54 protein-coding genes and 3 pseudogenes (1 of these 57 cut by a window edge) are annotated in these 55585 nt (G+C 68.8%); 5 read left to right on the top strand and 52 right to left on the bottom strand.

Annotated elements, in window-relative coordinates:
* On the bottom strand, nucleotides 1–3643 hold the 5' portion of the coding sequence (gene pulA, locus ASC58_RS03990; RefSeq protein ID WP_056918401.1) for a pullulanase-type alpha-1,6-glucosidase. The gene continues 2165 nt to the left of window position 1, outside the view; only the first 3643 of its 5808 coding nucleotides appear in the window; its start codon is at nucleotides 3641–3643; its stop codon lies off the left edge, out of view.
* A 214-nt stretch (nucleotides 3644–3857) separates the two neighbouring features.
* On the opposite strand from pulA, the gene ASC58_RS03995 reads away from it, so the two are divergent.
* Complete coding sequence (locus ASC58_RS03995; RefSeq protein ID WP_162246814.1) at nucleotides 3858–5420, top strand: alpha-amylase family protein; 1563 nt, start codon at nucleotides 3858–3860, stop codon at nucleotides 5418–5420.
* A 67-nt stretch (nucleotides 5421–5487) separates the two neighbouring features.
* Here the strand turns inward: ASC58_RS03995 and ASC58_RS04000 are convergent, their stop codons facing one another.
* Nucleotides 5488–7170 carry an ABC-F family ATP-binding cassette domain-containing protein gene (locus tag ASC58_RS04000; protein ID WP_056915441.1) on the bottom strand — a complete coding sequence of 561 codons (1683 nt, stop codon included), beginning with the start codon at nucleotides 7168–7170 and terminating at the stop codon, nucleotides 5488–5490.
* 235 nt (nucleotides 7171–7405) lie between these two features.
* Here ASC58_RS04000 and ASC58_RS04005 point away from each other — a divergent pair, with 235 nt between their 5' ends.
* Complete coding sequence (locus ASC58_RS04005; RefSeq protein ID WP_056918403.1) at nucleotides 7406–8413, top strand: hypothetical protein; 1008 nt, start codon at nucleotides 7406–7408, stop codon at nucleotides 8411–8413.
* Nucleotides 8414–8433: 20 nt separating this feature from the next.
* On the opposite strand, the gene ASC58_RS04010 is transcribed toward ASC58_RS04005, so the two are convergent.
* A complete protein-coding gene (locus tag ASC58_RS04010) occupies nucleotides 8434–9096 on the bottom strand; it encodes a TetR/AcrR family transcriptional regulator (protein ID WP_056918404.1) in 663 nt (220 codons plus the stop codon).
* Between the two features lie 62 nt (nucleotides 9097–9158).
* Here ASC58_RS04010 and ASC58_RS04015 point away from each other — a divergent pair, with 62 nt between their 5' ends.
* Nucleotides 9159–9746: a cupin domain-containing protein gene (locus ASC58_RS04015; protein ID WP_056918405.1), complete on the top strand. Its 588-nt coding sequence runs from the start codon at nucleotides 9159–9161 to the stop codon at nucleotides 9744–9746.
* On the opposite strand, the gene truA is transcribed toward ASC58_RS04015, so the two are convergent.
* Nucleotides 9635–10546, bottom strand: a complete 912-nt coding sequence (gene truA / locus ASC58_RS04020; RefSeq protein ID WP_056915445.1) for a tRNA pseudouridine(38-40) synthase TruA — start codon at nucleotides 10544–10546, stop codon at nucleotides 9635–9637. The two genes, ASC58_RS04015 and truA, sit on opposite strands and share 112 nt — an antisense overlap.
* A 146-nt stretch (nucleotides 10547–10692) precedes the next feature.
* Here truA and ASC58_RS04025 point away from each other — a divergent pair, with 146 nt between their 5' ends.
* Nucleotides 10693–11886, top strand: coding sequence for an MFS transporter (locus ASC58_RS04025; protein WP_056918406.1), 1194 nt, complete (start codon nucleotides 10693–10695; stop codon nucleotides 11884–11886).
* Between the two features lie 175 nt (nucleotides 11887–12061).
* Here the strand turns inward: ASC58_RS04025 and rplQ are convergent, their stop codons facing one another.
* The 32 genes and pseudogenes from rplQ to ASC58_RS04185 form a co-directional block, all read right to left on the bottom strand.
* The gene (gene rplQ / locus ASC58_RS04030) at nucleotides 12062–12766 is read right to left on the bottom strand and encodes a 50S ribosomal protein L17 (protein WP_056918407.1); all 705 of its coding nucleotides are present in this window, start codon (nucleotides 12764–12766) and stop codon (nucleotides 12062–12064) included.
* Between the two features lie 62 nt (nucleotides 12767–12828).
* The gene (locus ASC58_RS04035; RefSeq protein WP_056915448.1) at nucleotides 12829–13863 is read right to left on the bottom strand and encodes a DNA-directed RNA polymerase subunit alpha; all 1035 of its coding nucleotides are present in this window, start codon (nucleotides 13861–13863) and stop codon (nucleotides 12829–12831) included.
* Between the two features lie 155 nt (nucleotides 13864–14018).
* Entirely contained in the window at nucleotides 14019–14627 is a 609-nt protein-coding gene (gene rpsD / locus ASC58_RS04040) for a 30S ribosomal protein S4 (RefSeq protein ID WP_056915449.1), read from the bottom strand.
* A 23-nt stretch (nucleotides 14628–14650) separates the two neighbouring features.
* On the bottom strand, nucleotides 14651–15055 hold the full coding sequence (rpsK, locus tag ASC58_RS04045; RefSeq protein WP_056915450.1) for a 30S ribosomal protein S11: 405 nt from the start codon (nucleotides 15053–15055) through the stop codon (nucleotides 14651–14653).
* Entirely contained in the window at nucleotides 15055–15432 is a 378-nt protein-coding gene (gene rpsM, locus ASC58_RS04050; protein WP_056915451.1) for a 30S ribosomal protein S13, read from the bottom strand. The genes rpsK and rpsM overlap by 1 nt, the downstream gene beginning before the upstream one ends.
* 258 nt (nucleotides 15433–15690) lie before the next feature.
* Nucleotides 15691–15804: a 50S ribosomal protein L36 gene (gene rpmJ / locus ASC58_RS04055; protein WP_010148647.1), complete on the bottom strand. Its 114-nt coding sequence runs from the start codon at nucleotides 15802–15804 to the stop codon at nucleotides 15691–15693.
* 67 nt (nucleotides 15805–15871) lie between these two features.
* Nucleotides 15872–16093 (bottom strand): translation initiation factor IF-1, encoded by a 222-nt coding sequence (gene infA / locus ASC58_RS04060; protein ID WP_006946284.1) that lies wholly within the window; start codon nucleotides 16091–16093, stop codon nucleotides 15872–15874.
* A 142-nt stretch (nucleotides 16094–16235) separates the two neighbouring features.
* Nucleotides 16236–17084 (bottom strand): type I methionyl aminopeptidase, encoded by an 849-nt coding sequence (gene map, locus ASC58_RS04065; RefSeq protein ID WP_056918408.1) that lies wholly within the window; start codon nucleotides 17082–17084, stop codon nucleotides 16236–16238.
* Nucleotides 17084–17659 carry an adenylate kinase gene (locus ASC58_RS04070; protein ID WP_056918409.1) on the bottom strand — a complete coding sequence of 192 codons (576 nt, stop codon included), beginning with the start codon at nucleotides 17657–17659 and terminating at the stop codon, nucleotides 17084–17086. The genes map and ASC58_RS04070 overlap by 1 nt, the downstream gene beginning before the upstream one ends.
* On the bottom strand, nucleotides 17659–18972 hold the full coding sequence (gene secY / locus ASC58_RS04075; RefSeq protein ID WP_056915454.1) for a preprotein translocase subunit SecY: 1314 nt from the start codon (nucleotides 18970–18972) through the stop codon (nucleotides 17659–17661). Before secY ends, ASC58_RS04070 begins: the two co-directional genes overlap by 1 nt.
* A gap of 161 nt (nucleotides 18973–19133) precedes the next feature.
* Complete coding sequence (gene rplO / locus ASC58_RS04080) at nucleotides 19134–19634, bottom strand: 50S ribosomal protein L15 (protein WP_082552894.1); 501 nt, start codon at nucleotides 19632–19634, stop codon at nucleotides 19134–19136.
* 2 nt (nucleotides 19635–19636) lie between these two features.
* Nucleotides 19637–19819, bottom strand: a complete 183-nt coding sequence (gene rpmD / locus ASC58_RS04085; RefSeq protein WP_056917240.1) for a 50S ribosomal protein L30 — start codon at nucleotides 19817–19819, stop codon at nucleotides 19637–19639.
* On the bottom strand, nucleotides 19816–20469 hold the full coding sequence (rpsE, locus tag ASC58_RS04090) for a 30S ribosomal protein S5 (RefSeq protein WP_056915455.1): 654 nt from the start codon (nucleotides 20467–20469) through the stop codon (nucleotides 19816–19818). The genes rpmD and rpsE overlap by 4 nt, the downstream gene beginning before the upstream one ends.
* A gap of 40 nt (nucleotides 20470–20509) precedes the next feature.
* A complete protein-coding gene (gene rplR / locus ASC58_RS04095; protein WP_056915456.1) occupies nucleotides 20510–20884 on the bottom strand; it encodes a 50S ribosomal protein L18 in 375 nt (124 codons plus the stop codon).
* A gap of 3 nt (nucleotides 20885–20887) precedes the next feature.
* On the bottom strand, nucleotides 20888–21424 hold the full coding sequence (rplF, locus tag ASC58_RS04100) for a 50S ribosomal protein L6 (protein ID WP_056915457.1): 537 nt from the start codon (nucleotides 21422–21424) through the stop codon (nucleotides 20888–20890).
* 12 nt (nucleotides 21425–21436) lie between these two features.
* Nucleotides 21437–21835, bottom strand: a complete 399-nt coding sequence (gene rpsH, locus ASC58_RS04105; protein WP_056915458.1) for a 30S ribosomal protein S8 — start codon at nucleotides 21833–21835, stop codon at nucleotides 21437–21439.
* Between the two features lie 97 nt (nucleotides 21836–21932).
* Nucleotides 21933–22118 carry a type Z 30S ribosomal protein S14 gene (locus ASC58_RS04110; RefSeq protein WP_035902511.1) on the bottom strand — a complete coding sequence of 62 codons (186 nt, stop codon included), beginning with the start codon at nucleotides 22116–22118 and terminating at the stop codon, nucleotides 21933–21935.
* A gap of 1 nt (nucleotide 22119) precedes the next feature.
* A complete protein-coding gene (gene rplE, locus ASC58_RS04115; protein WP_056918410.1) occupies nucleotides 22120–22686 on the bottom strand; it encodes a 50S ribosomal protein L5 in 567 nt (188 codons plus the stop codon).
* Nucleotides 22687–22691: 5 nt separating this feature from the next.
* Nucleotides 22692–23048 carry a 50S ribosomal protein L24 gene (rplX, locus tag ASC58_RS04120; protein ID WP_056915460.1) on the bottom strand — a complete coding sequence of 119 codons (357 nt, stop codon included), beginning with the start codon at nucleotides 23046–23048 and terminating at the stop codon, nucleotides 22692–22694.
* A 3-nt stretch (nucleotides 23049–23051) separates the two neighbouring features.
* Nucleotides 23052–23420 carry a 50S ribosomal protein L14 gene (gene rplN, locus ASC58_RS04125; RefSeq protein WP_056883304.1) on the bottom strand — a complete coding sequence of 123 codons (369 nt, stop codon included), beginning with the start codon at nucleotides 23418–23420 and terminating at the stop codon, nucleotides 23052–23054.
* Nucleotides 23421–23555: 135 nt separating this feature from the next.
* On the bottom strand, nucleotides 23556–23846 hold the full coding sequence (gene rpsQ / locus ASC58_RS04130; RefSeq protein WP_056915461.1) for a 30S ribosomal protein S17: 291 nt from the start codon (nucleotides 23844–23846) through the stop codon (nucleotides 23556–23558).
* 20 nt (nucleotides 23847–23866) lie between these two features.
* A pseudogene (rpmC, locus tag ASC58_RS04135) lies at nucleotides 23867–24085 on the bottom strand (50S ribosomal protein L29); the annotation flags it as partial.
* A complete protein-coding gene (rplP, locus tag ASC58_RS04140) occupies nucleotides 24085–24504 on the bottom strand; it encodes a 50S ribosomal protein L16 (protein ID WP_056915463.1) in 420 nt (139 codons plus the stop codon). The pseudogene rpmC and the gene rplP, both read right to left, overlap by 1 nt.
* A 1-nt stretch (nucleotide 24505) precedes the next feature.
* The gene (gene rpsC / locus ASC58_RS04145; protein ID WP_056915464.1) at nucleotides 24506–25336 is read right to left on the bottom strand and encodes a 30S ribosomal protein S3; all 831 of its coding nucleotides are present in this window, start codon (nucleotides 25334–25336) and stop codon (nucleotides 24506–24508) included.
* Nucleotides 25336–25704, bottom strand: a complete 369-nt coding sequence (rplV, locus tag ASC58_RS04150) for a 50S ribosomal protein L22 (protein ID WP_056917241.1) — start codon at nucleotides 25702–25704, stop codon at nucleotides 25336–25338. Before rplV ends, rpsC begins: the two co-directional genes overlap by 1 nt.
* A 32-nt stretch (nucleotides 25705–25736) precedes the next feature.
* The gene (rpsS, locus tag ASC58_RS04155; RefSeq protein WP_056915465.1) at nucleotides 25737–26018 is read right to left on the bottom strand and encodes a 30S ribosomal protein S19; all 282 of its coding nucleotides are present in this window, start codon (nucleotides 26016–26018) and stop codon (nucleotides 25737–25739) included.
* Between the two features lie 18 nt (nucleotides 26019–26036).
* Nucleotides 26037–26873, bottom strand: a complete 837-nt coding sequence (rplB, locus tag ASC58_RS04160; RefSeq protein WP_056883298.1) for a 50S ribosomal protein L2 — start codon at nucleotides 26871–26873, stop codon at nucleotides 26037–26039.
* A gap of 35 nt (nucleotides 26874–26908) precedes the next feature.
* On the bottom strand, nucleotides 26909–27214 hold the full coding sequence (gene rplW / locus ASC58_RS04165) for a 50S ribosomal protein L23 (protein ID WP_056915466.1): 306 nt from the start codon (nucleotides 27212–27214) through the stop codon (nucleotides 26909–26911).
* Between the two features lie 221 nt (nucleotides 27215–27435).
* Nucleotides 27436–28026: pseudogene (gene rplD / locus ASC58_RS04170) on the bottom strand (50S ribosomal protein L4); the annotation flags it as partial.
* A gap of 5 nt (nucleotides 28027–28031) precedes the next feature.
* On the bottom strand, nucleotides 28032–28688 hold the full coding sequence (rplC, locus tag ASC58_RS04175; protein WP_056915467.1) for a 50S ribosomal protein L3: 657 nt from the start codon (nucleotides 28686–28688) through the stop codon (nucleotides 28032–28034).
* Nucleotides 28689–28699: 11 nt separating this feature from the next.
* Nucleotides 28700–29008, bottom strand: a complete 309-nt coding sequence (gene rpsJ, locus ASC58_RS04180; protein WP_009775966.1) for a 30S ribosomal protein S10 — start codon at nucleotides 29006–29008, stop codon at nucleotides 28700–28702.
* A gap of 585 nt (nucleotides 29009–29593) precedes the next feature.
* Nucleotides 29594–30187: a hypothetical protein gene (locus ASC58_RS04185; protein ID WP_082552896.1), complete on the bottom strand. Its 594-nt coding sequence runs from the start codon at nucleotides 30185–30187 to the stop codon at nucleotides 29594–29596.
* Nucleotides 30188–30369: 182 nt separating this feature from the next.
* On the opposite strand from ASC58_RS04185, the gene ASC58_RS04190 reads away from it, so the two are divergent.
* The gene (locus ASC58_RS04190; RefSeq protein ID WP_056918412.1) at nucleotides 30370–31692 is read left to right on the top strand and encodes an alpha-hydroxy-acid oxidizing protein; all 1323 of its coding nucleotides are present in this window, start codon (nucleotides 30370–30372) and stop codon (nucleotides 31690–31692) included.
* A gap of 531 nt (nucleotides 31693–32223) precedes the next feature.
* On the opposite strand, the gene ASC58_RS04195 is transcribed toward ASC58_RS04190, so the two are convergent.
* The 16 genes and pseudogenes from ASC58_RS04195 to ASC58_RS21515 all read right to left on the bottom strand — a co-directional run.
* The gene (locus tag ASC58_RS04195; RefSeq protein WP_082552897.1) at nucleotides 32224–34176 is read right to left on the bottom strand and encodes a protease pro-enzyme activation domain-containing protein; all 1953 of its coding nucleotides are present in this window, start codon (nucleotides 34174–34176) and stop codon (nucleotides 32224–32226) included.
* Nucleotides 34177–34481: 305 nt separating this feature from the next.
* Entirely contained in the window at nucleotides 34482–35678 is a 1197-nt protein-coding gene (gene tuf / locus ASC58_RS04200; RefSeq protein ID WP_056915471.1) for an elongation factor Tu, read from the bottom strand.
* A gap of 120 nt (nucleotides 35679–35798) precedes the next feature.
* Nucleotides 35799–37913 (bottom strand): elongation factor G, encoded by a 2115-nt coding sequence (gene fusA, locus ASC58_RS04205; RefSeq protein ID WP_056915472.1) that lies wholly within the window; start codon nucleotides 37911–37913, stop codon nucleotides 35799–35801.
* Nucleotides 37914–38030: 117 nt separating this feature from the next.
* Complete coding sequence (gene rpsG, locus ASC58_RS04210; RefSeq protein ID WP_056915473.1) at nucleotides 38031–38501, bottom strand: 30S ribosomal protein S7; 471 nt, start codon at nucleotides 38499–38501, stop codon at nucleotides 38031–38033.
* Nucleotides 38501–38875, bottom strand: coding sequence for a 30S ribosomal protein S12 (rpsL, locus tag ASC58_RS04215; RefSeq protein WP_056915474.1), 375 nt, complete (start codon nucleotides 38873–38875; stop codon nucleotides 38501–38503). The genes rpsG and rpsL overlap by 1 nt, the downstream gene beginning before the upstream one ends.
* A gap of 489 nt (nucleotides 38876–39364) precedes the next feature.
* Entirely contained in the window at nucleotides 39365–43243 is a 3879-nt protein-coding gene (locus ASC58_RS04220) for a DNA-directed RNA polymerase subunit beta' (RefSeq protein ID WP_056915475.1), read from the bottom strand.
* A gap of 104 nt (nucleotides 43244–43347) precedes the next feature.
* Complete coding sequence (gene rpoB, locus ASC58_RS04225) at nucleotides 43348–46824, bottom strand: DNA-directed RNA polymerase subunit beta (protein WP_056915476.1); 3477 nt, start codon at nucleotides 46822–46824, stop codon at nucleotides 43348–43350.
* Between the two features lie 397 nt (nucleotides 46825–47221).
* Nucleotides 47222–48007 (bottom strand): hypothetical protein, encoded by a 786-nt coding sequence (locus tag ASC58_RS04230; RefSeq protein ID WP_056918413.1) that lies wholly within the window; start codon nucleotides 48005–48007, stop codon nucleotides 47222–47224.
* A complete protein-coding gene (locus ASC58_RS04235) occupies nucleotides 47991–48608 on the bottom strand; it encodes a hypothetical protein (protein ID WP_235529080.1) in 618 nt (205 codons plus the stop codon). Before ASC58_RS04235 ends, ASC58_RS04230 begins: the two co-directional genes overlap by 17 nt.
* Complete coding sequence (locus ASC58_RS04240) at nucleotides 48605–49882, bottom strand: MCE family protein (protein WP_056918414.1); 1278 nt, start codon at nucleotides 49880–49882, stop codon at nucleotides 48605–48607. Before ASC58_RS04240 ends, ASC58_RS04235 begins: the two co-directional genes overlap by 4 nt.
* Nucleotides 49879–51189 (bottom strand): MCE family protein, encoded by a 1311-nt coding sequence (locus tag ASC58_RS04245; RefSeq protein WP_235529095.1) that lies wholly within the window; start codon nucleotides 51187–51189, stop codon nucleotides 49879–49881. The genes ASC58_RS04240 and ASC58_RS04245 overlap by 4 nt, the downstream gene beginning before the upstream one ends.
* A gap of 5 nt (nucleotides 51190–51194) precedes the next feature.
* Nucleotides 51195–52445: an MCE family protein gene (locus tag ASC58_RS04250; protein WP_056918484.1), complete on the bottom strand. Its 1251-nt coding sequence runs from the start codon at nucleotides 52443–52445 to the stop codon at nucleotides 51195–51197.
* Complete coding sequence (locus ASC58_RS04255; protein WP_056918415.1) at nucleotides 52445–53416, bottom strand: MCE family protein; 972 nt, start codon at nucleotides 53414–53416, stop codon at nucleotides 52445–52447. Before ASC58_RS04255 ends, ASC58_RS04250 begins: the two co-directional genes overlap by 1 nt.
* Nucleotides 53416–54444 (bottom strand): MCE family protein, encoded by a 1029-nt coding sequence (locus ASC58_RS04260; RefSeq protein ID WP_056918416.1) that lies wholly within the window; start codon nucleotides 54442–54444, stop codon nucleotides 53416–53418. Before ASC58_RS04260 ends, ASC58_RS04255 begins: the two co-directional genes overlap by 1 nt.
* Nucleotides 54445–54502: 58 nt before the next feature.
* Complete coding sequence (locus ASC58_RS21510) at nucleotides 54503–54925, bottom strand: hypothetical protein (protein ID WP_235529096.1); 423 nt, start codon at nucleotides 54923–54925, stop codon at nucleotides 54503–54505.
* Between the two features lie 92 nt (nucleotides 54926–55017).
* A pseudogene (locus tag ASC58_RS21515) lies at nucleotides 55018–55557 on the bottom strand (MCE family protein); the annotation flags it as partial.
* Nucleotides 55558–55585 lie beyond the last annotated feature (28 nt).

Below are 55585 nucleotides of genomic sequence, written 5' to 3' on the forward strand. Positions count from 1 at the left end.
TCGCGTCGGGCGCCCAGGTGAGGACGTCGACCTTCTGCGCGGTCGGTGCCCACAGCCGGAACACCGGCTTGCGACCCTGGAAGGTGACGCCGTAGGCGCGCTTGCTCGCCCCGGCGGCATACAGGTCGTCCAGGGCGTAGGCGTTCTGGGTCCCGGTGGCGTCGAGCAGCCGGTTCAGCGAGTCGTACATGCCGACGGCGACCTGTCCGCGCAGGATCACGGGGACGGCGTTCGCGGTGCGCTTGTCGAGGTTCAGGGCGAGGTAGCCCTTGAGCTCGGGGTGCGCCGTCGTGACCTTCGCAGGCAGGCCCGCGGGGTCGAACGTCAGCGGGGCGGAGGAGCCACCGGTGATGTCCTCGGCATCGACCGTGAGCCCACCCTTGGCGGACCATGCGAGGCGCCATTTGAGCAGGGCCGGGTTGGCACCGTCGGGGACCATGTCGGCGGGCCAGGCGACGGTGTCGCGGTCGACCCAGATGGCGCGCTGCTTGGTCAGGTCGGGAGCCGAGCCGGCCCGGACCACCTTGGTGGTCGCCACGTGCGTCGCGAGGTCGTAGGAGATCGACGTGATCATCCCGGCCGCGGGGACGGTCACCGAGAGGTTCGCTCCGCCGGGTGCGCCACCCGCGCCGTAGTTCTCGTCCCAGTTCAGGCCGTGGGCGATCTTGAACTCGTAGGTGCCGGGCGGGAGCTGGTCGGTCGACCACGTGTACGTCTTGTCGCCGTCCGGGTCCTGCAGCCACGGCTGCATGCAGTCCGGGCTCCAGTCAGCTGGGCAGCCCAGCTCGCTCTGGAAGGCACCCGGGGCCGTGATGATCGGTCCCTGGGCGTCGGAGGTGGCCCAGTGCGTGGCGTGGTCGTAGTAGAACGTCACCGGTCCGCTCGGCGCGGTGTAGCTGATGTTGTCGCCGTTGGGGCGGCCGCCGGCGCCGTAGTTCTCGTCCCACTTCTTGTCGATCGCCGCCTTGTAGGCGTGCTCGGCCGGAGGGAGCGTGTACGTCCCCTTCCAGACGTGGTCCTTCGGGTCGAGCGTGAGCTGGGCCTGGTCGCAGTCGGGCGCCCAGTCGGCGGCACAGCCCATCTCGCTGTTGTGGTCACCGGGAACGCTGACGTTCGCCGGCTGGGTCACCGGACCGACGCCACCACCGTCGCCGCCACCAGCGGGCTTGGGGTCGCCGACGATGCCGTAGGACGAGGAGGCAGAGACGTGCCCGGCGCTGTCCTTGGCGACGGCGCGGTACTCGAGCAGGGTCCCCTTGGCCATCCCGCTCACGTCGTGGAAGACGCGGTACGGCGCGTTGTCGTCGGTGCCGAGCTTCTGCCAGGCCGTGGTGCCGACCGGGCGGTAGAGGAAGCTCACCTGGGCGAAGGTGTTGTCCGGGATGGCGGCGCCGATCTCGGCGCGACCGCCGACGACGTCGCCGGCGCCGGGCGAGGTGAGGTAGACCGCCGGGGCCGACTTCGGCTTGTCCATCGGGGACGTCGCCTTCCAGACCGACACGGACTGGGCGGGGACGCTCACCGTGACGCGACCGTCCTTGGCCGACCGGACCAGCCGCGAGGTCCCGTACACGGGCTTGAAGGTCTGGTTGTGCCCGTACGTGGCGAACGTCGCCGACTTCGTGGTGGTCGCGTTGTTGGCGGCGACGACGTACTCCACGCGCTTGCCCTCGTCGATCCGGGAGAAGGCGAAGACACCGGCGTTGCTGCTGGCGTAGCGGTGGACCTGGGCTCCGTCGGCGAGGGCCGGGTTCGCGGCGCGGACCGCCGCCAGCGACTTGATGTGCTGGTAGAGCGGGGCGCTCGTCGAGTAGCGGTCCTTGGAGCCGGCGGTCCCGCCGAGGACGGGCTGCGTGGTGTAGCCGGGGTCGGTGCCACCACCCGCCTTGGGCCGGTCGGCGACCTTGGAGGCGAACATGTCCTGCCGGGCGTCCTTGTCACCGCCGTAGCCGACGAAGCCCTGCTCGTCGCCGTAGTAGGTGATGGGTTGGCCACGCGTGAGGTACATCAGGGAGTCGGCGAGCTTGACCTTCGACATCAGCGCCGGTCCGACCGGGTCGGCCCCCTTGAGGAGGTAGCCGACGCGACCCATGTCGTGGTTGCCGAGGAAGGTCGGCAGCTCGTACGCGTTCGAGTCGGTGTCCGTGTAGTAGTCGTCGTCGGCATAGAGGTCGCGCAGGTCCGTCCCCGCCTTGCCCTGGGCCCAGTTGGTGGCCTGCGCCTGGAACCCGAAGTCGAGGGTGGCCTGCAGCTTCCCGGTCGTCGTGAACTGCGACATGTACGAGGGGCGTGCGTCGTAGACCTCGCCGAACATGAAGAAGTCGTCGTTCTTGCGGGCCTTGGCCTGGGCGATCATCGCCGGGCTGAACGACTGCCAGAACTCCATGTTGACGTGCTTGACCGTGTCGATGCGGAAGCCGTCGACCCCGAAGTCGACCCACGCCTTGTAGATGTCCTCCATGCCCTTCTCGACGTCCTGCTGCTCGGTGAACAGGTCGTCGAGGCCGACGAAGTCGCCGTACTCCGAGGACTCACCGGCGAAGGTCGAGTCACCACGGTTGTGGTAGTTCGTCGGGTCGTTGAGCCACGCCGGGACCTTGGCCGTGGAGTCGCCGGCGTTGGTGAAGACCGGGGTGTAGGGGAACGAGGTCCTGGGGTCGAGCTTCGGGAAGCCGGGCTTGCCCGCGTACGCCTTGTCGTCGAAGACGGTGCCGTCGGCGTCCTTGTAGGGGAAGGCCGTCTTGTCGCGGTAGGTGTACTGGTTCTCCTTGTAGTTGATGACGTCCGCGGTGTGGTTGGTGATGATGTCGAAGAAGACCTTCATCCCCTTGGCGTGCGCCGCGGCGATCAGGGCCTTGAGGTCGGCGTTGGTGCCGAGGTGCGGGTCGACCTGGGTGAAGTCGGTGATCCAGTAGCCGTGGTAGCCCGCGCTCTCGTTGCCCGCGGAACCCTGAACCGGCTTGTTCTTGAACGACGGGGTCAGCCAGATCGCCGTCGTGCCCAGGCCCTTGATGTAGTCGAGCTTGCCCTCGATTCCCTTGAGGTCACCACCGTGGTAGAAGCCCTTGTCCGTCGGGTCGTACCCCGTCGCGAGCCGTCCGCCCGTGAGCCCGCCGAGGTCGTTCCCCTTGTCCCCGTTGGCGAACCGGTCCGCCATGACGAAGTAGTAGCGCTCCTTGGTGAGCGGCTGGCGCAGCGAGTCCGCGGCATACGCCTTGTCGGCGGTGGTGGCCGGCCCGGACAGGGTGACGGGGCGGACACCGACCTGGTGCGACACGTCGTCGTAGGTGAACTCGAGCCTGGCCGGCCCCTTGAGGACCAGCGGGAGGTTCGCTCCGCCCTTGGCGCCACCGGCGCCGTAGCTCTCGTCCCACGAGTGGTCGATGGCGACCTTGTACTCGTAGGTGCCCGCGGGGACGGTCACGGTCTTCGCGTAGGTCGTGCCGGCGCCGACCCGCGTCAGGTCGGTCGCGGTGCATGCGGGGGCCCAGTCCGCATCGCAGCCGAGCTCGGACTGGAGCGACCCGACGAGGGTCACCGTCCGGTCGGCCGCTGCGGCCGGGGCCGCGGTGAGCGGGACGAGCGCCCCGGAGAGGACCAGCGCTGCGCCGCTGACGGCGGCGACGACGGACGAACGGACCATTGACAGCTCCTTTGCTGCGGGGGTGCCGGCACACCCTATGACCCTATTCGTCCGACTCGCCAGAGTGCGTTGCAACTTGCTGCAAGAAATTGCGATCTCTTGACCTGCGGCAACGCGATCGACGTCGCCACGGTGGCGTCACGGTGTGACCTGGGTCACCATGAACGATGGGCCGCTGCCATCCCGCAGCCTCCGCCGAGCACAAAGGAGTGCCATGTCCAAGAAAGTCACACCACGGATGCCCCGAGGCACCCGCACACGGACGGCCCTCGTGGCCGGGACCGTCCTGACCGTCGGGCTCGCGATGGGCATCCCGTCATCGGTCACCTCCGCCCAGGGCGACGGCAACCGCACCGAGGTTCCCGGCGTCACGGCAAACCTCTTCGAGTGGAACTGGGACTCGGTCGGCAACGAGTGCACCACGGTGCTCGGGCCCGGGGGCTACCAGGGCGTCCAGGTCTCGGCGCCGGCGGACTCCCTCAAGCGGATCGCCCTGGGCGACGGCAGCAACACCGTCCTCCACCCCTGGTGGGAGGTCTACCAGCCCGTCGACTACGCCCTCACCAGCCGGATGGGCTCCGAGGCGCAGTTCAGGTCCATGGTCGCCGCCTGTCGCAAGGCAGGCGTGAAGGTCTACGTCGACGCGGTCATCAACCACATGACGGGGCAGGGCAGCACGTCCTACGGCGGCCAGACCTACACCCACTTCAACTACCCGGGCGTGTACTCGGAGACCGACTTCCACCACAAGGGCACCGGGCCCGACGACTGCACCTCCGCCTCGGGTGGCATCGAGGACTTCAACAACCGGCACCAGGTGTTCACCTGCGAGCTGGTGGGACTGGCGGACCTCGACACGTCGAGCCCGACGGTCCAGGACCGACTTGCCGCCTACCTCAACACGCTGATCGGCTACGGCGTCTCCGGGTTCCGCGTCGACGCGGCGAAGCACGTCGGCCAGACCGACCTCGATGCCATCTACGCCAAGCTCCACCGCACGCGGGACAAGGTGAAGCCGTACTGGGCCCTCGAGGTGTTCGGCGGCGGACCCGGCGTCCTGTCGCCCCAGGCCTTCACGAGCAGTGGTGACGTGCTCGGCCTCGACGGGGTCAAGCAGATCCGCGATGCCTTCAAGAGCTACCCGGCAGAGCACATCGGCAGCCTCGCGACCCTGCAGGTCTTCGGTTCCGGCTCGGGGCTCACCCCGGCGGCGAAGACACTGTCCTTCGTCACGAACCACGACACGGAGCGCAACGGCGACGCCCTCAACTACAAGGACGGCGCGCGCTACGTGCTGGCCAACGAGTGGCTCCTCGCCGACGGGTACGGCCATCCGCAGGTCTTCTCGGGCTTCACCTGGAACACGACGGACGACTCCCCGCCCTCCGACGCCAACGGGATCATCACCAACACCGACTGCGCCAACGGCCAGTGGACCTGCACGCACCGCAACCCGGGCATCCTCGGGATGGTGGGCTGGCACAACTACGTCGGCACCGCTCGCCGGGGCAACTTCTGGACCGACGGCGACAACGTCATCTCCTTCAGCCGGGGCGACCGGGGATGGGTGGCGTTCAACAACGGTCCAGCGGCGAAGACGATCACCGTGCAGACCGGACTGGCCCGGGGCCGCTACTGCAACGTGCTCGAGGGCAAGGCGACACGGGCCGGCTGCGCCAACGGCAGCGCACCCGTCCAGGTGAACGGCCGCGGGTACGCCACGGTCACCGTGGGAGCCACCGGCGCGGTGGCGCTCGACCGGCAGAACAGGACCTGACCCTCGCCACCACGCGGGCCAGGACGTCGGGGATCCCAGCGTCCTGGCCCGCCCAGCACCGGGCAGCTCAGCGGCTGCGGACGACGCGACCCTCGTCCCAGACCGGCTCGTCGCTCTCGTAGACGCGGCCGTCGGCGCCGAAGACGAGGAACCGGTCGAAGCCGCGGGAGAACCAGCGGTCGTGGGTCACCGCGATCACCGTCCCCTCGAACGCGGCCAGCCCCTCCTCCAGGGCCTCGGCCGAGTGCAGGTCGAGGTTGTCCGTGGGTTCGTCCAGCAGCAGGCACGTGGCACCTGACAGCTCGAGCAGCAGGATCTGGAACCGCGCCTGCTGCCCACCGGAGAGCGACTCGAAGGTCTGCTCACTGGCCCGCGCCAGGCCGTAGCGGTCCAGCGCCCGGGCTGCCTCCTCGCGAGGCTTCCCGGCCCGGTGCTCGTCACCGCGGTGCAGGATCTCCAGCAGCGTCCGTCCGGTCAGCGAGGGCTGCTCGTGCGTCTGGGCGAACCACCCCGGCCGCACCCTCGACCCGAGGCGGAGCCGCCCGGTGTGCTCGACGGGGCGGGGGACGACGTCGCCGACCGGCTGGTGCTCCACGTCGGGGTCGCTGCCGCCGCACGCCACGAGGCGCAGGAAGTGCGACTTGCCCGACCCGTTGCTCCCGAGGACCGCGACCCGCTCCCCGAACCAGACCTCGAGGTCGAAGGGACGCATCAACCCGGTGAGCTCGAGACCCTCGGCGATGACCGCGCGCTTGGCCGTGCGCCCACCCTGCAGGCGCATCCTGACGTTCTGCCGCAACGGGATCGCCTCGGGCGGCCCCGCCTCGACGAACCGCCGCAAGCGCGTCTCGGCCGCCTGCAGCTTGGGCGCCATGTCGGAGTTGTACGAGGCCTTCTGCCGGTACATGACGACCAGCGCCTTGAGCTTGAGGTGCTCCTCGTCCCAGCGGCGGGCGAGCTCCTCGAGGCGGGAGTTCCGGTCCTCACGAGCCTGCTGGTAGGTCGCGAAGCGGCCCGGGTGCACCCAGAGGCTCGACCCGGCGCTCCCGGGCTCGAGCGTCGCGATGCGGGTGGCGACGCGGTCGAGCAGCTCGCGGTCGTGGCTGACGAACAGCACCGTCTTCGGCGAGGCGATGAGCTGGTCCTCGAGCCAGCGCTTGGCGGGGACGTCGAGGTAGTTGTCCGGCTCGTCGAGCAGCAGGACCTCCTCGGGCCCGCGCAGGAGCGCCTCGAGGACCACGCGCTTCTGCTCCCCGCCCGAGAGGGTGGTGACCTTGCGCCACTGGGCCTTGTCGAACGGCATACCGAGGGCTGCCACGGTGCACACGTCCCAGAGCGTCTCGTAGTCGTAGCCTCCGACGTCGCCCCACGTGACCAGCGCCTGCGCGTAGGCCATCTGGTCCGACTCCTCGTCGCGCTCCATCATGGCCAGCTCGGTCCGGTCGATCTCGGCGGCAGCGGCGCGGATCGCGGCCGGTGCCACGGAGACGAGCAGGTCGCGGACGGTGGAGTCGTCCCGGACCGAGCCGATGAACTGGCGCATCACCCCGAGCCCGCCAGAACGCGTCACGGCACCGTCGTTCGCGGTGAGGTCCCCGGCGATGATCCGCCCCAGGGTCGTCTTGCCCGTGCCGTTGGGACCGATGAGCGCGACCTTGGCGCCCTCCCCCACCCGGAGCGAGACGTCGCCGAGCAGCGGCCTGCCGTCGGGCAGGACGAAGCTGACGGAGTTGACGTCGATGTGGCCCACGGGACAAGGGTGCTGCACCGCGTGCCCTGCCGTCACCTCGATATCGCCGGCTGGCGCCGGCCGGGCTCCCCCGTGCCCGGCCCCGGCCATCGGCGCAAGCCCGCGCGGACATCCGCACCACAAGGGGGGTGCGCGGGTGACCGTACGGAGGAGGCAACGGTCAAGGCTTGCCCAAGTCGGCTCAGGGGACCCGCCCACCACGGCAACCATCGAGGTGTCGTCGAAAGGTCTCCCCGTGCCCCGTCCCACCACCGCGTTGCGCGCCGTCGTTATGGTCAGCCTCGTGTCCCTCATCGGCATCATCGGCGTGAGCGCTGCCGCGCAGGCCAGTGCCGCCCAGAACGGCCCGAAGACCGCCCCGGCCGCCGGGACGGCCTTGCCGACCCGCGCGAAGAGCCCCCAGGGAGCCAAGGTCACCAAGGTCCGCAGGACCCGGCCCGTCCCGGGCGCCGCCGCCGCCGCCACCCCCGCGATCCCTGTCGCGCGCGCCATGTACGTGTGGGACACCTCCGACGCGCAGGCCGTCGTCGCCCTGGCCACCTCCCGCGGCATCGGCCAGCTGTATGCCGCCGTCCCCGCCCACGTGGACAGCTCGCCGAAGCTCGCGGAGCTGCGTGCGCTGGTCACCCTGGCCGAGGCGTCAGGCCTGAGGGTCGACGCGCTCGGCGGCGACCCCGGCTGGGTCGACAACCCCTCGGCCGCCGTCACGAGCTGGCTGCGCCCCGCTCTCGCCACCGGGCTGTTCACCGGTGTCCACGTCGACATCGAGCCCTACAACACCCCCGCGTGGACGAAGAAGCGGTCCACCGTCGTGACGAAGTACCTGGCCACCCTCGACGCCTTCCGTGCGACCGCGGGCAGCACCCCCCTCGAGGCGGACATCCCGTTCTGGTTCAACGAGATCCCGGCCAACAGGTCGACCTTCGACCGGGAGGTCATGAAGCGCACGGACGGCGTCACGGTGATGGCCTACCGTCGCCTCGCGAGCGGCGTCGACGGGTCGATCGCGCTGTCCGCCAACGAGGTCCGCGCCGGCGCCGAGCTCGGCGTCCCGGTCCGCATCGGCCAGGAGACCAACCACCTCGGTGACGACCCGGTGTCGGTGAAGCAGTCCTTCTACGGTGGGACGATGGCGCAGATGGAGGTGCAGCTCGACCTCGTCGTGGGGGCCTACTCCGGCTCACCGTCGTTCGCCGGCCTCGCGATCCACGACGCCATCGGCTACGCCGCCATCCGGGACTGAGCCCGACGGGACGCGGCCGTTCACGGGGTGGGTGGGGCCGTCCCGACCAGGAGCAGCCGGCACCACAGGTCCGCGAGGAGGTCGGCATAACGCTGTCGTGACCAACCTCGGGACTGCAGCAGCAACCAGTACTCGTGGGCGTTGGTCGACCAGATGATGTCCGCGACGTCCCGGTCGACGAGCTCCGCACGCAGCTCACCCGTTGCCCGCAGGTCGGCTGCCAGCAGCATCATGTTCGCCGCGCGCCGGTCCACCACCGCAGCCCAGGCTCGGGCGCACTCGTCGTCGTTCTCGCCGGCGCGCCGCAGGGCTTCCATGAGGGGAGCCGTGCCGGGGACCACCTCACCCACGGCAGCGGCATACAGCTCGAGCTTGCGGCGAGCACCCTCAGCGGCACGGACCGCCTTGACGTACGCACGCTCCTCGGCGGCCAGCGTCTCGTCGGACGACCCCAGCACCATGTCCACCACCGCGACGGCGAGCTGGGGCTTGCGGCCCACGCTGGCGTACACGGTGTCGACGGAGACGCCTGCGCGCTCGGCGACCATGGCCACCGTCGTGGCGTCGTACCCGAGCTGCCCCAGCAGCTCCCGAGCGGCCACCAGGACGCGGTGGCGGGTCCGGGCGGCTCGCTCGGCACGCACCGTCGAGCGGTAGGCGCGGGTCTTGACGGTCTCGGACATCGCCCCTACCGTACCAATATTCGCCTGAATCTGGTTCGGACGAAATCTGCGAGGAGGCCGTCATGGCTCGACCCGAACCCGTGGGCACCGCCGGCCGGGTGGTCCACCGCCGCGCCGGCACCGGTCCGGCCACCTGGGCGATTGGGAGCCTGTTCGAGCACCTCCTCACCGCTGAGGAGTCCGGCGGACGGGTGGGTGTCGCCCTCGTGACGCAACCGCCCGGCACCGCCACACCGCTGCACCGGCACACGAACGAGGCCGAGGGCTTCTACCTCCTGGACGGCTCGATGACCTACCGCGCGGGCGACGAGGTGTTCGAGCTCGGTGCCGGCGACCTCATCTGGCTGCCCGCCGGCATCCCGCACGCCTTCCGCGTCACCGGCGAGCAGGCGGTCCGCTTCGTCGGCCTCAGCGATCCCGGGCACCTCTTCGACCTCTACCCGGAGGTGGGCCTGCCGGCCGCCGAGCGACGCCTGCCCGGCCCCGACGGCCGTCCCATGGGCGAGGAGATCGCCCGGTGGAACGAGGTCGGACCGCGCTACGGCCTCGAGGTGGTGGGGCCGCCGCTCCCGGAGTCCCCCGGGCCCGGCAGCGAGCGCACCGAGCGGGACTCGGACGCCCTCGCCGCGAGACCCGCGGCGTCGGGGTAGACGACCTCCTCGAGGGAGAGCCCGTGGGGCGGCATCACGCTGACGGCCGCGTCCCGCCGGGAGGCGCGCAGCACCTCGGCGGGCCAGTCGAGCGGTCGGCGCCCCTCGCCCACGGGCACCACGACCCCCACGAGCGACCGCACCATGGAGTGGCAGAACGCATCGGCCACCACCGTCGCTGCCAGGGTCCCGTCCTCCTGCCGCTCCCACGAGTACTCCAGCAGGGTGCGGACCGTCGTGGCCCCCTCCCGCTTCTTGCAGAACGCCGCGAAGTCGTTGAGCCCCACGAGAGTCCGGGCCGCGGCATCCATGGCAGCCACGTCCAGCCCGCGCTTGGTGTGCACGGTGTCCCGCCGACGCAAGGGGTCGGCGGCGGCGGGGTCGTCACACAACCGGTAGAGGTAGCGGCGGCGCAGGGCCGAGAAGCGGGCGTCGAACCCGTCCGGGGCCTCGGTCACCGCGTGCACGACCACGTCCGGTGGCAGGATCCCGCCGAGGCGGGTCCGGGCTGCGACCCCCGGCTCACGGTCGGACCGACCAGGGACGCGGGCCCAGGCCTCGGCGTCCACGTCGGCGTGCACCACCTGCCCGCGGGCGTGGACCCCCGCGTCGGTGCGCCCGGCGACCGTGAGCCGCACGGGAGCAGGCGCGCGGAGCAACGTCGTCAACGCCGCCGACAGCTCGCCCTCGACCGTGCGCAGGCCGGGCTGGGCGGCCCACCCGGAGAAGTCGGTCCCGTCGTAGGCGAGGTCCAGCCGGACCCGGAGCGTGCCACCGCCCGACCCCGCGTCCTCGACCATGCCGCCAGCCTAGCGACGCGCAGCACGTACCCCGACGGCTCGGTCGGGGTACGTGGTGGGTCGGGCCGAGCCGACGGCTCGGGCCGGACGGCTCGGTCCGGGGCGACTGCACCCCACCGCCCGGCCCCGTCTGCCACAGTGTCCCGGTGAGCGATCCGCGGACCACGACCCCGGCCACCTCGGAGGCCGCCCTGACCCGGCAGCGGCTGGGCATCGCCGCGACGTTCGCCACGCAAGGACTGCTGTTCATCTCGGTGACGACCCGCCTGCCACGCTTCCAGGACCGCTGGGACCTCGACGAGCTGTTCATCACCGGGCTCCTGCTCATGGTCGTCCTGCTCGCGGGGGTGGGCTCGGTCCTCACCGAACCCGGTGCCCGCCGGCTGGGCAGCGCGACCGTGCTGCGGGTCGCCTTCGGCCTGATCACGGTGGGGCTCGCCCTGGTCGCCCTCGCTCCCCAGCGGCCGGTGTTCGTCGCGGGACTGGCCGTCTACGGCCTCGGGCTCGGTGCGGTGGACGCAGCGGGCAACATGCAGGCCGTGGCCCTCGAGCACCGGTGGGGACGCACGATCCTGCCCTCCTTCCACGGTGCGTGGACGGTCGGCGGCATCATCGGCACGCTCGTCGCCATCGCCGTGACGAACGCCGGGCTCACCGCAGGGCTCCTCCCCCTCGCTGCCGTGGCAGCCCTGGCCATCGGTGCACCACTGCTGCCCCACGCCGTCTCCGCGGTCGGCGACGCACCCCCGGCCGTGGCGATCGACATCCCGTGGCGACGGATCGGCCTGCTCGGGGCCGCGATGGTGCTCTTCTACATGGTCGACACGGCCGCGACGACGTGGGGACCGGTCTTCCTCAAGTCCGCCCACGACGCGCCGGCCTGGCTGCTCCCTCTGGCCACGCTCCCCTACCTCGTCGCCAGCGGCCTGACACGGCTCCTCGGCGACCGGGCCGTGGAACGGTTCGGCGCGGTCCCCCTCGTGCGCGGGGGCGCCGTGGCGGCGAGCCTGGGTCTGGCCGTGATCGTCTTCTCACCCACCTGGCCCGTGGCGGTGGTCGGCTTCACCGTCGTGGGCGCCTCCGTCGCGGTGATCGCCCCCCTGAGCTTCTCCGCCGCCGCGGTGGTGGCCGGTGACGGCGTGGACGGGGAGGCGCGTCGTGCCCGCGTGGACGCGGTCATCGCCCGCTTCAACCAGTTCAACTACGTCGGGGGCCTGCTCGGGGCGGTGCTCACCGGTGCCGTCGGCCAGGACTCCCTGCGCGTCGGCTTCGCGGTCCCCATGGTGCTGGTCCTGCTCATCCTCCCCCTCGCCGGCGTCTTCCGGGCCCGCCGCACCTGACCCGGCGTCCCCACCCGGCGAGTTTGAAGCGTCAGCGACGTCCTGACGTCGCTGACGCTTCAATCTCGGCGACCCGACGCCCGGGCGCTCGCCCGTAGGGTGCCCGGGCACGGCGAAGGGCCGCCCACCCCGTGGGGGTGAGCGGCCCTTCGACGGTCAGCCAGTGGCTACCGGATCAGGAACCGGCCTTGGTGAAGCCAGCCTTCTCGGCGTCCTCGGCGGACTTGAACCAGAACTCGGCGTGCGTCTGCTCGAACCACTGGCCGTCGGCCTCGTGGTACTTGCCGGAGTCGGCGTTGCCCTTGACGACGTAGGCCTCGTCGGGGGTGGAACCGTCCTCGTTGGCAGCGATCGCACCCTCGGGCAGCGCAGCCGCCTCGGTGGTCTCGGTCGCCTCGGTGGTCTCGGCCTTCGCCTCGTCCTCGGCGGCCTTGGTCTCGACCGCGGCCTCCTTGGCCTCGGCCTGCTTGGCGGAGCGCTTGGTGGCGGCCTCCGCCTCCTTGACCGTGGCCTTCTTCGCGATGGGCTCGCGGACGAGCTCGATCACGGCCATGGGCGCGTTGTCACCCTTGCGGGCGCCGATCTTGGTGATGCGGGTGTAGCCACCGGGACGCTCGGCCATGTCGGGCGCGATCTCGGTGAAGAGGCGGTGGACGACACCCTTGTCCTCGATGACCGACATGACGCGGCGACGCGCGTGCAGGTCACCGCGCTTGGCGAACGTCACCAGACGCTCGGCCAGCGGGCGAAGGCGCTTGGCCTTGGCCTCGGTGGTGGTGATGGAGTCGTGCTCGAACAGGGAAGCGGCCAGGTTCGCCAGGATGTGGCGCTCGTGAGCCGGACCGCCGCCGAGACGGGGACCCTTGGTGGGCGTAGGCATGTTTGGGTTCTCCTTGGTGTGTGAGGTGGCGGTGTTCAGACCGCCACCTCAGCGGCGGTTGGTCAGAGCTGCTCGTCTTCGGCCAGCGCGCGGCCGTCGTCAGCGAAGTCGTCGTCGTAGTCGCCGTAGTTGTCAGCGATCGCGCTCGGGTCGAACCCGGGCGGGCTGTCCTTGAGCGCCAGGCCCATGCCGACGAGCTTGGCCTTGACCTCGTCGATCGACTTCGCACCGAAGTTGCGGATGTCGAGCAGGTCCGCCTCGCTGCGACCCACGAGCTCACCCACGGTGTGGATGCCCTCGCGCTTGAGGCAGTTGTACGAACGCACGGTGAGGTCGAGGTCCTCGATCGGCAGCGCCAGGTCGGCGGCCAGGGCGGCGTCGGTCGGCGACGGGCCCATGTCGATGCCCTCGGCCTCGACGTTGAGCTCGCGGGCCAGGCCGAACAGCTCGACCAGGGTCTTGCCGGCGGAGGCCATGGCGTCACGGGGAGCCATCGAGTTCTTGGTCTCGACGTCCACGATCAGCTTGTCGAAGTCGGTGCGCTGCTCGACACGGGTCGCCTCGACCTTGTAGGTCACGGCGAGCACGGGCGAGTAGATGGAGTCGACCGGGATGCGGCCGATCTCCTGGTCGCCGGACTTGTTCTGGTTGGCCGAGACGTAACCGCGACCGCGCTCGACGGTCAGCTCCATCTCGACCTTGCCCTTGCCGTTGAGCGTGGCGATGTGCAGGTGGGGGTTGTGGACCTCGACACCGGCCGGGGGCGCGATGTCGGCGGCGGTGACCGGGCCGGAGCCGGTCTTGCGCAGGTACATGACCACGGGCTCGTCGTGCTCCGAGGAGACGACCAGGCCCTTGATGTTGAGGATGATCTCGGTGACGTCTTCCTTGACCCCGGGGATCGTGGAGAACTCGTGCAGCACACCGTCGATGCGGATGCTGGTCACGGCGGCACCGGGGATGCTCGACAGGAGCGTGCGGCGCATGGAGTTGCCGAGCGTGTAGCCGAAGCCGGGCTCGAGGGGCTCGATGACGAAGCGGCTGCGGTTGTCCGCAACGACCTCTTCGCTGAGTGAGGGGCGCTGTGCGATGAGCACGGGGTGATTCCTTTCTCGTCGGCGACCGCTATATGACGCCGATGAAGTCGCCGGTTCTCAACCGGCCGGCCGGCCCACCTCTGTCTGTGGTCCGGACCAGATCCGCTCCGTATGGCGCGGGCGCACGCGGCGCCCGCGCCATACGGAGGCGTGGATCAGTTCTTCGAGTAGAGCTCGACGATCAGCTGCTCGGTGAGGATCGTGTCGATCTGCTCACGGACGGGCAGCGAGTGGATCATGATCTGCAGCGTGCCCGGGACGACCTGGAGCCAGGCCGGGGTGGGGCGCTCGCCGAAGGTCTGGCGAGCCAGCTCGATCGGGAAGGTGTTCACGGACTTGGCGCGAACGGTGATGATGTCGTACTGCTCGACGCGGTAGGACGGGACGTCCACGCGCACGCCGTTGACCTCGAAGTGGCCGTGCGTGACGAGCTGGCGAGCCGCACGACGGGTGCGGGCCAGGCCGGCGCGGTACACCACGTTGTCCAGGCGGGACTCGAGGATCTGCAGCAGGGTCTCACCGGTCTTGCCCGAGCGGCGCGAGGCCTCCTCGTAGTAACCGCGGAACTGCTTCTCCATGACGCCGTAGGTGAAGCGGGCCTTCTGCTTCTCCTGCAGCTGGGTGAGGTACTCCTTCTCCTGCATCCGGCGACGGCCGTGCTGGCCGGGCGGGAAGGGACGGAGCTCGAAGTTCTTGTCGCCGCCGACGAGGTCGACCTTGAGGCGACGCGACTTCTTGGTGATGGGGCCGGTGTAACGAGCCATGAGTTTTCTCTATCTCCCAGTTCTCAGACGCGACGGCGCTTGGGCGGGCGGACGCCGTTGTGCGGCGAGGGGGTGACGTCGCTGATCGCGCCGACCTCGAGGCCGGTGGCGGTCAGGGAGCGGATGGCGGTCTCACGACCGGAGCCCGGGCCCTTGACGAAGACGTCGACCTTGCGCATGCCGTGCTCCATCGCGCGACGGGCGGCAGCCTCGGCAGCCATCTGCGCCGCGAACGGGGTGGACTTGCGCGAGCCCTTGAAGCCGACCTGGCCGGCAGAGGCCCACGAGATCACGGCGCCCGAGGGGTCCGTGATCGAGATGATGGTGTTGTTGAACGTGCTCTTGATGTGAGCGTGCCCGTGGGCGACGTTCTTCTTCTCCTTGCGGCGCACCTTCTTGGCGCCAGCGGTACGAGCCTTGGGAGGCATTACTTACCAACCTTCTTCTTGCCGGCGACGGTGCGCTTCGGGCCCTTGCGGGTGCGCGCGTTGGTCTTGGTGCGCTGACCACGCACGGGAAGGCCGCGACGGTGGCGCAGACCCTCGTAGGAACCGATCTCGACCTTGCGGCGGATGTCGGCGGCGACCTCACGGCGGAGGTCACCTTCGATCTTGACGTTGGCCTCGAGGTAGTCACGGAGCTGGACCAGCTCGGTGTCGGAGAGGTCGCGGACGCGGGTGTTCGGGTTGACACCCGTGGCTGCCAGCGCCTGCTGGGAGCGGGTGCGACCCACTCCGAAGATGTAGGTGAGAGCGATCTCGACGCGCTTCTCGCGCGGAAGATCCACACCAACAAGACGTGCCATGTTGTGTGTTCCTTTTGTTTCACCGGAGGTCTGGGGCAGTACCGTTCCGGGCTTGGTCCCGAAGCTTTCCTCGGGGCACCGGTCCTCGGCCTCCGGGCCGGGGGTGACGTCCTGGTCGGCATGGAAGTCGTCTGTCGACGACGCCGCGCACAGGGGCCGGGTACTGCGTCATTCATTTGTCTGCGCTTCTCGAAGAGATGCGACTCGTGCTCCGGGCGAACCCGGGGCGGAGGTCCCTGGTGGGGACCCAGGTCATGCTCAGCCCTGGCGCTGCTTGTGGCGCAGGTTCTCGCAGATGACCATGACCCGACCGTGACGGCGGATCACCTTGCACTTGTCGCAGATCTTCTTGACGCTCGGCTGAACCTTCATAGCCTCTGCTTCGAGTCGATCTGGCACTGCGGACCCGGACGGGTCTGCAGGTCTTGCGGGGTCGTGCTCAGCGGTAGCGGAAGACGATCCGGCCACGGGTCAGGTCGTACGGGCTGAGCTCCACCACCACGCGGTCCTCGGGGAGGATCCGGATGTAGTGCTGACGCATCTTGCCCGAGATGTGAGCGAGAACCTTGTGACCGTTCGTGAGCTCGACCCGGAACATCGCGTTCGGGAGAGCCTCGACGATCGTGCCCTCGATCTCGATGACACCGTCCTTCTTGGCCATAGCCTCCACAATCTGCTGCATCGGTCTGCTCCAGGCTGGAACAGACACATCGACGTCGGCACGCGCACACACGCATGCCGACGTAACAGTCTACGTCAGGCCCCCCTCAGCGACGAAATCGCGCCGGGGCCCAGGTTCGGTCTCAGCCCTGGTCGAGCGGTGCGTATGGTGCGCCGGCGGCTGCCAGCCGCTCCTTGCCGCCGTCGAGGGCGGTGAGGACCCACAGCCCGTCGTCGGTGACCGCCACGGTGTTCTCCCAGTGGGCCGCACGCGAGCCGTCGGTGGTGACGACCGTCCAGTCGTCGGCCAGCACGCGGGTCTCCGCGGAACCGAGGGTCACCATCGGCTCGATCGCCACGGTGACCCCGGACCGCACGACCGGGCCCTTGTCACGGACGCGGTAGTTGGGGACCTGCGGGTCCATGTGCATGGCGGTGCCGATGCCGTGCCCGACGTAGTCCTCGATGATCCCGTAGTCGCGGCCGACCCGCTCCCCCGACGCGACGACGCTGTCCTCGACGCCGGCGCCGACCTCGTAGAGCGACTCCCCCACGCGGAGGGCGGCGATCCCGGCCCACATGGAGTCCTCGGTGGCGTCGATGAGCTCGAGGTCCTCCGGGCGCCCGGCCTCACGACCGCCGACGATCACGGAGATCGCCGCGTCGCCGTGCCAGCCCTCGACGATGGCTCCGCAGTCGATGGAGATGAGGTCGCCCTCGGCCAGCACCCGGCTGCCCGGGATGCCGTGGACGACCTCGTCGTTCACCGAGGTGCACAGCGAGCCCTTGAAGCCGTGGTAGCCCAGGAACGACGGCGTCGCCCCGCAGCCCCGGATGTGCTCCTCGGCCAGCTCGTCGAGCTGCTTGGTGGTCATGCCCGGGCGCACGGTCTGCGCCATGAGCTGCAGGGTCTGGCCCACGACCAGCCCGGCCCTGCGCATCAGCAGGAGCTGGTCGGTGGTCTTGGTGTCGATCTTGGACCGGCCGAACATCAGGAGCGAGCAACCGCTTCGAGGGCCTCGGAGATGCGCGTGAAGACCTCGTCGACCGAACCCATGCCGTCGACCTTCACGAGCAGCCCGCGCTCGGAGTACACGTCGGTGAGCGGGGCGGTCTCGCGGCGGTAGATGGCCTGACGCTCGCGGATGACCTCCTCGGTGTCGTCGTCACGGCCCTCGATCTCGGCCCGCTTGAGCAGCCGGGCCACGACGGCGTCCTCGTCCACGGTCAGCTCGAGGACGACCTCGAGGGTGTGGCCGTGCTCGGCGAGGATCGCGTCGAGGGCGTCGACCTGGGCCGAGGTCCGGGGGTAGCCGTCGAGGAGGAAGCCCTTCTCGGCGTCGTCCTCGAACAGGCGGTCGCGCACGATCGCGTTGGTGATGTCGTCGGTGACGTAGCCACCGGACGCCAGCACCTCCTTGACCTGCTTGCCCAGGGGGGTCTCGTTCTTGATGTTGGCGCGGAAGATGTCACCGGTGGAGATCGCGGGGATGCCGAAGGACTCGGCGATCCTGGCGGCCTGGGTGCCCTTACCGGCGCCCGGGGGGCCGAGGATGATCAGACGCATCAGCGGAGGAACCCTTCGTAGTGACGCTGCTGGAGCTGGCTCTCGATCTGCTTCACCGTCTCCAGGCCGACGCCGACGATGATGAGGATCGACGTGCCACCGAACGGGAAGTTCGAGTTGGCGCCGACGGCCACGAGCGCGATGAGCGGGATGAGCGAGATGAGGCCCAGGTAGATGGCCCCGGGGACCGTGATGCGGGTGAGCACGTAGTCGAGGTACTCGGCCGTGGGTCGCCCGGCGCGGATACCTGGGATGAAGCCGCCGTAGCGCTTCATGTTGTCGGCGACCTCGACGGGGTTGAACGTGATCGACACGTAGAAGAACGTGAAGAACAGGATGAGGCCGACGTACATCAGCATGTAGATCGGGTGGTCTCCCCTGGTGAGGTTCTGGTCGATCCACGTCACCCAGCCGGGCTGGTTCCCGGTGGTCGACCTGTTGAACTGTGCCAGCAGCGTCGGCAGCGCGAGCAGCGACGAGGCGAAGATCACGGGGATGACGCCGGCCATGTTGACCTTGAGCGGGATGTAGGTGGACGTACCGCCATACATCTGGCGCCCGACCTGGCGCTTGGCGTACTGCACCGGGATGCGTCGCTGGCTCTGCTCGACGAAGACGACGAGGGCGATGATGAGGAACCCGAGCAGGATCACGCCGATGAAGACGTCCCAGCGGCCGTCCTGCTGCTGGATGGCCCACAGCGAGCTGGGGAAGCTCGAGGCGATCGAGGTGAAGATCAGCAGCGACATGCCGTTGCCGATGCCCTTGTCGGTGATGAGCTCACCGAGCCACATGACGACACCGGTGCCGGCGGTCATGGTGAGCACCATGATGACCAGGGTCGGGATCGAGTCGTCGGGCAGGATGCTCGTGCACTGGGGGCCGAAGAGGGCCGAGGGGTTCTGCGCGAAGGTGATCAGCGTCGAGGACTGCAGGATCGCCAGGCCGATGGTGAGGTAACGCGTGTACTGCGTCATCTTCGTCTGGCCCTGCTGGCCCTCCTTCTTGAGGGCCTCGAACCGCGGGATGACCACGGTGAGGAGCTGCACGATGATGCTCGCGGTGATGTACGGCATGATCCCGAGCGCGAAGATCGACAGCTGCAGGAGCGCGCCACCGCTGAAGAGGTTGGCCAGGCCCAGCACGCCGGTCGTCGCGTCGGCACCCTTGATGCACGCCTGCACGGCGGTGTAGCTGACGCCCGGGACGGGCACGTGCGAACCCATCCGGAAGATGAGCACGATGGCGAGCGTGAAGAGCAGCTTCCTGCGCAGGTCCGGCGTCTTGAACGCACGGGTGAAGGCGGTGAGCACAGGTCCTCCTGGGTGACGCGGGCCGAGCGGCACGCGGTGAGACGGTCAGGCAATCCTAGGCACGATACCCCGACCGATGGTGAGGGGTGTGCATGCAAAACAGGTATGCCGCGGGCTCACCTTCTGCGGTGAGCCCGCGGCATACCGTGGAGCTGGGTGGATCAGGCGGAGGTGACCGAGCCGCCGGCGGCCTCGATCTTCTCCTTGGCGCTGGCCGAGAACTTGTCAGCGGTCACGGAGACCTTGACGCTGATCTCGCCGTCGCCGAGCACCTTGACCGGGAGGTTGTCCCGGACGGCACCCTTGGCCACGAGGTCGTCGACGGTCACGTCGCCGCCCTGCGGGTAGAGGGCGGAGAGCTTGTCCAGGTTCACGACCTGGTACTCCACCTTGAACGGGTTCTTGAAGCCGCGAAGCTTCGGCAGCCGCATGTGCAGCGGCATGGCGCCACCCTCGAAGCGCTCGGGCACCTGGTAACGAGCCTTGGTGCCCTTCGTGCCACGACCGGCGGTCTTGCCCTTGGAACCCTCACCGCGACCCACGCGGGTCTTGGCGGTCTTGGCTCCGGGGGCGGGACGCAGGTGGTGCAGCTTGAGAGCGGTGCCCTCGACGGACTTCTCCGACTTCGCAGCAGCGGCCTTGGTGGCCTTCTTCTCTGCCATGGTCAGTCAACCTCCTCGACGGCGACCAGGTGGGCCACCGTCTTGACCATCCCGCGGATCTCGGGACGGTCCTCCTTGACGACGACGTCGCCAATGCGCTTCAGACCGAGGCTGCGCAGGGTGTCACGCTGGTTCTGCTTGCCGCCGATCTCGGAACGGGTCTGGATCACCTTCAGACGCATCAGGCACCTGCCTTGGCGGCCTCGCGGCCAGCAGCCTGGGCGCGCAGCATGGCGGCCGGGGCGACACGGTCCACGGGGAGGCCGCGGCGTGCAGCCACCTCCTCCGGACGCTCGAGGCCCTTGAGGGCCGCGACCGTCGCGTGGACGATGTTGATCGCGTTGTCCGAGCCGAGCGACTTGCTCAGCACGTCGTGGATGCCGGCGCACTCGAGCACCGCGCGCACCGGACCGCCGGCGATGACACCGGTACCGGGAGCGGCGGGGCGCAGCATGACGACACCAGCAGCGGCCTCACCCTGCACGGGGTGCGGGATGGTGCCCTGGATGCGCGGGACCTTGAAGAACTCCTTCTTGGCCTCCTCGACACCCTTGGCGATCGCTGCGGGAACTTCCTTGGCCTTGCCGTAGCCGACACCGACGGTTCCGTCGCCGTCACCCACCACCACGAGGGCGGTGAAGCTGAAGCGGCGGCCGCCCTTGACGACCTTGGCGACGCGGTTGATGGTCACCACGCGCTCGACGTAGGCGCTCTTCTCGGCCTGGTCACGGCCACCTTGACGGTTGTCGCGGCCACCGCGGCGGTCGCCGCGCTCGCCACGAGCTGCGTCGCCGCCAGCAGCGGCACCAGTGCCTCGACGCTGGGGTCCGGGCATCAGATGTTCCTCATCTCAATAACAGTTGCGGTCACGGTGCTCACAGGGACAACCCACCCTCGCGGGCGCCCTCGGCGATGGCCGCGACGCGACCGTGGTAGCGGTTGCCGCCACGGTCGAACACGACGGCCTCGACGCCGGCGCTCTTGGCGCGCTCGGCCAGCAGCTCGCCGACCTTGCGGGCCTTGGCGGTCTTGTCGCCCTCGAACGAGCGCAGGTCCGCCTCCATGGTGGAGGCCGACGCCACGGTCTTGCCGAGGGTGTCGTCGACGACCTGCACGAAGACGTGGCGCGACGAACGGGAGACGACCAGGCGCGGACGAACCGCGGTGCCGGTCACCTTCTTGCGCAGGCGCAGGTGGCGACGGCCGCGTGCAGCGGACTTGCCCTTGGCGCGCTTGACGATCATTGCCATGACTTACTTACCGGCCTTTCCGACCTTGCGACGGATGGTCTCGCCCGCGTAGCGCACGCCCTTGCCCTTGTACGGGTCGGGCTTGCGCAGCTTGCGGATGTTCGCGGCAACCTCGCCGACCAGCTGCTTGTCGATGCCCTGGACCGCGAAGCGGGTCGGGTTCTCGACGGTGAAGGAGATGCCCGCGGGGGCTTCGACGGTGATCGAGTGGCTGTAGCCGAGGGCGAACTCGAGCGTGCCGCCCTTGTTGACCACGCGGTAACCCGTGCCGTGGATCTCCATCTTCTTCTCGTAGCCCTCGGTGACACCGAGGACCATGTTGTTGATCAGCGAGCGGGTCAGGCCGTGCAGGGCACGGGACTGGCGCTCGTCGTTGGGCCGCTTGACCTCGAGGGCCTCGTCACCCTTCTCAACGGTGATCGGCTCGGCCACACGGTGGCTGAGCTCGCCCTTGGGGCCCTTCACCTTGACGGTCTGACCGTCGATGGTGATGTCGACACCGCTGGGGATGGAGACCGGGAGTCGTCCAATACGCGACATGTCGAATACCCCTTACCAGACGTAGGCGAGGACTTCCCCGCCCACACCCTTGGAAGCCGCCTGACGATCCGTGAGGAGTCCAGACGAGGTGGAAATGATGGCCACACCGAGTCCGCCGAGAACCTTGGGAAGGTTCGTCGACTTGGCGTAGACGCGCAGACCGGGCTTGGAGACACGGCGCACGCCAGCGATGGAACGCTCGCGGTTGGGGCCGTACTTCAGCTCGATCGTCAGCGTCTTGCCGACCTCGGCATCCTCGACCTTCCAGGAGGCGATGTAGCCCTCAGCCTGGAGGATCTCGGCAACGTGGGACTTCAGCTTGGAAAACGGCATGGAGACAGCGTCGTGGTGCGCCGAGTTGGCGTTCCGGACGCGCGTCAACATGTCCGCAATCGGGTCAGTCATGGTCATGGGCTTCTCCGGCCCTCTCTCACCGCGGTTTCACTGCGCTGTGCGCTGCGACCTGCGATGTAGAACGAAATCAATGGGTGGGGTGGTGCTGAGCTGCTTACCAGGAGCTCTTGGTGACGCCGGGCAGTTCACCGCGGTGAGCCATCTCGCGAAGGCAGATGCGGCACAGTCCGAACTTGCGGTAGACCGAGTGCGGTCGGCCGCAGCGCTGGCAACGGGTGTAGCCACGCACCTTGAACTTCGGCTTCTTGTTGGCCTTGTTGACCAGGGCGGTCTTCGCCATGTCAGTTCTCCTTGAAGGGGAAGCCGAGCGCCTTGAGCAGTGCGCGGCCCTCGTCGTCGTTGGTGGCGGTGGTCACCACGGTGATGTCCATGCCACGCACGCGGTCGATCCGGTCCTGGTCGATCTCGTGGAACATCGACTGCTCGGTCAGACCGAAGGTGTAGTTGCCGTTGCCGTCGAACTGCTTGGGCGACAGACCACGGAAGTCACGGATGCGGGGCAGCGCCGTGGACACCAGACGGTCGAGGAACTCCCACATGCGGTCGCCGCGCAGCGTGGTGTGCGCGCCGATCGGCATGCCCTCACGCAGCTTGAACTGGGCGATCGACTTGCGGGCCTTGGTGACGAGCGGCTTCTGGCCGGTGATCGCCGAGAGGTCGCGGATGGCGCCCTCGATGAGCTTGGCGTCCTTGGCGGCGTCACCGACACCCATGTTGACGACGACCTTGACGACGCCGGGGACCTGCATGACGTTCGCGTGGCCGAACTGCTGCTGCAGCTGGCCCTTGATCTCCTCGGCGTAGCGCGTCTTCAGACGCGGCGCCTGCTTGGTTGCAGTCTCAGTCATGTCTCTCACAGGTCCTTGCCCGAGCGCACCGCGACGCGGGTACGGACGGTCTTCTCGCGCCCGTTGCGCTCGACGGTCTCGACACGGGTCTTGACGCGGGTCGGCTTCTTGTCGGTGGGGTCGACGATGGCCACGTTGCTCACGTGGATCGCGGCCTCCTGGACGACCAGGCCACCGGTGCGGCTGCCGCGAGCGGTCTGGCCGGCCTTGGTGTGGCGGGTCACCCGGTTGACGCCCTCGACGAGCACGCGCTCGGTCTCGGGGTACACGGCGATGACCTTGCCCTGCTTGGTCTTGTCCTTGCCCGTGAGGACCTGGACGAGATCGCCCTTCTTGATCTTCATCTTCTTGGGGGCTGCCATGGCTCAGAGCACCTCCGGCGCCAGCGAAATGATCTTCATGAACTTCTTCTCGCGCAGCTCGCGGCCCACCGGGCCGAAGATGCGGGTACCACGCGGGTCCCCGTCACCCTTGAGGATGACGGCGGCGTTCTCGTCGAACTTGATGTAGCTGCCGTCGGAACGACGACGCTCCTTCGTGGTCCGGACGATGACGGCCTTGACGACGTCGCCCTTCTTGACGTTGCCGCCGGGGATGGCGTCCTTGACGGCGGCGACGATCACGTCACCGATGCCGGCGTAACGACGACCCGAACCACCGAGAACACGGATGCAAAGGATCTCCTTGGCACCAGTGTTGTCGGCGACACGCAGTCGCGACTCCTGCTGGATCACTGTCTAACTCCTGTCGTCGAGCTGGTTCTCACGCGCGGTGAGCCTTGCCGAACTGTGGGTGGTCTTGTTTCCGTCCCGCCGCGGCATACCCGGCCAGGTGGCCGGGCGCCGCGGTGGTGACGGTATGTCGTGGTGTTACTTGGCCTTCTCGAGGATCTCCACCACGCGCCAGCGCTTGGTGGCCGACAGCGGTCGGGTCTCCATGATCAGCACGCGGTCGCCGATACCGGCGGCGTTCTGCTCGTCGTGGGCCTTGACCTTGCTCGAGCGACGCAGGACCTTGCCGTAGAGCGCGTGCTTGACGCGGTCCTCGACCTCGACCACGACGGTCTTGTCCATCTTGTCGCTGACCACGTAACCCTGACGGGTCTTGCGGTAGTTGCGGTCTGCAGCCGTCACGGCCTCATCCTTCACGTTCTCGGTCATGCCGACTCCTCCTTCGCGGGTGCGCCGATACCCAGCTCGCGCTCACGCAGCTCGGTGTAGATGCGGGCGATGTCCTTGCGGACCGCACGCAGGCGACCGTGGTTGTCCAGCTGGCCGGTGGCCGACTGGAACCGGAGGTTGAACAGCTCCTCCTTGGCCTTGCGGAGCTCGTCCACCAGGCGCTCGTCATCGAGACCACGCATGTTCTCGGACGTCAGGTCCTTGGATCCGACTGCCATCAGATGTCACCACCCTCACGCCGAACGAAGCGGCACTTCATGGGGAGCTTGTGCATCGCCAGACGCATCGCCTCGCGGGCGACCTCTTCCGACACACCGGAGATCTCGAACATCACGCGACCAGGCTTGACGTTGGCGATCCACCACTCGGGGGAACCCTTACCGGAACCCATGCGGGTCTCAGCGGGCTTCTTGGTCAGCGGGCGGTCGGGGTAGATGTTGATCCACACCTTTCCACCACGCTTCATGTAACGCGTCATCGCGATACGAGCGGACTCGATCTGACGGTTGGTGACGTAGGCGGGCTCGAGGGCCTGGATGCCGTAGTCGCCGAACGCGATCTTCGTGCCACCCTTCGCAGCGCCCGAGCGACCCGGGTGGTGCTGCTTGCGGTGCTTGACTCGACGAGGAATCAACATGTCAGGACTGCTCTCCCTCAGTGCTGGCAGCGGCTGCCGGGGCCGGGGCCTCGGTGGCGGGTGCTGCGGCAGCGGTCTCGGTGGCGGTGCCCTCCGGACGCTCGCGACGAGCGCGGGCCGGACGGTCGGCGCCGTCACGACGCGGGCCACGGCTCGGGCGCGGCGCAGCAGCCTGCTGCTGGGCCAGCTCGCGAGCGGTGACGTCGCCCTTGTAGATCCACACCTTGACGCCGATGCGACCGAAGGTGGTGCGGGCCTCGTAGAAGCCGTAGTCGATCTGCGCACGCAGGGTGTGCAGCGGGACGCGACCCTCACGGTAGAACTCCGTGCGGGACATCTCGGCGCCGCCGAGGCGACCGGAGACCTGGACACGGATGCCCTTGGCGCCGGCGCGGGTGGCGGACTGCATGCCCTTGCGCATCGCACGACGGAACGACACACGAGCAGAGAGCTGCTCGGCGATGCCCTGCGCGACGAGCTGGGAGTCGACCTCGGGGTTCTTGACCTCGAGGATGTTCAGCTGCACCTGCTTGCCCGTGAGCTTCTCGAGCTCGCCACGGATGCGGTCGGCCTCTGCGCCGCGCCGACCGATGACGATGCCGGGACGCGCGGTGTGGATGTCGACACGGACGCGGTCACGGGTGCGCTCGATCTCGACGCGGGAGATGCCGGCTCGCTCCATGCCCTCGGACATGAGCTTGCGGATGGCGACGTCTTCCTTGACGTAGTCGCGGTAACGCTGCCCCTCCTTGGTGGAGTCAGCGAACCAGCGGCTCTTGTGCTCGGTGGTGATGCCGAGGCGGAAGCCGTGCGGGTTGACCTTCTGGCCCATTAGCGGGTGCCTCCCTTGGTGGTCTTCGGCGTGACGACCACGGTGATGTGGCTGGTCCGCTTGTTGATGCGGGCCGCGCGGCCCTGGGCACGCGGGCGGAACCGCTTCATCGTCGGGCCCTCGTCGACGTAGGCGGCGCTGATGACGAGGTTGCGCTCGTCAAAGGCCTCCGACGCCTTGTCGGCCTTGACCCGGGCGTTGGCGATGGCGCTCTCGAGCACCTTCTGGATCGGGTCGGACGCGGACTGCGGCGCGAACTTCAGCACGCCGATGGCCTCGACGGCCTGCTTGCCGCGGATGAGGTCGACGATGCGACGCGCCTTCTGGGGCGTGACGCGGACGGACCGCGCAATCGCCTTGGCTTCCATCACGTTGTCCTTGTTCTCGGTGGGGGCGGCCATCAGCGACGACGCCCCTTCTTGTCTTCCTTCACGTGACCCTTGAACGTGCGGGTCGGCGCGAACTCGCCGAGCTTGTGGCCGACCATCGACTCGGTGACGAACACCGGGACGTGCTTGCGGCCGTCGTGGACGGCGAACGTGTGACCGAGCATGTCGGGGCTGATGACCGACCGACGTGACCAGGTCTTGATGACTGTCTTGGTGCCCGCTTCGTTCTGGACGTCGACCTTCTTCTGAAGGTGGCCGTCGATGAAGGGGCCCTTCTTCAAGCTACGAGGCATGGTTTCTCAGGCTCCTTCTCAGCGCTTCTTGCCAGTACGACGGCGACGGACGATCATCTTGTCGCTCGGCTTGCCGGGGCGGCGGGTGCGGCCCTCGGCCTGTCCCCACGGGCTGACCGGGTGGCGTCCACCGGAGGTCTTGCCCTCTCCACCACCGTGCGGGTGGTCGACCGGGTTCATGGCGACACCACGGACGGTCGGGCGCTTGCCCTTCCACCGCATGCGGCCGGCCTTGCCCCAGTTGATGTTGGACTGCTCGGCGTTGCCCACCTCGCCGACCGTGGCGCGGCAGCGCAGGTCGACGTTGCGGATCTCGCCGGACGGCATGCGCAGCTGGGCGTAGGGGCCGTCCTTGGCGACGAGCTGGACACGCACACCGGCCGATCGGGCGATCTTCGCGCCGCCGCCGGGCTTGAGCTCGACAGCGTGGATGACCGTACCGGTCGGGATGTTGCGCATCGGCAGGCTGTTGCCGGGCTTGATGTCGGCACCGGGGCCGTTCTCGATGTTGGCGCCCTGCTCCAGGCCCTTGGGGGCCAGGATGTAGCGCTTCTCACCGTCGGCGTAGTGCAGCAGGGCGATGCGTGCGGTGCGGTTGGGGTCGTACTCGATGTGAGCGACCTTGGCCGGCACGCCGTCCTTGTCGTGGCGACGGAAGTCGATGACGCGGTAGGCGCGCTTGTGACCTCCACCGATGTGACGGGTCGTGATGCGGCCGTTGCTGTTACGTCCACCGGACTTGGTCAGTGGACGAACCAGCGACTTTTCCGGAGTGGAGCGCGTGACCTCGACGAAGTCGGCAACGCTGGAGCCTCGACGGCCAGGCGTCGTCGGCTTGTACTTGCGGATACCCATGTTTGAAAGTCCCTAACGTCTCTTCAGCGTCCTGGTCAGGCGCCGGCACCGAAGATGTCGATCGAGCCCTCGCGGAGGGTGACGATCGCACGCTTGGTGTCCTTGCGCTTGCCGATGCCGAACCGCGTGCGACGGGTCTTGCCGACACGGTTGAGGGTGTGCACGGAGTCGACCTTGACACCGAAGACACGCTCAACGGCGATCTTGATCTCGGTCTTGTTGGCCCGCGGGTCGACGATGAAGGTGTACTTGCCCTGGTCGAGCAGCGAGTACGACTTCTCGGAAACGACCGGAGCGATCAGGATGTCGCGGGGGTCCTTGCCTGCAGCGAGCGAGCTCACTTGCCCTCCTCCTCATCCGCAGACTCGGCGGCCTTGGCAGCCTTCGTCGTCTTCGCGGGCTTGTCGGCCTTCTCGGCCTTCGCCGGCTTCTCAGCCTTTGCGGGCTTGTCGGCCTTCTCAGCCTTGTCGGCCTTCTTCTCGGTCTTCGTAGCGGGCTTCTCGACCGCGGCGGGCTCTGCAGCCTCGACCTCGATCTCGATGACGCCACCCACCGGCTGCGCACCGGAGACGAACGCCTCCAGGGCCGCCGTGGTGAAGACCACGTCGTCGGACATCAGCACGTCGTACGTGTTCAGCTGGTCGGCCGCGAGGACGTGGACGCCCTCGAGGTTGCGCACCGACTTCAGCGACACGAGGTCGCTGCGGTCGAGGACCACGAGCACGTTGGTGCGGGTGGTCAGCGCGGCCAGCAGGCCGGCGGCGTCCTTGGTGGACGGAGCGGCTGCGGTCACCAGCGAGTCGACCACGTGGACGCGACCGTTGCGGGCCCGGTCGGAGAGGGCACCGCGCAGGGCGGCGGCCTTCATCTTCTTGGGCGTCCGCTGCGAGTAGTCACGCGGCTGCGGGCCGTGGACGACGCCACCGCCGGCGAACTGCGGAGCACGGGTCGAGCCCTGACGGGCGCGGCCGGTGCCCTTCTGGCGGTAGGGCTTGCGCCCACCGCCGCGGACCTCGCCTCGGGTCTTGGTCGAGTGCGTGCCCTGACGAGCGGCAGCCATCTGGGCGACGACGACCTGGTGGATCAGGGGGACGTTGACCTGGACGTCGAAGATCTCGGCGGGCAGGTCAGCAGCGACAGTCTTGGTAGCCATGATGATCAGGCTCCCTTCGCGGCCGTGCGGACGAGGACGGTGCCGCCACGGGGGCCGGGTACGGCACCCTTGACGAGCAGCAGGCCGCGCTCGACGTCCACGGCGTGGATCGTGAGGTTCTGGGTGGTCTGACGCACGCCGCCCATACGGCCGGCCATGCGCATGCCCTTGAAGACGCGACCCGGGGTGGCGCAGCCACCGATCGAGCCCGGCTTGCGGTGGTTCTTGTGCGAACCGTGGGAGGAGCTGACGCCGTGGAAGCCGTGACGCTTCATGACGCCGGCGAAGCCCTTGCCCTTGGTCGTGCCGGTGACGTCGATGTCCTGGCCGGCCTCGAAGGTCTCGACCGTGACTTCCTGGCCGAGCGAGTACTCGGCGGCGTCAGCGGTGCGGAGCTCCACGAGGTGGCGACGCGGGGTCACGCCGGCCTTCTCGAAGTGGCCGGTGAGGGGCTTGGTCACCTTGCGGGGGTCGATCGCGCCGAACGCGATCTGGACGGCGGCATAGCCGTCCGTGGCGGCATCGCGCACCTGCGTCACGACGCAGGGGCCGGCCTCGATGACGGTGACGGGGATGAGCCGGTTCTCGGCGTCCCACACCTGGGTCATGCCGAGCTTCTTGCCCAGCACACCCTTCACGGTCTTGGTAGCAGTGTCGGTCATTGTCGCCAGCCTCAGAGCTTGATCTCGATGTTGACGTCAGCCGGCAGGTCGAGGCGCATCAGCGAGTCGACGGCCTTCGGCGTCGGGTCGATGATGTCGATCAAGCGCTTGTGGGTGCGCATCTCGAAGTGCTCGCGGCTGTCCTTGTACTTGTGGGGCGAACGGATGACCACGAAGACATTCTTCTCCGTGGGCAGCGGCACAGGGCCGACCACCGTCGCGCCAGCACGGGTGACCGTGTCGACAATCTTGCGCGCCGAGTTGTCGATGACCTCGTGGTCATACGACTTCAAGCGGATGCGGATCTTCTGTCCCGCCATCTCCGTTACGTCTCTCTCTCGCCGAACATCTAACCGGCCCTGTGGTCTTCTCCGACCCCCGCGGTCGGGTGTGTCGCACCCGCTTCGCGGTCCGGCGACATGCGTTTGCACGCAGTGGTCACACAGATCGAATAGTTTCCGGCAGAGCCGGGGCTTGCGCTTCCCTGGAGTGTCGCCCCGAGCGCTCAGGCACTCGGTTCGAGGTGTGTCACCGGGGGTGGCGGCGTCGACATGGGTCAACGGCGCGCGTCAAGCAACCGGTCCAGTGTGCCAGAGCCCCCCGTGACCTACCAAATCGAGGTCGGGCCGCTCGGCAACTGGTGCCACGTGGCGCGTCGCACCACGTCCCTCCACTGTACGGCCTCCCCCGCGAGTCCCTGACCAGTCCCCTGCCGGCCCCCCACCGATCGACCCCCGTGTGCCGCGGGACCCGTTCACGGTGGAGGATCCCGCGGCCACGCTCACCCGCCACGACCGCTGCGGACCACGGTGGACGGTCCACGCGAAACCGCGACGCCCACCGTTCACGGTGAACGGTGAACGGTGAACGGTGAACGGTGGGCGTCCGCGACAGGATGGGCCGCGTCAGGGGCGGGGGCCCCCGAGCACTCCGGCGTCGAAGGCCTTGAGGACCGACGCCTTGTCGGCGGCGGTGAGCTTGCCGTCCTTGACCGCACCGTCCAGACGGCTGGACAGGTCGGTGCGGCGGGCCGCCTCGTGGTCGGCCCTGACCGCGTCGAAGGCGGCCTGGACCTTGGCCTCGGAGAGGCCGAGCTGCTTCGCGAGGGCAGCCACCCGGGCCTTCTCGTGGGCGGTCCGCTCAGCCGCCGTCGGTGGGGTCGGCTTGGTGCCCTGGGCCGGCGGCGTCGCGGGGCGGGCCGGCCGGTTCGCGTCACGGACGGCGTCGAGCGCGGTGCGGAGCTTGGCCTCCGTGACCCCGAGCTCCTTCGCCAGGGCAGCCGCGTCGGCGCCGTCCGGGCCGTGTCCGCGGCCGCCGGGCCCGCCCGGTCCGCCCTTCCCCGCCGGGCCGGCGTCGCCCTGGGCAGGAGCCGAGCTCGTCGTCCCGCTCGGGGTGGGGGTGCTGGTGTCGGCCAGGGCCTGGCTGGCCCCGAGGCCCGCGGCGATGGCGGTCACCCCGGCGGCGCCGGCGATCTTCACGGACGTGCGGACTGGAGACATGCGTGGTTCCTCTCGTGGTGGGGACGGCCTCTGCGACGTCCCGCCGTCCCACCACCGTGCGCACAGGTCCTTGTGGCGAGCAGTGCGCCACCTGTCACGAACCTGTCAGCGGGGGCCGGCGACGCACAGGTTCCCGTGCCCGGACACGGGTTCGGCCGCCGAGCCGGTGACAAGATCGGCGCATGACGACCGCACCCCAGTCCCCCACCGGCCCGGACGCCCCACCCGAGGGTCCGGGCCGTCGACGGCAGGGGCTGATCTACCGCGCCGGGGTGCTCGGGCACCGGCCGGCCGTCCCCGCCGACGCGGCCGAGCTCGAGCGCCGCGCCGGCGCGGCGATGACCCCGCGCGCCTGGGCCTACGTCGGTGGTGGCGCCGGGGAGGGCGCCACCGTGCGGGCCAACCGGGAGGCCTTCGATCGTCGCCGACTGGTGCCGCGCATGGCCTCGGGGCACACCACCCGCGACCTGTCGACGACCCTTCTCGGGACGAGGCTGGCCACGCCGCTGCTGCTGGCCCCGGTCGGGGCGCTCGGCCTGGTGTCACGGGGCAGCGACCTGCAGGTCGCCCGCGCGGCGGCGCAGACGGGCGTCCCCTACATCGTCTCCAACCAGGGCTGCTCCCCGATGGAGGAGGTCGCCACGGCCCTGGGCGACACGCCCTGGTGGTTCCAGCTCTACTGGTCCACCGACGAACGACTCGTCGACAGCCTCGTGGGCCGGGCCGAGCAGGCCGGCGCGAGCGCCATCGTCGTCACGCTCGACACGACCATGCTCGGCTGGCGTCCCCAGGACCTCAACCTCGGGTCGCTGCCCTTCTCGCAGGGCATCGGGATCGCGCAGTACACCTCCGACCCGCGGTTCCAGGAGATCGTCCGCGAGCGCGTTGCAGCCAAGGCCGCTGGCTCGGGGGGCTCGGACGACGTGAAGGTGACGCTGGGCGCCATCCGGTCGCTGCTGTCGATCAGCCGCGAGCACCCCGGGACGCTGCGCGACAACCTCCGCTCGCCCGCGCCGCGCGCCGCTGTGGAGGCCTTCCTGGACATCTACTCCAACCCCGGGCTGTCGTGGGACCTGCTCGCGACCCTGTCCCGACGCACCCACCTGCCGATCCTGCTCAAGGGGATCCTGCACCCCGACGACGCGCGCCGCGCCGCCGAGCTGGGGGTCGGCGGGATCGTGGTCAGCAACCACGGAGGCCGTCAGGTCGACGGGGCGGTGGCCTCGCTCGACGCCCTCGGTCCGATCCGGGCAGCAGTGGGACCAGGTATGCCGCTGGTGCTGGACAGCGGGGTGCGCACCGGTGCCGACGTGGTCAAGGCGCTCGCCTGCGGAGCCGACGCCGTGGCCCTGGGCCGCCCGTACGTGTACGGGCTGGCCCTCGCGGGCCAGGACGGGGTCCGTGACGTCGTCACCAACGTCGTGGCGGAGCTGGACCTCACGCTGGGGCTGTGCGGCGTGGGCTCGGTGGCCGAGCTGGGCGCCCACGTCCTCGCTGGGGACTGAGGCCGCGCGGCGGTGAGGGTGAGGGGTTCACGACCAGGTCGTCGACCGACATCGTGACCGGGCCGTTGGTCGCCGATCCCGAGAGGTAGCCGTAGAACCCCAGGCTCCCAGCGACCTGGAACCCGGCCGTCGCGTCCGTGACCGTCTTCTGCCACGTCGCGGGCTCGGTGGCCCCGACCTTCCAGACCCGGGCGCGGAGCGTCGTGGGAGAGGTCCCGACGACCTGCACGCGCACCTGAGCTGGTCCCCGGCTGCCAGCGTCACGCCCGGGACGGTCGTCTCGGCGGCCAGGGCCGTCTCGACGCCTGCGGTCGTCGCCCGCTGCAGGGACAGGCCCACCCCACCGTTGGACGTGAGGTGCACCTTGGCGCGGTAGTCGCCGGCCGTGCTGGTGCGCCGGAAAGGGCTTGCCCCCACTTCGCGCCTCCCCCACCGGGCGTAGGCAGGAAGGGGCGCAAGCGGCATACCGGACACGACGACGCGGCGCTCCCACGAGGGGAGCGCCGCGCCGTCGTCAGGCGGTCCGGGTCGTCAGCGCTTGAGCGCCATCGACATGAGGAACGAGATGCCGTTCGGGCTGCCGACGCCGGTGACGTCGTCGTACCCCTTGCGGGTGTAGATCGTCCCCGTCTGGTTGAGCGTGCGCAGCGAGGTGAGCAGGCCGTCGCTGCTGTCGAAGCCGTTGGCGTAGTCGACCCGGACGACGGCGTCGGTGACGCTGCGCCCGTGGTTGACGTCCCGGAAGGCCGAGGTGCCGGACAGCGAGTACAGCTTCGGGTTGAGGAAGCCCAGCGAACCACGGTTGACCTGGTCGGCGACCGCCACCATGCCGGCGAACAGCGGCGAGGACAGGGACGTTCCGCCGATGCGGTACTCCGAGTACTTGATGCTGCCGTCGGGGAAGGTCTGGCTCTGGCCCACGAGGAACCCGGTGTTGGGGTCGCCGACCATCGCCACGTCCGGGACGACCCGGTGCGGGCCCTCGCGGAAGTAGTTGGCCAACGCCGCGGGGACGACCGGCTTCTGGTAGCTCGGCTCGGCGAACAGGTGCGTCGTGCCACCGCCACCGCCGTAGAGGTAGGCCGGCTTGCTGGGCGACCAGGCGCCGTTGACGAGCGAGGACTTGCCGGTGCCCCAACCCTGCTCGAAGCCGTACCCGTTGCCCTGCGTCACGGCCAGGGCCGTCCCGCCGACGGCGGTGACCATCGGGTCGGAGGCCTGGAAGTCCGTCTGGCGCTGGCCGCTGGCAGCGATCTCGTCGCCGTCGTCACCGCTGGAGAAGACCATCGAGATGCCCTCGGCCGCGGCCTGCAGAGCGGTCTGGTGGCTGTTGACGAGGTCGGCCGGGGCCACCACGTCATCGGTCTCGCCGTAGGAGTTGGTGATGACCTGGGCGAGCTCGTTGTCCACGACCGTGTTGACGGCGGCGTTGATGTCGTCGTCGAAGCAGCTCTCGGCGCCGACGTAGAGGATCTTCGCGCCCGGTGCCGTGGCGTGGACCGCCTCGACGTCGAGGGTCTCCTCGCCGTACCAGCCGCTCGCGCCGCACTCGTCGGTGTGGGTGAAGTTCGCCGGGAGGTTCTGGTCGAGCTGGTAGCTGCGCAGCGGGTGGCTGGGGTCGTTCAGCTGGGCGTACCGCGTGGCGTCGCCGAGGATGTACTGCGACGCGTAGGCGTCCACGACGGCGACCGTGGTGCCCCGACCGTCGTACCCCTGGGACTGGGCCACGTTGGTGCCGTAGGCGCCCCGCACCTGCGGCGGCTTGTAGCCGCACGGTGCGTACGGCTGGGGGTTCTTGACGAGCTGCGGCAGCGTCGTCGCCATCTTCTCCCCGTAGTACGAGGAGCAGGGCCGGGCGTTGCGGAACACGGCGTCCGGCGGCGGCAGCACCTCGGCGGGCCGGGTGCTGCCGGACGCGGCGTGCGCGGCCGCCTTCTGCTGCTGCGCCGTCGTGTCGGGCACGGCCCGCATCGGCGTCTTGCGGGCCGAGGTGTCCAGGCCCGCGACGCCCGCGACGAGGCCGGCGAGCGAGGCCGGGACGGAGTATGCCGTGGTGGGCGCGGTGACCGTCTGGCCTGCCTTCCTGAAGGAGGAGAGCTTGGTGGCCAGCGCCTTCTGCGCCGTGGCGGCCGGTGCGGTCGCCTCGATGTAGCGGTGGTTGGCGGGCACGGAGCCGATCGTGAAGCCATGGCCTCGCAGCCAGCTGGTCACGGAGGCGACCTGGCTCGACGTCGGGGCGAACCGTGAGCGCCAGGAGGCTGCCGAGACGAAGTGGCCGTACTGCGCCGAGCCCGGCGTGGAGACGGCGTCGGCCAGCGCCTGGGCGCCGGCGGCGTCACGCAGGTTGAGGACGAAGGTGAGGTGCTGCGTGGCCGAGGAGGCCACGGGCGCGACGCGCTGGGCGTGCGCCGTCCACGAGGGGGCGCTGCCCACCACGTGGCGGCTGGTCTCCCCCGAGGCCTGCGCGATGGTGGGGACCGCCATGGCGAGGGCCAGGGCCCCCGTGACCGCAAGTCCTGTCTGACTCCTGCTGGGACTTCTCATCCGAATGTGACCTCCGAGGTCGTGAGCCGGGTCGACCGGTCGACGACCCCTGCGCAGTGTCATCCCGCTCGACCGCCCCACCCATGGCAAATGTCACGATCTTCGGTCAGTCCGCGGGACATCTTGCGGACGACGAGGCTCGCCGGGGGCCCGAGCGCAACGCGAAGGGCCCCGCAGCCGAAGCTGCGGGGCCCTCCAGGTGGTGCGGTGTCGCGTCAGATCACCGGTGGCGAAGTCGCCGGGTGTTACTTGGTGATCTTGGTGACGCGACCGGCGCCGACGGTGCGACCGCCCTCGCGGATGGCGAACTTGAGGCCGTCCTCCATGGCGATGGGCTGGATGAGCTCGACGTTCATCTCGGTGTTGTCACCGGGCATGACCATCTCGGTGCCCTCGGGGAGGTGCACGACACCCGTCACGTCAGTCGTACGGAAGTAGAACTGGGGACGGTAGTTGTCGTAGAACGGCGTGTGACGGCCGCCCTCGTCCTTGGACAGGATGTAGACGTTGGCCTCGAAGTCGGTGTGCGGGGTGATGGAACCCGGCTTCACGATGACCTGGCCACGCTCGACGTCCTCGCGCTTGGTGCCACGAAGGAGCAGGCCGACGTTCTCGCCAGCGCGACCCTCGTCGAGGAGCTTGCGGAACATCTCGACACCGGTGACGGTGGTCTTGGCCGGCGGGCCGGTGTGGATGCCGACGATCTCGACCTCCTCGTTGACCTTGAGGATGCCGCGCTCGATACGACCGGTGACGACGGTGCCACGACCGGTGATCGTGAAGACGTCCTCGACGGGCATGAGGAACGGCTTGTCGACCTCGCGCTCGGGCTCCGGGATGTAGTTGTCCACGGCGTCCATGAGGTCGAGGACCGACTTGCCCCACTCGGCGTCGCCCTCGAGCGCCTTCAGCGCCGAGACCTTGACGACCGGGAGGTCGTCGCCGGGGAACTCGTAGGAGGACAGCAGCTCGCGGACCTCCATCTCGACGAGCTCCATGATCTCCTCGTCGTCGACCATGTCAGCCTTGTTGAGCGCAACGACGATGTAGGGGACGCCGACCTGCTTGGCCAGCAGGACGTGCTCCTTCGTCTGCGGCATCGGACCATCGGTGGCCGCAACCACGAGGATCGCACCGTCCATCTGCGCCGCACCCGTGATCATGTTCTTCACGTAGTCGGCGTGGCCGGGGCAGTCGACGTGGGCGTAGTGACGACCCTCCGTCTGGTACTCGATGTGCGCGATCGAGATCGTGATGCCGCGCTGCTTCTCTTCCGGCGCCTTGTCGATGTCGTCGAACGCGAACTGCGGGTTCAGGTCCGGGTACTTGTCGTGCAGGACCTTGGAAATCGCAGCCGTCAGCGTCGTCTTACCGTGGTCGATGTGACCGATGGTGCCGATGTTGACGTGCGGCTTGGTCCGCTCGAACTTTGCCTTCGCCACTTGGTGTCCTCCTCAGGACTCTGTACTTGGTGGTACGCCGCGTGCCCAGGTGGGACGTGACGCGATATGGGGGTGGAGCTGGGGTGAGTCAGATCGTGGTTCGACCGTTGATCCTAGCGGTCACTCACCACGGGTCTTCTTGATGATCTCCTCGGCCACAGCCTTGGGGACCTCGGCGTAGGAGTCAAACTCCATCGAGTAGCTCGCGCGACCCTGGGTCTTGGACCGCAGGTCACCGACGTAGCCGAACATCTCCGACAGCGGGACGAGGCCGCGGACGACCTTGGCACCACTGATGTCCTCCATGGCCTGGATCTGGCCACGACGGGAGTTGATGTCACCGATGACGTCGCCCATGTAGTCCTCGGGCGTACGCACCTCGACGGCCATCATCGGCTCGAGGAGCACGGGGTCGGCCTTGCGGACGGCCTCCTTGAGCGCCATGGAACCGGCGATCTTGAACGCCATCTCCGAGGAGTCGACGTCGTGGTAGGCACCGTCGAGCAGGGTCGCCTTGATCCCGACGAGCGGGTAGCCGGCGAGCACGCCGTACTGCATGGCGTCCTGGATTCCGGCGTCCACCGACGGGATGTACTCGCGCGGGACGCGACCACCGGTGACCTTGTTGGTGAACTCGTAGAGCTCGCCCTCGGCGGTGTCCAGCGGCTCGATCGAGATCTGGATCTTGGCGAACTGGCCGGAGCCACCCGTCTGCTTCTTGTGGGTGAAGTCGAGCTTCTCCACGGTGCGACGGATCGTCTCGCGGTAGGCCACCTGCGGCTTGCCGACGTTGGCCTCGACCTTGAACTCGCGCTTCATGCGGTCCACGAGGATGTCGAGGTGGAGCTCGCCCATGCCGGCGATGATGGTCTGGCCGGTCTCCTCGTCGTGGTGGACCTGAAAGGTCGGGTCCTCGGCGGAGAGCTTCTGGATGGCGGTGGAGAGCTTCTCCTGGTCACCCTTGGTCTTCGGCTCGATGGCCACCTGGATGACCGGGTCCGGGAACGTCATCGACTCGAGCACGATCTGCTCGTTCGGGTCGCTCAGGGTGTCACCGGTCGTGGTGTCCTTGAGGCCGATCGCCGCGTAGATGTGACCCGCGAGGGCCTCGTCCACCGGGTTCTCCTTGTTGGCGTGCATCTGGAAGAGCTTCCCGATGCGCTCCTTGCGGCCCTTGGTCGTGTTGACGACCGCGGAGCCGCTGGAGATCTGGCCGGAGTAGACGCGGATGAAGGTCAGCGTGCCGAAGAACGGGTGCGTCGCGACCTTGAACGCCAGGGCCGAGAACGGCTCCGTGGTGTCGGGCTTGCGCGTCATCTCGATCTCCTCGTGGTTCGGCTTGTGGCCGACCATCGGGGGGACGTCGAGCGGGGACGGCAGGTAGTCGACGACGGCGTCGAGCATCGGCTGCACACCGCGGTTCTTGAAGGCGGAGCCGCACAGGATCGGGTAGAGCTCGGAGTTGACCGTGAGCTTGCGGATCGCGCCCTTGATCTCCTCGGGCGTCAGCTCCTCGCCACCGAGGTACTTCTCCATGAGGACGTCGTCGGACTCGGCGACGCGCTCGACCAGGGCGTGGCGGTACTCCTCCACCTTCTCGACCATGTCGGCCGGGATCTCCTGGATCTCGTACTTGGCACCCATGGTGACGTCACCCTTGGCGTCACCGGGCCACACGAGGGCGCGACGGTAGATGAGGTCGACGACACCGACGAAGTCGTTCTCGGCGCCGATCGGCAGCTGGAGCACGAGGGGCTCCGCGCCGAGGCGGTCCTTGATGGTGTCGACGGTGAAGTAGAAGTCCGCGCCGAGCTTGTCCATCTTGTTGACGAACGCGATGCGGGGGACGTCGTACTTGTCGGCCTGACGCCAGACGGTCTCGGACTGGGGCTCGACGCCCTCCTTGCCGTCGAACACCGCGACGGCGCCGTCCAGCACGCGCAGCGAACGCTCCACCTCGACGGTGAAGTCGACGTGCCCGGGGGTGTCGATGATGTTGATCTGGGTGCCCTCCCAGAAGGAGGTCACGGCGGCAGACGTGATCGTGATGCCGCGCTCCTTCTCCTGCTCCATCCAGTCGGTGGTGGAGGCACCGTCGTGGGTCTCACCGATCTTGTGGTTGACCCCGGTGTAGAAGAGGATGCGCTCAGTCGTCGTCGTCTTGCCGGCGTCGATGTGCGCCATGATCCCGATGTTGCGGACCTTGGTCAGGTCCGTCAGGACGTCGAGTGCCAATGTGATCGTCTCATCTCGCTCGTTACGAAAATTCGTGGTGGTGCGGGTGGCGCGTGAGCACCACGCACCTCCGGTGTGCCGCGCGCGCGGTCTGCAGCGCGCGGCACCCCGGTGCTGTTACCAGCGGTAGTGCGCGAAGGCCTTGTTGGACTCGGCCATCTTGTGGGTGTCCTCGCGACGCTTGACCGCGGCACCGAGGCCGTTGGACGCGTCGAGGATCTCGTTCATGAGGCGCTCGGTCATGGTCTTCTCACGACGCTGACGCGAGTAGCCGACCATCCAGCGCAGGGCCAGCGTGGTCGCGCGGTTGGGCTTGACCTCGATCGGCACCTGGTAGGTCGCGCCACCGACACGGCGGGACTTGACCTCGAGGGTGGGACGGATGTTGTCGAGGGCACGCTTGAGCGTGACCACGGGGTCGGAGCCGGTCTTCTCCTTGACGCCCTCGAGGGCGCCGTAGACGATCGTCTCGGCGATGGACTTCTTGCCGTCGAGGAGGATCTTGTTGACCAGTTGGGTCACCAACGGGGAGTTGTGGACCGGGTCGACGACGAGGGGGCGCTTGGGCGCGGGTCCCTTACGAGGCATTACTTCTTCTCCTTCTTCGCGCCGTAAAGGGAGCGGGCCTGCTTGCGGTTCTTGACACCCTGGGTGTCGAGCGAGCCGCGGACGATCTTGTAGCGCACGCCGGGAAGGTCCTTCACACGACCGCCACGCACGAGCACGATCGAGTGCTCCTGCAGGTTGTGGCCGACGCCGGGGATGTAGGCCGTGACCTCGATGCCGCTGGTGAGGCGCACGCGGGCGACCTTGCGCAGGGCAGAGTTCGGCTTCTTGGGGGTGGTGGTGTACACACGCGTGCACACACCACGGCGCTGGGGCGAGCCCTTGAGGGCAGGAGTCTTGGTCTTGGTGACCTTGTCCTGACGCCCCTTGCGCACAAGCTGGTTGATCGTAGGCAACCTGTTCTCCGTACGTAGTTGATGTTCTGCGCCGGCTGGCTGACCAGCAGCCGTCCGGCACTCCTTGGTGTGGTGCTCTGCCCGACCCCCGCACTCGGGTGTGTCGGACTCGGCGCTCCCCCCTGCACTCCCCACGACGGACCCATGCGGATCTGACGTGGATTGCCCGGCGAGAGGTGGTGCTGGCCCACCTGCCGGTGACGGCGGCGGCTCCAGCGGGCGTGCCCGAGGTTTGGACCTCAGACACAGTGTTCAAAGATACCGCCTGCGTGGTGGCCCACCAAATCGGTATGGGCCCGCTCCCCCGCTGCGCGGCACCCCGGTCAACACCGGCGCGGCCCCGTGTATGCCGCCTGCTCCCCGGCGGGCGTCGCCCACCCGGCGTGCGGGTGGCCGGCACGCGAACGTCCGGGGCCGCGGGGCGGCACGACCGAGGGGGCCGGCCCGGCGAACCGGACCGACCCCCTCGGGTCACGCTCTGCGGGAACCTCAGTCGAGGCCCAGCTCGGCGTCGTCGAGGCGGATGGCCTCGCCGGAGCCCGGGCCGAAGACCGGGTAGTCGTACTCGTAGCTCGGCATCGAGTACATCGCAGCCTTGGCCTCTTCCGTGGCCTCGACCTTGATGTTCCGGTAGCGCGGGAGACCCGTGCCGGCCGGGATGAGCTTTCCGAGGATGACGTTCTCCTTCAGACCCAGCAGCGGGTCCGACTTCCCGTTCATCGCAGCCTCGGTGAGCACGCGGGTCGTCTCCTGGAAGGAGGCGGCCGACAGCCACGAGTCGGTCGCGAGCGACGCCTTGGTGATACCCATGAGCTCGGGGCGACCCGAGGCCGGGCGACCGTTCTCGGCGACGACGCGACGGTTCTCGTTCTCGAAGCGGCCACGCTCGGCCAGCTCACCGGGAAGCAGGTCGGCGTCACCGGACTCGATGATCGTGATCCGGCGCAGCATCTGCCGCACGATGACCTCGATGTGCTTGTCGTGGATCGACACACCCTGCTGGCGGTAGACGTGCTGGACCTCGTCGACCAGGTGCATCTGGACCGCACGCGGGCCGAGGATGCGCAGGACCTGCTTCGGGTCGATCGAACCGACCGTCAGCTGGTGGCCGACCTCGACGTGCTCGCCGTCCGCGACGAGCAGGCGCGCACGCTTGCTCACGGGGTAGGCGTGCTCCTCGGAGCCGTCGTCGGGGGTCAGCATCAGGCGACGCGTCTTGTCCGTGTCCTCGATCACGACGCGGCCGGAGGCCTCGGCGATCGGGGAGACACCCTTCGGGGTACGTGCCTCGAAGAGCTCGACGACACGCGGCAGACCCTGGGTGATGTCGTCACCGGCCACACCACCGGTGTGGAAGGTACGCATCGTCAGCTGGGTGCCGGGCTCACCGATGGACTGCGCGGCGATGATGCCGACCGCCTCACCGATGTCGACGAGCTTGCCGGTGGCCAGCGAACGGCCGTAGCAGGCGGCGCAGGTGCCGACGTGGGACTCACAGGTGAGCACCGAGCGGACCTTGACCTCCTCGACGCCGGCGGCGACGAGGGCGTCGATGACCACGTCACCGAGGTCGATACCGGCCTCGGCCAGGACGGAACCGTCCTTCTCGACGTCGGCGGCGAGCGTCCGCGCGTAGACCGAGGTCTCCACGTCGTCGTGCTCGACCAGCGCACCGGCCGCGTTCTTCTGCGCGATCGGCATGGTCAGGCCACGGTCGGTGCCGCAGTCGTCCTCGCGGATGATGACGTCCTGCGAGACGTCCACCAGACGACGGGTCAGGTAACCCGAGTCGGCGGTACGCAGCGCGGTGTCGGCCAGACCCTTGCGCGAGCCGTGCGTGGAGATGAAGAACTCGAGCACCGACAGACCCTCGCGGAAGTTCGCGCGGATCGGGCGGGGAATGATGTCGCCCTTCGGGTTGGACACCAGACCACGCATACCGGCGATCTGACGTAGCTGCATCCAGTTACCACGCGCACCCGAGGACACCATCTTGTAGATGGTGTTGGTCTTCGGGAGGTTGGCCTCCATCTCCTTGGCGACCTCGTTGGTGGCCTGGGTCCAGATCTCGATGAGCTCCTGGCGACGCTCGTCGTCGGTGATCAGACCGCGCTCGTACTGGACCTGGACCTTGGTGGCCTTGGTCTCGTACGCCTCGAGGATCTCGAGCTTGCGCGGCGGGGTCACGACGTCGGAGATGGCGACCGTGGTGCCCGAGCGGGTCGCCCAGTGGAAGCCGTACTCCTTGAGCGCGTCGAGGCTGGCCGCGACCTGCACCTTGCTGTAGCGCTCGGCGAGGTCGTTGACGATCGTCGAGAGGCGCTTCTTGTCCACGACGGCGTCGACGAACGGGTAGTCCACCGGCAGCGTCTGGTTGAACAGCGCGCGACCCAGGGTGGTCTCGAACGTCAGCGAGGGCACCTGGCCCTGCGCGTCCGCCTCGACACCCTCGGGCAGCTCGGTGCCCGGGATCGGCACGACGTCGACCAGGCGCAGCTTGATCTTGCTGCCGAGCTCGAGCGAGCCCGCGTCGAACGCCATCCGCGCCTCGTGGACCGAGGAGAACGCGCGACCGGTGCCGCGACCCTCCTCCACCTCGGAGGTGAGGTGGTAGAGGCCGATGATCATGTCCTGGGTGGGCATGGTCACCGGACGACCGTCGGCCGGCTTGAGGATGTTGTTGCTCGAGAGCATGAGGATGCGGGCCTCGGCCTGCGCCTCGGTGCTCAGCGGCACGTGGACAGCCATCTGGTCACCGTCGAAGTCGGCGTTGAAGGCCGAGCAGACGAGCGGGTGGATCTGGATGGCCTTGCCCTCGACCAGCTGGGGCTCGAACGCCTGGATGCCGAGTCGGTGCAGCGTGGGTGCACGGTTGAGCAGCACGGGGTGCTCGGTGATGACCTCTTCGAGGACGTCCCACACGACCGGACGGGCGCGCTCGACCATGCGCTTGGCCGACTTGATGTTCTGCGCGTGGTCGAGGTCGACCAGGCGCTTCATCACGAACGGCTTGAAGAGCTCCAGGGCCATCTGCTTGGGCAGACCGCACTGGTGCAGCTTGAGCTGCGGGCCGACGACGATGACCGAACGGCCGGAGTAGTCGACGCGCTTGCCGAGCAGGTTCTGGCGGAAACGACCCTGCTTGCCCTTGAGCATGTCGGACAGCGACTTGAGCGGACGGTTGCCGGGGCCCGTGACCGGGCGACCACGACGGCCGTTGTCGAAGAGGCTGTCGACAGCCTCCTGGAGCATCCGCTTCTCGTTGTTGACGATGATCTCGGGAGCACCGAGGTCGAGCAGCCGCTTGAGGCGGTTGTTGCGGTTGATCACGCGGCGGTACAGGTCGTTCAGGTCGGAGGTCGCGAAGCGGCCACCGTCCAGCTGCACCATCGGACGCAGGTCCGGCGGGATGACCGGGACAGCGTCGAGCACCATGCCGTCGGGCTTGTTGGTCGTGACCTGGAACGCGGTGACGACCTTGAGCCGCTTGAGGGCACGGGTCTTCTTCTGGCCCTTGCCGGTGGCGATGATCTCGCGCAGCAGCTCCGCCTCGGCCTCGAGGTCGAAGGTCTGCAGGCGCTTCTGGATCGCCGCGGCGCCCATGCCGCCCTCGAAGTAGAGGCCGAACCGGTCGCGCATCTCGCGGTAGAGGATCTCGTCGCCCTCGAGGTCCTGGACCTTGAGGTTCTTGAACCGGTCCCAGACCTGCTCGAGGCGCTCGATCTGCTGGTCCGCACGCTTGCGGATCTGGTTCATCTCGCGCTCGGCGGACTCGCGGACCTTGCGGCGCGCGTCGGCCTTGGCACCCTCGGCCTCGAGCTCGGCGAGGTCGGACTCGAGGCGCTTGGCCCGGGCCTCGACCTCGGAGTCGCGCTTGTTCGAGAACTCCTTCTTCTCGACCTCGATCTGCGCCTCGAGCGACGGCAGGTCCTTGTGGCGCTGCTCGTCGTCGACGGACGTGATCATGTAGGCCGCGAAGTAGATGACCTTCTCGAGGTCCTTCGGGGCCAGGTCGAGCAGGTAGCCCAGGCGCGACGGGACGCCCTTGAAGTACCAGATGTGGGTGACGGGGGCGGCGAGCTCGATGTGGCCCATCCGCTCACGACGCACCTTGGCGCGGGTGACCTCGACGCCACAGCGCTCACAGATGATGCCCTTGAAGCGGACTCGCTTGTACTTGCCGCAGTTGCACTCCCAGTCCCGGGTGGGGCCGAAGATGCGCTCGCAGAACAGGCCCTCCTTCTCGGGCTTGAGCGTGCGGTAGTTGATGGTTTCCGGCTTCTTCACCTCACCGTGGCTCCACTGACGGATGTCGTCAGCAGTGGCCAGGCCGATGCGCAGTTCGTCAAAGAAGTTGACGTCGAGCACGTGGTTCCTTCTTCCGTGTCTCTAGCTTTAAATCTGGGGTTGGTCGGGAGGAGGGGCGGTATGCCGCGCGCTCACCAGTGGTGCCCGCGCGGCATACCGACGCCTTAGACCTCTTCGACCGAACTGGGCTCGCGCCGGGACAGGTCGATTCCGAGCTCCTCCGCCGCGCGGAAGACGTCCTCGTCGGACTCCTTCAGCTCGATGGACGTGCCGTCGCTGCTGAGCACCTCGACGTTGAGGCACAGCGACTGCATCTCCTTGATGAGCACCTTGAAGGACTCGGGGATGCCGGGCTCGGGGATGTTGTCGCCCTTGACGATCGCCTCGTAGACCTTCACGCGGCCCTGGACGTCGTCGGACTTGATGGTGAGCAGCTCCTGCAGCGCGTAGGCGGCGCCGTAGGCCTCGAGGGCCCACACCTCCATCTCACCGAAGCGCTGGCCACCGAACTGCGCCTTACCACCCAGCGGCTGCTGCGTGATCATGGAGTACGGGCCGGTGCTGCGGGCGTGGATCTTGTCGTCCACGAGGTGGTGCAGCTTGAGGATGTACATGTAACCCACCGACACCGGCTCGGGGAACGGCTCGCCGGAGCGGCCGTCGAAGAGCCGGGACTTGCCGGAACCGTCGATGAGGCGCACGTCGTCGCGGGTCTTGGTCGTGGAGTCCAGCAGACCCACGATCTCGTCCTCGCGCACACCGTCGAACACCGGGGAGGCCACGCGCGTGCCGGCGGGCGCCTTGCGGGCGTCCTCCGGGATGAGCTTGGCCCAGTCCGGGTTGCCGGCGATCTCCCAGCCGCGCGAGGCGGCCCAGCCGAGGTGCAGCTCGAGGATCTGGCCGACGTTCATTCGACCGGGGACACCGAGCGGGTTGAGCACGACGTCCACGGGGGTGCCGTCCTCGAGGAACGGCATGTCCTCGACGGGCAGGATCTTGGAGATGACGCCCTTGTTGCCGTGACGGCCGGCGAGCTTGTCACCGTCGGTGATCTTGCGCTTGTTGGCGACGTAGACGCGCACGAGCTGGTTGACACCCGGGGGCAGGTCGTCGCCCTCGTCCTTGTCGAACACCTTCACGCCGATGACCGTGCCGGTCTCGCCGTGGGGCACCTTCAGGGACGTGTCGCGGACCTCGCGGGCCTTCTCACCGAAGATGGCGCGCAGGAGGCGCTCCTCCGGCGTCAGCTCGGTCTCACCCTTGGGCGTGACCTTGCCGACGAGCAGGTCGCCGTCGCGGACCTCGGCGCCGATGCGGATGATGCCGCGCTCGTCGAGGTCGGCCAGGACCTCCTCGGAGACGTTCGGGATGTCCCGGGTGATCTCCTCCGGCCCGAGCTTGGTGTCACGGGCGTCGACCTCGTGCTCCTCGATGTGGATCGAGGAGAGGACGTCGTCCTGCACCAGGCGCTGGCTGAGGATGATCGCGTCCTCGTAGTTGTGGCCCTCCCACGGCATGAACGCCACGAGCAGGTTGCGCCCGAGCGCCATCTCGCCACCGTCGGTCGCGGGACCGTCGGCGATGACGCCGCCGGTCTCGACCCGGTCGCCCTCGTTGACGACGACGACCTGGTTGTACGACGTGCCCTGGTTGGAGCGCGCGAACTTGGCGATGCGGTAGGTGCGGGTCGAGCCGTCGTCACCGGCGACGGTGACGAGGTCGGCGGAGACTTCGGTGACCACACCAGCGGCCTCGGCACGGACGACGTCGCCCGAGTCGAGCGCGGCGCGGTACTCCATGCCGGTGCCGACCAGCGGCGCCTCGGACTTGACGAGCGGCACCGCCTGGCGCTGCATGTTGGAACCCATGAGCGCGCGGTTGGCGTCGTCGTGCTCGAGGAACGGGATCAGCGCGGTCGCGGCGGACACCATCTGGCGGGCCGAGACGTCGATGAAGTCGACGTCCTCACCCGGGATGTAGTCGACCTCGCCGCCCTTGGTGCGGACCAGGACGCGCTCGTCGGTGAAGTTGCCCTCGGCGTCGATGACGGCGTTGGCCTGCGCGATGACGTGGCGGTCCTCCTCGTCGGCGGACAGGTACTGGATGTCGTCGGTGACGCGACCCTTGACGACCTTGCGGTAGGGGGTCTCGATGAAGCCGAAGGCGTTGATCCGACCGTAGGACGCCAGCGAGCCGATCAGGCCGATGTTCGGGCCTTCCGGGGTCTCGATGGGGCACATGCGGCCGTAGTGCGACGGGTGGACGTCACGGACCTCCATGCCGGCGCGGTCACGGGACAGACCACCCGGGCCGAGGGCCGACAGACGCCGCTTGTGCGTCAGGCCCGCGAGCGGGTTGTTCTGGTCCATGAACTGCGACAGCTGCGAGGTGCCGAAGAACTCCTTGATCGAGGCCACCACCGGGCGGATGTTGATCAGGGTCTGCGGCGTGATCGCCTCGACGTCCTGCGTGGTCATGCGCTCGCGGACGACGCGCTCCATGCGGGACAGGCCGGTGCGGACCTGGTTCTGGATGAGCTCGCCGACGTTGCGCAGGCGACGGTTGCCGAAGTGGTCGATGTCGTCGACCTCGACGACGACCTCGTCACCGTTCTTGCCGTTCAGGGTCGTCTCGCCGGCGTGCAGGGAGACGATGTACTTGATCGTCGCGACGATGTCGTCCACGGACAGGACCGAGTCGCCGAGCTCGGCGGCGACGCCGAGCTTGCGGTCGATCTTGTAGCGGCCGACCTTGGCGAGGTCGTAGCGCTTGGGGTTGAAGTAGAGGTTGTCCAGGAGGGTCTGGGCGGCCTCACGGGTCGGCGGTTCGCCCGGACGCAGCTTGCGGTAGATGTCGAGCAGCGCGTCGTCCTGGCCGGCCGTGTGGTCCTTCTCCAGGGTGAGCCGCATCGACTCGTAGTCGCCGAACTCCTCGAGGATGTCGGCCTCGGACATGCCCAGGGCCTTGAGGAGCACCGTGACCGACTGCTTGCGCTTGCGGTCGACGCGGACGCCCACCATGTCGCGCTTGTCGATCTCGAACTCGAGCCACGCACCGCGGCTCGGGATGATCTTCGAGGTGTAGATGTCCTTGTCGGACGTCTTGTCGGGCGTGCGCTCGAAGTAGACGCCCGGGCTGCGGACCAGCTGGGAGACGACGACACGCTCGGTGCCGTTGATGACGAAGGTGCCGCGCTCGGTCATGAGCGGGAAGTCACCCATGAACACCGTCTGGCTCTTGATCTCGCCGGTGGTGGTGTTCATGAACTCCGCGGTGACGAACAGGGGCGCGGAGTAGGTCTGGTCGCGCTCCTTGCAGTCCTCGATGGAGTACTTGACCTCTTCGAAGCGGTGGTCACGGAACGACAGCGACATGGAGCCGCTGAAGTCCTCGATGGGAGAGATTTCCTCGAAGATCTCCTCGAGGCCGGAGCGATCCGGCACATCCCCCCGACCCGCGGCCTTGGCCTCTGCGACACGGGCCTGCCAGCGCTCGTTACCGAGCAGCCAGTCGAAGCTTTCCGTTTGCAGCGCCAAGAGGTCGGGGACCTCGAGGGGTTCGCGGATCTTCGCGAACGACAGACGGCCAGAAGCCGTCCGTGCGGTGGACACAGTCTGAGTCGCGTTGCGCGAGGCAGCCAAGGAGGGGTCCTTCCACGGGCCTGTCTTAAAACTGATGGTTCGAAACCGAATTGGCGCCGGCCGCCGTCACGATCCCGCCAGGAGGTGGCTCGTTTTCCGTGCCGGAGGGCACGACGAAGAGCTTCTGTCCGAGGTGGGGGCGCGAAAGAGGGCAGCGCAAAGGATGAGCATACACGTAGGAGGGCAGCCTCGTCCAACCGTGTCCAGCGGGCAGAGCCACAGCCTTGACGGGGGTCTCGCCCCCACAAGGGGCGGGTCGACGCAGACGAGGATGACGCGCCCGCGCCCCTGCGTCAAGGGCGCCACCCCGAGAAGGAGCCGAACGGTCCCCCGGCACGACTGCGGCGACGCCCCGTAGGGGACGTCGCCGCAGGTCAGCGGGGTGCTCCGAGGATCGTCAGAACGCGTCCACCCGGCTGATCAACCACCGGTCGCCGACCTTGGACAGCGTCGCGAGGACGCGGTTCTGGTCGACGACGGGCTGCTTCTGGTCGGTGCCGACCCGCGCCTGGTTGACGAAGGCCATCACCTTCACCGTCGTCGGGGACGAGCTCATCACGCCGACGTCGGAGACCCGGGCCTGCACGACGGTCTGGTTCTTGACGGCCAGCGGCTTGATCTCCTTGTCCATGGCGGTGGTGAACTCGGTCTTGAACGACCCGGTGAGCAGGCCCTCGATCTGGGCGGACTGCGCGTCGATGGTCTTGTAGTTGTAGCTGAGCATCTGCTCGATCGACGTGCGCGCCTGGCTGGTCGCAGCGCGCTCGGCGCGCGCGTCGGCGCCGGTGTCCTGGAGGCTGAGGCCGGCGACGGTGCCGAGCAGGGCGAGGCTGGCCACGAGGGCCACCGAGGGGGCCACCCAGCGGCGTCGACGGCCGGCGGGCACCTCCGAGGAGGCCGTGCCCTCTCCCGCCTCGAGCCCGGACGTCGCCTCGGACGTCGCCTCGGACGTGGGCTCTGCCGCGGCGCGCTGGTGCCGCGTGGGCAGGGTCAGCCGGCGTCGGGGACCGGCCGTGGCACCCTCGGCCGGGTCGCCGCTGCGCTCGACCGCGGGTGCGTCCGTGGAGCCGGTCGCGGGGGACGCGGCCGTTGGGGCCGCGGTGGCGGTGCCCGTCGTGCGGGCGCGTGAGCGGTGCCCGGCGACCTTGGGGCGGGGACGAGGGGTGTCAGCCGACGAACTCAAGGTTCTCCACCTTCCATGCCGATCCGACCTTCCGGAGCTCCAGCCGCATCCGGTAGGTCTTGGTCTCCCCCGCGGGGACGGCGGTGTTCTTCGTCGGCGCGACCACCCCGACGAGCGCGACCGCAGAGTCGAGGTCACCGGAGACGAGGGCGGCCTCGGACCGCTGGACGGTCGAGACCGTCTTGTTGGCGACCAGCACCTTCTTGAGCTGGTCGACCGAGGTCGTGTAGCTCTTGAGGAACTCCCCCGTGGCACCGGCCCGGACCCGTGCGGTGTCTGCGTCGACCTTGGCGTAGTCGACGCTGACGAAGTTGATGGCCAGCTGCCTGGCCGCAGCGGTGGCGGCGGCGTTGGCCGCCGAGGTCTGCCGCGCGGCATACCAGTCCCGGCCGCGGGTGGCCCCGAGGGCCACCGAGGCGACGAGGGCGAGGGCCACCACCACCCACACGAGGCGGGGGGTGATGCGGGCGACGCCCGCGGTGGGCGCTGCGCGGCCCGCGGGGTCGGTGGTCGACCCGGTGGCGGGTTCGGCGTCGGCGTCGGTCATGCCCGCCATTGTGGTGGGCGTCGTGACGGGCGCGGTGGTGGTGGTGGTGCTCATCGAGCGGCCTCCTTCATGATCCACAACCACGAGGCCTCACCGCCCGCACCGTCCGTCGGGGGGACGGGCACGGAGACCTGTGGTGTCGCCATGCCCAACGACGCGGCCATGCCCGGCGATACGGGCTGGTCGCCGAAAGCGAGCGGAACGGTCGCGTTGGCGGCCCCGCCCGAGGCCGGGGGCGCGTTCTGCGCACCGCGCACGGTCGTCCCCGACCCACGGGGGGCGGTGCAGCGGGCGCTGGTGTTCACCGGCGGCAGGTTGGTCGTGGTCTTCGGGTTGGTCCGCTTCGTGCCGCCGTAGCCCTGGGTACAGACCGGCGGGTTCTGCGCGAGGGCCAGCCCGAAGTGGGCGGTGCCGTCACCGGGCACGACGGTGAAGCCGCCGGCCACGACGTCGGGGTACGTCACGAGCAGCTGCTGGATGCCGTCGACGCGCGCGGTGGTGACCTGGCCGACGGTGATGAGGTTGGCCAGCAGGGCCGCGAGGTTGCCCTTGTTGTCGCGGATCAGCGCCTCGAGCTCGGTCGAGGCCACGACGCCACGGTCGAGCACGAGCCGCAGGTCGCCGTCCGAGGCCTTGAGGGTGTCGGCGAGGTCGGCGAAGTTCTTCGCGAAGGTCTTGACCTGGCCGGACGTGTCGCGCTGGGTGTCCAGGACGATCCGGCCGACGTCGAGCAGCTTCTTGGTCTCGGGCAGCGCCTCGGTGGCCGCCTGGGTGAGGGCGTCACCACTGTCGATGAGCCGCTGGAGGTCCTGCCCGCCGTCGGCGAACCCGTTCCCGAGCTCGTCGACCACCGTGGACAGGTCCTGCCGGTCGACGGAGTTGACGGTGTGGTCGAGGTCGAGCAGCAGCGTGTCGACGCGCAGGGGGAACTGGGTGTCCTTGCGCGGGATCGTGTCGCCGTCGGCGAGCACCGCCCCACCGTCGCTGCGCGGCTGGAAGTCGAGGTACTGCTCCCCCACCGCCGAGCGGTTCTCCACGACGACCTTGGTGTCCTTGGGGATCTTGACGCCGCGCTGGATCTTCGCGTCGACGACGACGCCGTCCTTGGACAGGCGCAGGTCGTCCACGCGGCCGACGGTGACCCCCCGGTAGGACACCTCGGAGCCGATGAAGATGCCACCGGACTGCGCGAAGTCGGCCGACACGTGGTACTGACCGCCGACCACCCGGTCGTAGAGGCCGACGTAGCGCGCCGACAGTACCGAGACCGTGAGGAGGGTGATGAGCATGAAGGCGAACAGCTGCACCTTCACCGAGCGGCGGATCATGCGTCACCTCCGTAGAGGGAGCGCCAGGAGCCGTCGGAGCTCGACTGCGACTGCTGCGGGCTCAGGCAGAGCGGCGGACAGACGGGGTTCCCGCTCGACGTCCGGCTCGACGACGTGCTCCTGGGCAGGGGCACCCCGGGGACGCTCGGCACCGAGATGGACGGGGTGGGCAGCGACGGCGTCACCGGCAGCGACGGCGTCGGCAGACCCGGGAGCCCGGGGAGGCCACCCGTGGGCAGCCCGCCGGTGGGGAGACCGCCGGTGGGCAGGGTCGTCGGCAGGCCGAGGTTGCCCGCGAGGTTCTTGAGGTTGAGGTCCAGGTCGGCCGACAGGTTCGTGTAGTCGCCCTTGATCGCCCCGGTCGCGCTGTCGGGGAACGGGTAGGTCAGGAACAGCTGCAGGGACTTGGGCAGGTTGTCACCGGCCTTGGTGAGCTGGGCCAGGATGGGTTCAAGGGCCTTGAGGTTGGCCGTGGTGTCGGCCTTGCTCTGCGCGATGACGTCGGTACCCACCGCGCCGAGGCGGCTGAGCGCAGCGAGCAGCTGGACCAGCTGCTTGCGCTGGTCGGCGAGCACCTTCAGGCCCTGCGGCATCGTGGCCAGGGCCCGGTCGATGTCGTCCTTCTGGGCCGCGAGTCGGCTGGCGAGCTTGTCGATGTTGTCGATGGCCCGGACGATCTCGCTCTTCTGCTGGTCGAGCCCGCCGACGAACGTGTCGAGCTGCTTGATCAGGTCCTTGATCTCGGCCTGGTTGCCGGTCAGGGCGTGGTTGAGCTCGGTCTCGATCACCTTCAGCTGGGCGACGCCACCACCGTTGAGCAGCAACGACATCGCACTGAGGACCTCTTCGACCTCGGGGTTGCGGCCGGTCCGGTCGAGGGGGATGTTGTCGCCGTCGCCGAGGGCGCCCTCGGGGGTGCCCGTGGTCGGCGGTGAGAGCTCGACGTACTTCTCCCCCAGCAGGGACGTCTGCTTGAGCTCGGCCACCGCGTTGTCGGGGAGCTTCACGTCCTTGGGCAGGCGCAGCGTCACCCGGGCGGTCCAGCCGTTGAGCTCGATCTTCTCCACCGAGCCCACGGTCACCTGGTCCACCTTCACGGAGGACTGCGGGACGAGGTCGAGCACGTCGGCGAACTCGGCGGTGACGCGGATGATGTCGCCGCTGTTGGCGGCGCCACCGGGCAGGGGCAGGTCGAACGCACCCTGGCAGCCCGTCGTGGTCAGCACCGCGCCGGCCGCCAGCGCGGCGGCGAACAGGCGGCCACGCGGCATACGCGTCCGGGTGGTGGGTTCGCTGGAGTGCGCCATGGTGGTCACCGGTCCCCCTCGAGGAGCCCACCGAGGGTGGGGTCGGCGCCGCGCAGCTGCACGGCGGGAGTGGTCGCGGCTGGCGCCCCGGCGGTGGTCGCCTCGGGCCCGGTGCCCCCCTGCGACCTCGGTATGGCGCTGAGCAGGTTGGTCGGGAGGACCACGCCCAGCCCCTTGAGCTTGTCGAGGAGGTCGGTCACGGGCTTGAGCACGCCCGCCACGGTGGTGCAGACGCTCGGCGGCTGGCCGCTCGCGGTGATGAGGTTGCACAGCAACGTCTGGAGCTTGAGGTTCTCGTTGAGGTTGGCGCGGGTGTCGAGCGTGCCGCTCTTGGGGTTGTAGGCGTTCTGGAGGTTGCTGATCGCGACCGGGGCGTCGGTCAGCGTCTCCGCCAGGGCGTCACGCTGCTTGGCGACCGTCCCGGTGACGGAGGCGAGCTGGCCGATGTTGGTCGTCAGCGACGCCCGGTTGTCGTGCACGAACGAGCTCACCTCGCTCAGCGCCACCGCGAGGTTCTTCAGGGCGGCGGCGAGGTCGTCCCGCTCGGCGTCGAGCTGGGTCGAGACGCTCGCGAGGTCGGCGTTGAGTCGGCGCACCTGGCTGTCGTTGGTGGCGAGCATCGAGGTGAAGGTCTGCAGGTTCTTCACCGTGCCGAACAGGTCGTTGCGCCCGCCCGACAGGGTCTGCAGGGCGAGGCTGAGGTCGTGGTTGGTGTCGTGGATCTTCTGGCCCTGGCCGTCGAGGTTCCTGGCTCCGGTGTCGAGGGCGGCCTGGAGGGCACCGTCCTTATTGGCACCCGTGGGACCGAGGGCGACGAGCAGGTCGTCCAGGCTGGTGGAGATCCGGTCGAGCTCGACCGGGACGGCGGTGCGGTCCAGGCCGATCTGCGCGTGGTCCTTCATCACCGGCCCACCGGTGTAGGCAGGGAAGAGCTGGACGTACCGGTCGCTGACCAGCGACGGAGCGACCACGGCGGCCTGGGCCTGGGCGGGCACCTTGTACTTCGCGTCGTACTCGAAGACCACCTCGACCTTGTCGCCCTTCGGGGTGACGTCCTTGACCTGCCCGACCTGCACGCCGAGGATGCGCACGTCGGAGCCAGGGAAGAGACCCACGGCGCGGGAGAACTCACCCGTGACCCGGACGGTCTCGTGGCGGGGCCAGAACGCGTACGCGCCTGCAGCCAGCGCCACCACGGTGAGCGCGGCGACGGCCTTCGGGACGAAGCCCCCGAGCGACGGGGTACGGCGGGCCATCACTTGCCTCCGAGTTCGACGGGCGTGGTGAGGTTCTCGATGTAGGTGTCGAACCACCGGCCGTTGCCCAGGACGTTGGCGAACAGCCGGGTGAAGGGCGCCATGGCGGCGATCGTGTCGCTGAGGTCCTTCTCGTGCTTCTGCAGCACCGCGAGGACCTTGGTCAGCTGGTCCAGGGCCGGCTTGAGCTGTGCCCGGTTGTCCCGGACCAGGCCGGTCACCTGCTGGGCCATCGCCGAGGTGTTGACGAAGAGGGTGTGGATGTCCTCCCGACGCGCCTCGAGCTCGACCAGCAGCAGGTCGGCGTTCTTGATGATCGACTCGATCGCCTTGTTCCGCTGGGCGACCGTGCCCGAGACGCTGTTCGCCGAGGCGAGCAGCTTCTTCAGCTCGGCGTCCCGCGAGGCGATCGTCCGCGACAGCCGGCTGAGGCCGTCGAGAGCGGCCTTGACGTCCTTCGGGCTGTCCTTGAACTCCGCGGCCAGGGTCGTCAGGGAGTCGGCCAGCTGACCCGTGTCGATGCGCTCGGTGGTCGTCGCGAGGTCGCTGAAGGCGTTGATGATGTCGTAGGACGAGACCGTGCGGTCGATCGGGATCTCGCTGTCCGCCTTGAGCTGCCCCGGACCGGCGGGCTCGAGCGCGAGGTACTTCTGGCCCAGCAGGGTCTTCATCCGCACCGACGCGGCGGTCTCCGTGCCGAATGCGGCCGGCTCGGTGACCTTGAACTGCACGACGACGTGGTCGCCCGCGAGGTCGACGGACTTCACCTTGCCGACCTTGACGCCGGCGATGCGGACGTCGTCGCCCTTGAGCAGGCCACCTGCCTCGCTGAAGGCGGCCCGGTAGGAGTCGCCCCCACCGATGAAGGGGATGCTCTGGATGTTGAAGGCCAGGAACAGCAGCACGGCGATGGAGAGCAGGCCGACCGCCCCGATCGGGACGGGGTTGCGCTCACGGAACGGGATGGCCATCAGGAGCACCTCGCAGCCGACAGCTGTTCGGGCTTGCCGAGGTTGACCGCAGGGCCGACCGGCAGCTTGATCGTGCCGCTGAAGTCGCACAGGTAGAAGTTGAACCACGAGCCGTACGTGGCGGTCCGGGTGATCGTGGAGATCTTCCCGGGTGAGGTCAACAGGAACTTCTCGAAGGTGGCCGTGTTGGCGGGCTCGTTGAGGTTGGTCGCGAGGGACCGCAGGTTGGCGATGTCCGACTTCAGCGGCGAGCGGGTCACCTTGAGCAGGTCCGCGGTCTGGGCCGTCAGCGAGTTGATGTTGGTCAGCGATGCACCGATGGTCTTGCGGTCAGCGGCCAGGCCGGAGACGAACCGCTGGAGCTGGTCGATCAGCTCCTTGAGCGCGGCGTCGCGGTCGTCGACCGTGCCGAGCACGGTGTTGAGGTTGCTGATGGTGCGCCCGATGACCGCGTCGCGGTCGGCCAGCGTCGAGGTCAGGGACGCGGTCTTGGCCAGCAGCGAGTTGATGTTGCCGCCCTCGCCCTGCAGGACGCTGACGATGTTGGCGGACAGCTCGTTGACGTCCTTGGGCGAGAGTGCGGCGAACAGCGGCTTGAACCCGTTGAAGAGCACGGTGAGGTCGAGCGCGGACTGGGTGTGGTCGAGCCCGAGGGTGGCGCCGTCCTTGAGCGGGGTGGCGCCCCCCACGTCCTGGGTGAGGGCGATGTAGCGCTCCCCGACGAGGTTGCGGTACTTGATCGTCGCCTTGGTCCCCTGGGTGAGGACGCTGGTCTTGAGCACCTTGAACTGGACGTCGGCGTGCACCCGGTCGCGGGCGACCTTGATGGCCTTGACCTCCCCGACGCGCACGCCGGCGATCCGCACCTCCTGACCCGCGGCCAGGCCGGTGACGTCCTTGAACACGGCGGTGTACGTCGCCTTGTCACCGAACTGGATGTTGGCGATGGTCGCGGCAAGGGTGCCCGTCGCGAGCAGCGTCGCCACGACGAACACGATGAACTTCACGAGGCTGGAGCGAGTGCTCATCGGGGCCCCCGCGAAGTATCGGAGCGACGAAGGAGGGAAGCACCTTGTGGGGTGGTGTTCATCGCTGGCTCACCACCGTTCCGCGCAGCATCGGCCCGGCGAGCAGGGTCGTGATGGCGGACGGCTCGGCAGAGCCGTTCCCGGACAGCAGTGCCGCCACGACGCGCTGCTCCTCCTCGGTACCGGCCAGGCCCGCGTCGGGCCCGACGATGCTGGAGCCCGACGGACCGGTGAAGGCGGCGGGCAGGGCACTGCCTGCGCTGGTGCCGCCCGACCGGGTGCCGTCGTCGAAGTGCGGTCCCTGGTGGGGGTTGGCCTGGCTGCCACCGGGGTTGGGCAGCCCGAGGCAGTTCGGCCCGCGGCTCTCGCCCCAGCGCGGCTCCTCCCCCGGGGTGTACCCCGGACGCTGCGGCGCCACCTCCACCGTGATGTGGAACTGCGAGTCCCGGAACGCCTCGTCGATCCGCGGACGCCAGTCCACGAGGGCCTGCGTGAAGCACGGGTACTGCGGCGACCGCGGCTCTCGCCCCAGCGCGGCTCCTCCCCCGGGGTGTCCCCCGGACGCTGCGGCGCCACCTCCACCGTGATGTGGAACTGCGAGTCCCGGAACGCCTCGTCGATCCGCGGACGCCAGTCCACGAGGGCCTGCGTGAAGCACGGGTACTGCGGCGAGTACTTCGCCAGCACCGCCAACGTCGGCCGCTGCACCTGCCCCACCTGGATGATCCGACCCCCRTTSGCCTCCAGGAAGTCCGACGCCTCGTTCGCGAACCCCGCCGTCCCCGCCAGGAACCCCGCCAACACATCCTTCTTCTGCACGATCGTCGTGTTCGTCGTCGCCAACGTCGACGCCGCCCGCACCAGATCCGGCGCCGCCACCGCATACGTGCTCGCCAGGTCAGCCAACCCCGAGATGTCCGCCTTGATCACCGGCAGCTTCGGGTTGATCTCCTTGAAGTACGAATCCACCAGCACCAGGTTCTTGCCCAACGCCGTCCCCCGACCCTCCAACGCCGACGCCAACGCGTTCAACGTCGCCGACAACTTCTCCGGCTTCACCGCCCGCAACAACGGCAACAGGTCCGCGAACACCTTCTCCAGCTCGATCGCCACGCTCGACCGGTCCTGCGTGATGACGTCG

The sequence above is a fragment of the Phycicoccus sp. Root101 genome (genome assembly GCF_001426245.1).
Classification (GTDB): domain Bacteria; phylum Actinomycetota; class Actinomycetes; order Actinomycetales; family Dermatophilaceae; genus Pedococcus.

Bases quoted from the DNA above. Each gene is read 5' to 3' on its own strand.
- ASC58_RS04010 (WP_056918404.1), bottom strand. From the start codon at position 9,096: ATGTCCGAGACCGTCAAGACCCGCGCCTACCGCTCGACGGTGCGTGCC.
- rplB (WP_056883298.1), bottom strand. From the start codon at position 26,873: ATGGGTATCCGCAAGTACAAGCCGACGACGCCTGGCCGTCGAGGCTCC.
- ASC58_RS04185 (WP_082552896.1), bottom strand. From the start codon at position 30,187: ATGTCTCCAGTCCGCACGTCCGTGAAGATCGCCGGCGCCGCCGGGGTG.
- ASC58_RS04245 (WP_235529095.1), bottom strand. From the start codon at position 51,189: ATGGCGCACTCCAGCGAACCCACCACCCGGACGCGTATGCCGCGTGGC.
- ASC58_RS04240 (WP_056918414.1), bottom strand. From the start codon at position 49,882: ATGATCCGCCGCTCGGTGAAGGTGCAGCTGTTCGCCTTCATGCTCATC.
- infA (WP_006946284.1), bottom strand. From the start codon at position 16,093: ATGGCCAAGAAGGACGGTGTCATCGAGATCGAGGGCACGATCGTCGAG.
- map (WP_056918408.1), bottom strand. From the start codon at position 17,084: ATGTTCGGCCGGTCCAAGATCGACACCAAGACCACCGACCAGCTCCTG.
- ASC58_RS04250 (WP_056918484.1), bottom strand. From the start codon at position 52,445: ATGGCCCGCCGTACCCCGTCGCTCGGGGGCTTCGTCCCGAAGGCCGTC.
- rplP (WP_056915463.1), bottom strand. From the start codon at position 24,504: ATGTTGATTCCTCGTCGAGTCAAGCACCGCAAGCAGCACCACCCGGGT.
- rplQ (WP_056918407.1), bottom strand. From the start codon at position 12,766: ATGCCTACGCCCACCAAGGGTCCCCGTCTCGGCGGCGGTCCGGCTCAC.
- rpsE (WP_056915455.1), bottom strand. From the start codon at position 20,469: ATGCCCGGACCCCAGCGTCGAGGCACTGGTGCCGCTGCTGGCGGCGAC.
- ASC58_RS04235 (WP_235529080.1), bottom strand. From the start codon at position 48,608: ATGAGCACCACCACCACCACCGCGCCCGTCACGACGCCCACCACAATG.
- rplV (WP_056917241.1), bottom strand. From the start codon at position 25,704: ATGGAAGCCAAGGCGATTGCGCGGTCCGTCCGCGTCACGCCCCAGAAG.
- ASC58_RS03995 (WP_162246814.1), top strand. From the start codon at position 3,858: ATGTCCAAGAAAGTCACACCACGGATGCCCCGAGGCACCCGCACACGG.
- rpsK (WP_056915450.1), bottom strand. From the start codon at position 15,055: ATGCCTCCCAAGGCTCGTACCGCTGGCGCCAAGAAGGTGCGCCGCAAG.
- rpsJ (WP_009775966.1), bottom strand. From the start codon at position 29,008: ATGGCGGGACAGAAGATCCGCATCCGCTTGAAGTCGTATGACCACGAG.
- rplR (WP_056915456.1), bottom strand. From the start codon at position 20,884: ATGGCAATGATCGTCAAGCGCGCCAAGGGCAAGTCCGCTGCACGCGGC.
- rpsD (WP_056915449.1), bottom strand. From the start codon at position 14,627: ATGGCTCGTTACACCGGCCCCATCACCAAGAAGTCGCGTCGCCTCAAG.
- ASC58_RS04195 (WP_082552897.1), bottom strand. From the start codon at position 34,176: ATGGCGGTCCCCACCATCGCGCAGGCCTCGGGGGAGACCAGCCGCCAC.
- ASC58_RS04255 (WP_056918415.1), bottom strand. From the start codon at position 53,416: ATGGCCATCCCGTTCCGTGAGCGCAACCCCGTCCCGATCGGGGCGGTC.
- rpsG (WP_056915473.1), bottom strand. From the start codon at position 38,501: ATGCCTCGTAAGGGACCCGCGCCCAAGCGCCCCCTCGTCGTCGACCCG.
- rpsC (WP_056915464.1), bottom strand. From the start codon at position 25,336: ATGGGCCAGAAGGTCAACCCGCACGGCTTCCGCCTCGGCATCACCACC.
- ASC58_RS04110 (WP_035902511.1), bottom strand. From the start codon at position 22,118: ATGGCGAAGACCGCCCTGGTCAACAAGGCCAACAAGAAGCCGAAGTTC.
- ASC58_RS04260 (WP_056918416.1), bottom strand. From the start codon at position 54,444: ATGAGCACTCGCTCCAGCCTCGTGAAGTTCATCGTGTTCGTCGTGGCG.
- rpmJ (WP_010148647.1), bottom strand. From the start codon at position 15,804: ATGAAGGTTCAGCCGAGCGTCAAGAAGATCTGCGACAAGTGCAAGGTG.
- ASC58_RS04070 (WP_056918409.1), bottom strand. From the start codon at position 17,659: ATGCGTCTGATCATCCTCGGCCCCCCGGGCGCCGGTAAGGGCACCCAG.
- rplX (WP_056915460.1), bottom strand. From the start codon at position 23,048: ATGGCAGCCCCCAAGAAGATGAAGATCAAGAAGGGCGATCTCGTCCAG.
- rpsS (WP_056915465.1), bottom strand. From the start codon at position 26,018: ATGCCTCGTAGCTTGAAGAAGGGCCCCTTCATCGACGGCCACCTTCAG.
- rpsQ (WP_056915461.1), bottom strand. From the start codon at position 23,846: ATGACCGAGAACGTGAAGGATGAGGCCGTGACGGCTGCAGACCGCAAC.
- rpsM (WP_056915451.1), bottom strand. From the start codon at position 15,432: ATGGCACGTCTTGTTGGTGTGGATCTTCCGCGCGAGAAGCGCGTCGAG.
- ASC58_RS04015 (WP_056918405.1), top strand. From the start codon at position 9,159: ATGGCTCGACCCGAACCCGTGGGCACCGCCGGCCGGGTGGTCCACCGC.
- rplE (WP_056918410.1), bottom strand. From the start codon at position 22,686: ATGACTGAGACTGCAACCAAGCAGGCGCCGCGTCTGAAGACGCGCTAC.
- rplF (WP_056915457.1), bottom strand. From the start codon at position 21,424: ATGTCGCGTATTGGACGACTCCCGGTCTCCATCCCCAGCGGTGTCGAC.
- truA (WP_056915445.1), bottom strand. From the start codon at position 10,546: ATGGTCGAGGACGCGGGGTCGGGCGGTGGCACGCTCCGGGTCCGGCTG.
- rplO (WP_082552894.1), bottom strand. From the start codon at position 19,634: ATGGCAGAGAAGAAGGCCACCAAGGCCGCTGCTGCGAAGTCGGAGAAG.
- rplC (WP_056915467.1), bottom strand. From the start codon at position 28,688: ATGACCGACACTGCTACCAAGACCGTGAAGGGTGTGCTGGGCAAGAAG.
- rpsH (WP_056915458.1), bottom strand. From the start codon at position 21,835: ATGACCATGACTGACCCGATTGCGGACATGTTGACGCGCGTCCGGAAC.
- ASC58_RS04190 (WP_056918412.1), top strand. From the start codon at position 30,370: ATGACGACCGCACCCCAGTCCCCCACCGGCCCGGACGCCCCACCCGAG.